Consider the following 56614-nt stretch of genomic DNA (forward strand, 5'->3'; position numbering starts at 1 on the left):
GGGTACCTTGCTCCGCGAATGTCCCCCGGCGCGGCCTAGGGCCGCAKGCCTCCTCCTTTATTTCGCTGCGCAAGGCACCCCATCGGCGTGATCGCTCAGAGCACTGGTTGATCGGCCAGCACGASRRCMGCGCCCATCGTGCACAGGGCATCGGGTGCTCCCCGCAGCGAAATAAAGGAGGAGCGAAGCGGGGGACATTCGCGGAGGGGAGTACCCGGTGCCCTGTGCACGCGCCCCGAACAAAAGCACCCGAAAACAAAACACCCCGTCTTCGCGCACTCAAGCCATCCGCAGTGGAGTACCTGAAATGAATGCAACCGCCACCCCCCCCACGCCGCCGATGCCCACAGGCGGGTTCTTCACCCAGCTGCGGCGCTCCACGGCCTTCCTTCCACTGGTCGGTCTGGTCGCCATCTCGGTCTTCATGATCGTCGCGACCGACAACTTCCTGTCCTGGGGAAACCTGCAGAACATCGCGCTGCAGTCGTCGATCAACGCGATCATCGCGGTGGGCATGACGGCCGCGATCCTCACCGGTGGCATCGATCTCTCGGTGGGCGCGGTGGTGGCGCTCTCGGGCACGCTGGCCTCGGGAATGATGGTGCAATTCGGGTTGCCGCCCGTGCTCGCTGTGCCGGTGGGGCTGGCTGTCGGCGTCGTGATCGGCCTCTTCAATGGTTACTGCGTGGCCTACCTGCGCATGCCGCCGATCATCGTGACGCTGGCCACGATGGGCATTGCGCGCGGCATCGCGCTGATCTACACCGGGGGCTATCCGATCGACGGGTTGCCCGACTCGTTCGCCTTCCTCGGCGGCAGCGTGCTCGCGGGCGTCAAGGTGCCGATCCTGATCATGCTGGCCACCTACCTCGTGGCCTATGTGCTGCTCAACATGGCGCCGTTCGGCCGCTATGTGTATGCGATCGGCGGCAACGAGGAAGCGACGCGGCTCTCCGGCGTGCGCGTGTCGCGCTACAAGCTGCTGGTGTATGCGCTCAGCGGTCTTACCGCGGCCATTGCGGGCATCGTGCAGGCGGCACGCGTCACGAGCGGCCAGCCCGGTGTGGGCGTGGGCTTCGAGCTCGACGCGATCGCTGCAGTAGTGATGGGTGGCACGTCCATCGCCGGTGGCCGCGGCGCCATCGTCGGCACGCTGGTCGGTGCGCTGCTGCTCGGCGTGCTGAACAACGGCCTCAACATGATCGGTGTGTCGCCGTACCTGCAACTGATCATCAAGGGCGGGATCGTCCTGCTCGCGATCTTCATCAGCCGCGAGGCAAAGCGCTAATCCCCGTCTTGCTCCTTCCCCCTCCGGGGGAAGGTTGGGATGGGGGCAGGCGGAGCGTGCCCAGTGGTCACGCCGCTTGCCCCCACCCCTGCCCTCCCCCGGAAGGGGAGGGAGCCCAAACCCAACAACCTCTCTGACCTCAAGGAACCCATGTCTTATCAAAAGCTACAGCCCGGCGCATCGGGCCTCGCCGCCATGCAAGCCGTCGTCTGCCACGGCCCCAAGGACTACCGCCTCGAAACCGTGCCGATGCCGGTCATCGGCCCCAACGAGCTGCTGATCTCCATCGCGGCCTGCGGCATCTGCGCCTCCGACTGCAAGTGCCACTCGGGCGCGAAGATGTTCTGGGGCGGCGACGGCCAACCTTCGTGGGTCAAGGCGCCGGTGATCCCGGGCCATGAGTTCTTCGGGTACGTCGAAGCGCTCGGCGAGGGCGCGGCCGCGCACTTCGGCGTGGAGAAAGGCGACCGCGTGATCGCCGAGCAGATCGTGCCCTGCGGCAAGTGCCGCTTCTGCAACTCGGGCAAGTACTGGATGTGCGAGGTGCACAACATCTTCGGCTTCCAGCGCATCGTGGCCGATGGCGGCATGGCCGACTGCATGCGGCTGCCGCCGACCTCGCGCGTGCACAGGATCCCCGACGGCATCTCGCTCGAAGACGCCGCCATCATCGAGCCGCTCTCGTGCGCGATCCACACGGTGAACCGCGGCGACATCCAGTTCGACGACGTGGTGGTGATCGCGGGCGCCGGCCCGCTCGGCCTGATGATGGTGCAGGCCGCGCGCCTGAAGACGCCGAAGAAGCTGATCGTGATCGACCTCGTGCCCGAGCGCCTCGCACTCGCCAAACAGTTCGGCGCCGACGTGACGATCAACCCCAGGACCGAGAACGCCGACGCCATCGTCAAGGCCCTGACCGAAGGCTACGGCTGCGACGTGTACATCGAGACCACCGGCGCGCCCATCGGCGTGACGCAGGGGCTGGAGATGATCCGCAAGCTCGGTCGTTTCGTCGAATTCAGCGTGTTCGGTTCGGAGACAAGCGCCGACTGGTCGATCATCGGCGACCGCAAGGAGCTCGACGTGCGCGGCGCGCACCTGGGTCCCTACTGCTACCCGATTGCCATCGACCTGCTGGCGCGCGGGCTCGTCACCTCGAAGGGCATCGTGACGCACGACTTTCCGCTGACCGAATGGGAGCGCGCCTTCGCGCTGGCAAACTCGCTCGATTCCATCAAGGTGCTGCTCAAGCCGCAGCCACGCACAACACCATGAAATACGTGATCGGCGTCGACATCGGCACGCAGAGCACCAAGTGCCTGCTGGTCGGCATCGACGGCAAGGTGCATTCGCACAGCAGCGTGGCCTACCAGCCCGAAACGCCGAAGCCGCTGTGGGCGCAGCAGGCCTCTGCGGTGTGGTTCGACGCGGTGTGCGAGAGCGTGCGCGCCTGCGTGGCGAAGAGCGGTGTCGCACCATCGGACATCGCGGCGATGTGCGTGAGCAGCCTCTACGGCGGTGCGGGCATCCCGGTGGATGGCGCGATGCGGCCGCTGCACCCCTGCCTGATCTGGATGGACCGTCGCGCCACCGCCGAGGTCGATGCGGTGAACGCGAACGTCGACGTGGCACGGCTGCAGGCGATCACCGGCAATGGCGTCGACAGCTACCACGGCTTCACCAAGATGCTGTGGATCCGCGAGCACCTGCCCGAGGTCTGGGCGAAGACACGCTACTTCCTGCCGCCCAACAGCTACGTCAACTGGCGGCTGACCGGCGAACTGGCGGTCGACCACAGCTCGGCCGGGAACATCGGCGGCGTGTACGACGCCGCACGGCGCGGCTGGTCCCCTGAGGCGCTCGGCATGCTGGGCATCCCGGCGCACATGATGCCGCCGCGCCTGGTCGAAGCTAGCGACGTGGTCGGAGGGCTCCGCGCCGAATGGGCCGCGAAGCTCGGTCTCTGCGAAGGCATGCCGTTGATGGCGGGCGGTGTCGACGCGGCCGTGGCCACCTTCTGCGCGGGCGTCACCGGCAGCGGCGACCATGTGGCGATGATCGGCACCAGCATGTGCTGGGGCTTCGTGAGCCCATCGGTGGATGCGCGCCACGGGCTCGTCACGATGCCGCACGTCTACCGCGGCGCAGACCGGAGCTATGTATTCGGTGGCGCGATCACCGCGGGCGCAGCGGTCACCTGGTTTCGCGAAGCCTTCTGCCAGGCCGAAGTGGCCGAGGCCGCCCGCACCGGCGAAGACGCGCATGCGCTGATCGAGCGCAAGGCCGTCGACGTACCGCCGGGCGCGGAGGGCCTGGTCTTCCTGCCCTACCTGATGGGTGAGCGCAGCCCGATCTGGGACGCGCAGGCCAAGGGCGCCTTCATCGGTCTCTCGCTCGCGCACAGCCGCGCCCACCTCTACCGCGCAGTGCTCGAAGGCGTGAGCTTCGCGCTGCAGCACAACATCGAGGCCGGCCGGCAAAGCGGCCAGCCGCTGGACGACCGGCTGATCGTGGTCGGCGGCGCGGCGCATTCGGACCTGTGGATGCAGATCGTGGCGGACGTCACGGGCTACCGGGTGTTCACCATCGAGGAAGAGGTCGAAGCGGCCCTCGGTGCGGCGATGCTCGCGGCGCTCGGCGCGGGGCTGGTCGATGCGGCGACCGCCGAGCGCGGCTGGGTCACGCTGGTGGAGCGCGCGCGGCCGGAGCCTGCGGCGCAAGCCGTGTACCGCGAGCGCTTCGAAATCTACAAGTCCCTTTACCCTGCGTTGCGCGATGCGATGCATCGACTGAAATGAACCCTTGCTTTTCGATTCGTCGCGTTGTGGGTCATTCAGGGCGCGCTCACGCCGACGGTGTGCTCTGCTCCGCGAATGTCCCCCGGCGCGGCCTAAGGCCGCATGCCTCCTCCTTTATTTCGCTGCGCAGAGCACACCATCGGCGTGATCGCTCAGAGCACTGGTTGATCGGCGGCAAACCCACAGCGTGCCCTCGTGCACAGGGCACCGGGTGCTCCCCGCAGCGAAATAAAGGAGGAGGGGGCGCAGCCCCCGGGGGACATTCGCGGAGGGGAGCACCCGGTGGCCTGTGCACGCGCCCCGAATGCACCCTGAGGTTTCGCACACACCGTGCAACTGCGGTGGAGCAATTGACATGACGACCTCCTTCGACTTTTCCGGCCGGCGCGCACTCGTGACCGGTGCGAGCAGCGGCATCGGCCGCGCAGTGGCGGTGCGGCTCGCGCAATCGGGCGCAGCGGTCACGGCCGTGGGGCGCAACGCCGCGGCGCTCGACGCACTGCACGCAGAAGCCGGCTGCACGCCGCTGGTGGTCGATGTGGGCGACGCAGCGGTGCTGGAACGCGCGCTCGCAACATTGCCGGCCTTCGACCTCGTGGTGAACTGCGCCGGCATCGCGCTGCTCGAATCGGCGCTCGACCTGCAGGCCCAAAGCTTCGACGCCGTGATGGCCGTCAACGCGCGCGCCGCAGCGCTGGTGGCATCGCGCTGCGGCAAGGCGATGATCGCGGCCGGCGTGCGCGGCAGCATCGTCAACGTGTCGAGCCAGGCCGCGCTGGTCGCGCTCGATGCGCACCTCTGCTATTGCGCGTCGAAGGCGGCGATGGACGCGATCACGCGCTCGCTGTGCCTCGAATTCGGGCCGCACGGCATTCGCGTCAACAGCGTGAATCCGACAGTGACGCTCACGCCGATGGCCGAGCAGGCCTGGGCCGATCCGGCCAAGAGCGCAGCGGCACTCGCAAACATTCCGATGGGAAGGTTTGCGCAGGTCGAAGAGGTGGTCGCGCCGATCCTGTTCCTGCTCTCCGATGGCGCGTCGATGATCAGTGGTGTGGCGCTGCCTGTGGACGGCGGCTACACCGTCGTCTGACGCCGTTCAGGCGAAGCGGCTGCCGCCGTTGGGCGACTCCAGCAGTTCGTCGAGATTGCGCGAGATCTTCTGCTGGATCTGCGCGCCGAAGCTGCTGAACAGAAAGCCCAGCGTGGCTTCGAGCTTGAAAGTGTCGGCCGTGACCTCGACCGTGCCGTCGATGCCGGCGCGGCTGAACTCTGCGACGTCGCAGTCCTTGCCCTCGGTGTAGGTGCATTCCAGGCCGTAGTCCTGCTCGACCTGATGCACCCATTGGCGCGCGACTTCTCGAGCGCCGGCGATGCCCAGCGTGTGGTTTCGTTCGATGAGGATGTCAGGCACCGTGATCTCCGTTGTTGTTGTGGCGGGAATGGGTTTGCAGGATTCCTGCCGCCGTCTGCAAGGCATTCCGGCGTTCTTCCGTGGTCGGCAGCGCGGCGATGCGCCGGACCTGAGTGTAGAAGCGCGGCCAGTTGCGGCCCTCGCGCTCGAACAGCGTCTCGAAACTCGGGACGAGATCGTCGTAGGCGCCCTGCGCACCGAAGGCCGCATTGTTGGCGCGCGCCACCCAGGCATCGTAGGCACCCTGGCGCAGACGGCCGGACCAGCCTTCGCGCAACCTGGCATAGCGCTCGCGGAAGTCGGCCATCGCGGCCTTCTTCATCGCATCCACCGCGGGCCAGTCCTTGGCCTTGGCCTGCGGCGACTCGTAGACCTGGGTCAGCGCGCGGCGCGTGTTGAGCGTGAGTGCGCGGAACTCCTGGCGCTGGCCGTCGAACTGCGCGTATTCGCGGCGGGCCGTCTCGCCCGCTTCGCGCTGCAGCCACAGCGCGCCGCCGATGCGCTCGACGGCCGTGGCGTACGACTCGTTGAACACCGTGTCGCCGGGCACATAGAGCACCTGGTGCGCGAGCTCGTGGAACACGATGCGCGCCAGCTCGCCTTCGGGGTAGCCGATGAAGGTGGACAGCAGCGGATCGCCGCCGGCCCAGTTCATCCAGCCCAGCGTGGAGTACGCCGGCACGGGGTAGACGGCCACTTCCATGTTCTGCGTGCGCTGGTCCTCCGCTTCGGCCCTGGCCGCGGCCTCGTCGTAGTAGCCGCGGTAGCCGACGCAGCCCGCCACCGGGAAGCACCAGTTCTTGAGCGTGAGCGAGTACGGCGGCGCAGCCACCACATTCCAGACCGCGGCGACGCGGTGCAGGTCGGCATACGAGGTGTAGCTCTGGTTGTCGGGCAGGCCGAGTTCGGCCACGGCGAAGCGGCGGATGCGCTGCGTGAGTTCGAGCTTGGCCTTGAGCGGCGCCGACACGGTTGGGTCGGCGAGCCATTCGGGCACCGGCTTGGCGGCCCGCAGGATGCCGAGGTGGCCGCTGGCCGATTGCCAGTAGTAGCCGAGGTCGGCGCAGCCGCCGAGCAGCAGTGCGCCGGTCATTGCGAATGCGGGGACGGCCCTCACCCCAACCCTCTCCCGGAGGGAGAGGGAGCAATACGCTCCACTTCGACCAGGCAGTCGTAGAAGGTCGGGCCGCGGCCGATGTCGGTCAGGCGCTGGCTCGTGAGCTGGTTGACGTTGGTGCCGTCGGTGCCGAACTTGCGCCACCAGATGCCCATGCCGTGCACCACGCCCTGGCGCGCGCGGCGCGAGACCTCGGCGCGGCAACGGTGCTCGCCGCGCCGGTTGAACACGCGCACCATCGCGCCGTCCTCGATGCCGCGTGCGGCGGCATCGGCTTCGTGGATCTCGAGCAGCGGCTCGACCTCGATGGCCCGCAGGCTCGTCACGTTGACGAAGGTCGAGTTGAGAAAATTGCGCGCCGGCGGCGAGATCATCGCCAGCGGAAACTCGGTCGAGCTGCCGGCCGGCTCCCAGTTGGGCACATGGTCGGGCAGGCCGTCCATGCCCATGGCCTGCAGGCGGTCGCTGAAGAACTCGCAGCGGCCCGAGGGCGTGGGAAATTTGCCTTCCGCAAAAGGCGCCTCGGGCAGCTTCAGGCTGGTGAAGCCCTGCGCCAGCATCTGCGCGTAGTCGATGGCGTTCTCGGCAAACGCGGTGCGGCACAGCGCCTCGTCGTCGTCCGAGAAGCAGGGTTCGCCGAAGCCCATGCGGCGCGCCAGCTCGCGGAAGATCCAGGCGTTGCTGCGGGCCTCGCCGCGCGGCGCCACCGCGGGGCGGTTCAGCAGCACGTCGGTGTGGCCGTAGCTGCAGTGGATGTCCCAGTGCTCGAGCTGCGTGGTCGCGGGCAGCAGGTAGTCGGCATAGTCGGCGGTGTCGGTACGGAACTGCTCCAGCACCACGGTGAACAGGTCTTCGCGCGCAAAGCCCGCCGCCACCTTGGCCGACTCGGGCGCCACCGCGACCGGGTTGCTGTTGTAGACCACGATGGCCTTCACCGGCCTGGCCTGGTCGAGCAGCGCATCGCCGATGGTGCTCATGTTGACGGTGCGCGGCCGGCGGCCTTCGAGCAGGTCGGGCCGCTGCAGCGCGGCGCGGTCGACCGGGAAATGGCCCGAACTGCTCAACAGCAGCCCGCCGGCCCGGTCGCGCCAGGCGCCGACGAGCGCGGGCAGGCAGGCGATGGCGCGGGCCGCATTGCCGCCGCCGCGCACGCGCTGCATGCCGTAGTTGAGGCGGATCGCCGCCGGCTTCGTGGTGCCGTAGGCCTGCGCCAGCGCCACGATCTGCGCCTCGGGCACGCCGCAGACCTGCGCCGCGCGCGAAGGTGGCCATTGCAGCGCGCGCTCGCGCAGCTGTTCCCAGCCCAGCGTGTGGCTGGCGATGTAGTCGTGGTCGAGCCAGCCGTGCACGATCAGCTCGTGCATCAGCGCAAGCGCCAGCGCGGCGTCGGTGCCGGGCAGCAGCGCGATGTGCTCGTCGCACTTGTCGGCGGTTTCGGTCTTGCGCGGGTCGATGCACACCAGCCGTGCGCCGGCGCGCTTGGCGGCCTGGGCGTGGCGCCAGAAATGCAGGTTGCTGGCGATGGAGTTGCTGCCCCAGATCAGGATCAGCTTTGCCTCGGCGAAGAACTCGATCCGCATGCCGACCTTGCCGCCCAGGGTGTGGACCATGGCCTCGCCGCCGGCCATGGAGCAGATCGTGCGGTCCAGCAGCGACGCGCCCAGCTTGTGGAAAAAGCGCCGATCCATCGACTCGCCCTGAACCAGGCCCATGGTGCCCGCATAACTGTAGGGGACAATTGTTTCCGGATCGCCCTGCAATGACCGAAGATGCGCGGCGATGTCGTCAAGGGCGGCATCCCACGACACCGGCTCGAACTGCCCGCTGCCCTTGGGGCCGACGCGCTTCAGGGGCTGCACCAGCCGCTCGGCATGGTCATTGCGTTCGATGTAGCGGGAAACCTTGGTACACAGAACGCCGCCGGTGTGCGAGTGTGCGGCATTGCCCTGCAGCTTCACGGCCACGCCGTCCCTGACGGTGGTGACCAGCGCGCAGGTGTCCGGGCAATCGTGGGGGCAGGCGCCCAGCACGGTGGACGTTTCGGGGTGGGATGTTTCTTCCGGTGCGTGGGCCATCGGACAAGTCTAATTTGAGTGCGGGCAAACGCGCAGAGTGGGATTTTCACAATGATGAATCGCAGGCATTTTTCTTTGGCCATCGGGACCGCCGCAACGCTCGGCAGCTTCCGGATCGCGCAGGCGCAGGGCGACACGCCGCTCGTCCTGGGCCAGTCTGCGCCTTTCACCGGTCCGGCCGCGCAGTTGGGCATCCAGTTCCACCAGGGCGCCAAGGTGTTCCTGGACCAGTACAACGCCCAGCCGGGCCACCGCAACGTGGTGATCAAGAACCTGGACGACGGCTACGAACCCGACCGCTGCGCCGCCAACACGCAGAAGTTCATCGAGGAAGAGGTGTTCGCGCTCTTCGGCTACATCGGCACGCCGACCAGCCTGGCCGCACTGCCGCTGGCGGTGAAGGACAAGGTGCCGTTCGTCGCGCCGTTCACCGGCGCGATGTCGCTGCGCGAGCCCTTCCAGAAGAACGTGTTCCACCTGCGCGCCTCGTACAACGACGAGACCGCGCTGATGGTGAAGCAGCTCACCCACCTGGGGCTGAAGAAGATCGCGGTGTTCTATCAGAACGACGCCTACGGCAAGGCCGGGCTCGACGGCGTGACGCTGGCGCTCTCGCAGCAGGATCTGAAGCCGGTGGCCATGGCCACGGTGGAGCGCAATTCGGTCGACGTGGCGCAGGCGGTGAAAGCCATCGTGGCGGCGCGGCCCGATGCGGTGGTCCAGGTCGGAACCTACAAGGCCTGCGCGGCATTCATCCGCGAGGCGCGCAAGGCGAGCTACGGCGGCACGTTCATCAACCTGTCCTTCGTCGGCACGCAGGCGCTGGCCGATGAACTCGGCAAGGAGGCTGCGGGCGTGATGGTGACGCAGGTGATGCCCTCGCCCTACAACCCGGCCAACGCGATCACGCGCGAATTCGCCGACGCGGTGCGCAAGGCGGGCGGCGGGGCCAGCGCGAACTTCTCGAGCATGGAAGGCTATCTGGCCGCCAAGGTGCTGACCGAGGGCCTGCGCAAGGCGCCGGGCAAGGCCACGCGCGAAAGCCTGATCGCGGGGCTGGAAGCCATCGACCGGCAGCAGTTCGGCGGCTTCGAGGTGTCGTTCTCGGCGAAGAACCACGTGGGCTCGAAGTTCGTCGAGCTTTCGATGCTGACGGGCGATGGGCGGGTCAGGACTTAGGGCGGTTGCTTATTGTTGTGTTTCGGGTGCGTTTCTTCGGGGGGTGTGCACAGGCCACCGGGTGCTCCCCTCCGCGAATGTCCCCCGCTTCGCTCCTCCTTTATTTCGCTGCGGGGAGCACCCGGTGCCCTGTGCACGATGGGCGCGGCTGTWGTGCTGGCCGATCAACCGCTGCRCTGAGCGATCACGCCGAYGGTGTGCTCTGCGCAGCGAAATAAAGGAGGAGGCATGCGGCCTTAGGCCGCGCCGGGGGACATTCGCGGAGCAGAGCACACCGTCGGCGTGAGCGCGCCCCGAACGCACACCGCACCGCACCGCACCGCACCGCATCGAGTCGAACCGATCAACCACCAAGACCGTCCACAGCCTGGAACATCGCCTGACGGGCCTGGCTGACGATCTGCCCACGCCACGCATCGGTGTCCGTATAGAAAGCCTCGACCATCCGCGCCCGGATGCCGTCAGCCAGGTCGGCCGGTGCATCGGGATGCTTGTGCAGCCAGTGGTCGGCACGCAGCGCGCCCATCACTTCCAGGAGCGGCAGCGTGCCGTATTCCAGCGCGATGCCGGTGTATTCGGCGTTCGGGCATTCCTCGTAGACGGAGCCCCACATCAATCCGCGCAGCAGCGCCGAGGTCGAGGAGCCGTCGTAGATCGAGGTGACCGGCGCCGCAGGCGTGCCCCACCAGGCGTTGGCGCGGGCGTAGGCGACCTTGTCGTCCCTGCACGCGAAGATGCGCTCGCCGAGACCATTCGGGCCCAGTCCGGTATGCAGATCGATCCAGGCCAACCGGCGCGCGCTGCCCGCATGGCGGCGCAGCACGCCGCGAAGGGTCTTGTTGCTCCAGGTCGGCGCCTTGCCGCCGAAGAACAGGCCATCGTCGAACTGGTACTGCCCGCTGGTGACAGCCGCCTGGTACGCGGTGGTGCCATGCTTCTCGATCAATTTTCCGACCGCAGCCTGGTTCTCGGGCGTGGGCGGCCAGGTGTCGGGCAGCAACAGCGGGTGCAGCTTGGCGTAGGGCTCGTTGACCGGCACCGGCTTCGAGAAGTCGATGAAGTTCCGGTTCAGGTCGACGTTCTCGTGCGTCACACGCCGACCATACGAAAAGCCGTGCGGGTTGAGCGCATGCACATAGAGCACGGCCACCCCCTGCGCCCTGGCCTTCTCGCGCCATTCGGCATCGTGCAGCGCGAACACCTGCACGCCGCTGCCGCAATGGCCCTCGACGCCGTGGCAGGCGCTGGAGACGATCAGCAGGTTTTCGGCATTCGCGTCGCCGTCGAGCGCCACGTCCATCGAAAGGTCTTCGCCGTCGCGCCCCTTGAGCGGATGCGCATGCGGCTCCACGGTGAGGCCTGCGCTCACGCAGCCTTGCAGGAACTTCTGGCGCGCCTGGGCGTAGCGCGGCGAAAAGGCCTCGCCGATGCCGATCATGGGGCGCCGCCGCCGGGCTTCAGGAACTGCTCGGCCAGCTGCACCCAGCAGGTCGCGCCGAGCGGAATCAGATCGTCGTTGAAGTCGTAGCTCGCGTTGTGCAGCGTGCACGGGCCTTCGCCGTGGTGCACGTCGCGGTGCGCGCCGTCGCCGTTGCCGATGAAGGCGTAGGCGCCGGGCTTGGCCTGCAGCATGAAGGCGAAGTCTTCCGAGGTCATGGCCGCTTCCTGCAACAGCACGTTTTCTTCGCCGACGATGCCGGCCATCACGCCGCGCGCGAAGTCGGCTTCGGCACGGGTGTTGATGGTGGGCGGGTAGTAGCGCTCGAAGCGGAAGTCGCAGGTCGCGTCGTGCGCCGCGCAGATGTGCTCGGAGATCTGCTTCATCTTCGCCTCGATCATGTCGAGCACCTCGAGCGAGAAGGTGCGCACCGTGCCCGACAGCTCGCAGTTGTCGGGAATCACGTTGTTGGTTTCGCCGGCGTGGATGGTGGTGACCGAGATCACGGCCGAATCGGTCGGCTTCATCTTGCGGGTGAGGATGGTCTGGAAGGCCTGCACGATCTCGCAGGCGATCGGCACCGGGTCGATACCGGTCTGCGGCAGCGCGGCGTGGCCGCCCTTGCCGATCACGTTGACATGGAACTTGTTGCCCGATGCCATCACGGGCCCCGGGCTCACGGCGAACTGGCCCGCCTTCATGCCGGGCCAGTTGTGCATGCCGAACACGGCGTCCATGGGGAACTGCTCGAACAGCCCTTCCTTGATCATTTCGCGGGCGCCGCCGCCGCCCTCTTCGGCCGGCTGGAAGATCAGGTAGACGGTGCCATCGAAATTGCGGTGCTTCGACAGGTGCTGCGCGGCCGCGAGCAGCATGGCCGTGTGGCCGTCGTGCCCGCAGGCGTGCATCTTGCCGTGGTTCTTGCTGGCATGGGCGAAGGTGTTGAGCTCGGTGACGGGCAGCGCGTCCATGTCGGCGCGCAGGCCGACGGCGCGGTGGCCGGTGCCATTCTTGACGATGCCGACCACCCCGGTGGTGCCCAGGCCGCGGTGAATGGGAATGCCCCACTCGGTGAGCTTGCCTGCCACCACGTCGGCGGTGCGGACTTCCTCGAAGCAGAGTTCAGGATGGGCGTGGAGGTCACGCCGGACGGCGGCGATGCCGGCCGCCTGCGTGACGAGCGAATCGATGAGTTTCATAGGCACAGTCTAGACTTTGCGGAGTGACCCGCAAAGACTGTGCCGGGCAAACCCTCAGCGCCCGAGGCTCTTCAGATAGTCGGCGCGCGCGGCCAGCGCGGTGTCGGTGAAGTCGGTGAACACGCCGTCCACGCCGAGCTTGTAGTACACGCCGTATTCGTTCTTGCCGTCCTTGTTGTAGTCGGACGCGAGGCGGCGCGACTCGTTGCGGAAGGTGAAGGGGTGCACGAACAGGCCGGCCTTGTGCGCATCGGCGATCAGCGTGGTGGGCGCGGTCGAGGTGGCGTCGGCGTCGTTGACCTTGCCGTCCTTGTTCACGTCCATCGGCTTGCCGTCGGCGCCGATGGTGCCCTTGACGCTCACGATGTAGCGCTTCCACGGGCCGATGCCGTCGGCATAGGTCTTGATCTCGGCCAGGCCGGCGGGCGTGACCATGGCGTCGAAGTTGCGCTTGTCGCCGGCCTTGGTCCAGTCGTAGGGACGGTCGCTCGGCACGGCGAAGGTCACGGCGCCGGTCTTCAGGTCGACGCTGTCGCCGTCGATCAGCTGGATGAGCCGGGTGTTCAGGCCCTTGCTCTTCATGTACTTGAGGCTGCCGGGCTCGAAGGACTGCACGTAGATCGGCGCGGTCTTGCTGTTCCAGCCGGCGGCGTTGATGGCGGCGATGACCTTGTCTTCCATTGGCAGGCCGAGGTCGCGGAAGTAGGTCGGGTTCTTGGTCTCGGGGTAGATCGCGATGGTGCGGCCGGTTTCCAACGACTTGGCCTTGGCGAAATCGATGATCTCCTGGAAGGTGGGGATCTTGTACTTGCCGTTGAATTCCTGCGGCCGCTCGGCGTCGGTCGAGATGCCGCCCAGCGTCTTGATCTCGGCCAGCGTGAAGTCGTTGCTGAACCAGCCGGTCTGGGTCTCGCCGTCGACCTTGATGGTCTTCTTGCGCGAGGCGAAGCGGGGGTGCTTGGCCACGTCGGTGCTGATGGCCAGGTTGGGGTCGTGGCGGGCGATGAGCACGCCGTCCTTGGTGGAGACCAGGTCCATCTCGATCACGTCGGCACCGAGCTCGACGGCGCGTGCATAGGCTTCGAGCGTTTCTTCCGGCAGGTAGCCCGAAGCGCCGCGGTGGGCGATGACCAGCGGCGGGTTGCCGTCGAGCGTCAGCAGCTTGTTCGACGGGCCGATGGGGCCGGGGCCGGTGCCGCTGCAGGCCGCAACGCACAGGGCGGCGGTTGCGGTCAGGGCGATCTGAAGAGTGCGCATGGTCTTTTTTCTCCATCCAAAAGAGGCGCAGGGTACCCGCTTCGGATGACAGTCAGAACACCTGCCGACGCACAGCGCCGACTTCTTGGACAATGTGTTGCATGCTCCATACGCTTTCCCCCCAAAGCCTCGCGCTGGCCCAGACGCTGGTGCGCATGAACACCGTCAGCGAGAACAGCAACCTCCAGCTGATCGACCTCGCGCAAAGCCATCTCGCCGCCCTCGGCGTGAAGAGCCGCGTCACCTACAACGCCGAGCGCACCAAGGCGAACCTGTTCGCCACGCTGGGCGAGGGCAAGCCGGCCGGCGTGATCATTTCGGGGCACACCGACACGGTGCCCTGGGACGGGCAGGACTGGAGCGTCGACCCGCTCTCCGCCGTGGTGCGCAACGAGCGCCTCTATGGCCGTGGATCGGCCGACATGAAGAGCTTCATCGCGATCGCTCTCTCCAATGCCAAGCGTTTTCTTGAGAGCGACTCGCCCTTCGCAGTGCACTTCGCCTTCAGCTACGAAGAAGAAATCGGCTGCTTCGGCGTGAAGGAACTGATCGCCGACATGCGCGACGCCGGCATCAAGCCTGTCGCCTGCATCGTGGGCGAGCCCACCAGCATGGTGCCGGCCATCGCGCACAAGGGCGTGTACCGCTACAAGTGCTGCGTGCGCGGCAAGGAAGCGCACTCCTCGCTCACGCCGAAGTCGGTCAATGCCATCGAGATGGCGGCGCGCGTGATCGGCAAGGTGCGCGACATGGCCGAAGACTTCGAGCGCAGCGAGCCGCGCTACGAGGGCTTCGACGTACCCTTCAGCACCGCGAGCGTGGGCCAGTTCCACGGCGGCATCGCCGACAACGTGGTGCCGCGCGACGCCGAGTTCCGCTATGAATTCCGCGACCTGCCCACCGCCGATGCGAAGCGCATGCAGGCCGACGTGCTCGCCTACGCCGCGGGCATCGAGCCCGCGATGAAGAAGGTGGCGCCCGACGCCGGCTTCAGTTTCGAGACCATCTGCGAGATTCCGAGCTTCCTCGGTGCGGCCGGCGACCCGGTCACGCAGCTCGCGCAGCGCCTCGCAGGCGAAGAGCGCACCACGCTGGTGGCCTTCGGCACCGAAGCGGGCCTTTTCAAGAACGCCGGCATCCCCACGGTGGTGTGCGGCCCCGGCAGCATCGAGCAGGCGCACCAGCCCGACGAATTCGTGAGCCTCGAACAGCTGGCGCGCTGCGAGCTGTTCATGGAGCGCCTCGCGACCTCGCACACCGTTGGCTGAAGACCACGGCGCCGGCGCACTGCAGCGCATGAAGCGTGTCGCGCTCGGCCTGCTGTGCGCGGCGGCGCTGCTCTATGCGGTGGCCAGCGCGCTGCATGCGCAGCATCAGGCCTGGGGTTATGTGGCCGCCTTCGCGGAGGCCGCGATGGTCGGCGCCATTGCCGACTGGTTCGCGGTGGTGGCGCTGTTTCGCCATCCGCTGGGCCTGCCGATTCCGCACACCGCGATCATTCCGAGCAACAAGGACCGCATCGGCGCCAAGCTCGCGGGCTTCATCTGCAACAACTTCCTGAGCACCGCACAGGTGCTCGCCAAGCTGCGCGAGTTCGATGCGGCCGGGCGCATCGCCGACTGGCTGGCGCGGCCCGCGAGCGGCGAGAAGCTGGGCGAATGGGGCGTGGCCGCCACGCGCTACGGGCTCGCCGCCTTCGACGACGAACGGGTGCGCGACTTCATGGGGCGCGCCGCCGCGGCGGGCCTCGAGAAGATCGACCTCTCGCACCTGATGGGCCAGGCGCTCGACGCACTCACCGCCGGCGGCCGCCACCAGGCGCTGCTCGACGACGTGCTGCAGCAGGTGGCCGGCCTGCTCGAAGGCGACGAGGTACAGGCGCGCATGACCGAGGCAATCGCGCGCGAGATCAAGACGCTGCGCTACGTGGGCCTCGACCAGGTCGCGGCCAAGCTCGCCACGCGCAAGATCGTGGCGGCCGTGGCCCGCACCATCGGCGAGCTGGCGGCCGAGCCCGACCATCCGATGCGCAAGCGCTTCGACCATTTCGTGGACGACTTCGTGGTGCGGCTCAAGCTCGACCCCGAGTTCCAGCAGCGCGGCGAGCAGATCCGCGCCGAGCTGATGGCGCACCCCGCGCTCGGCGACTACCTGCACGGGCTCTGGGGCGAGCTGCTCGCGTGGCTGCACGACGACCTGAGCCGCAACGACTCGACGATCGGCCGGCGCATCGCGGCGATGGCCGGCGCGCTGGGCGTGCGGCTGCAGGCCGACGACGCGATCCGCCGCTGGATCAACGAACAGATCGAGGCTGCCGCGCCGCTGGCCATCGAGCGCTACCGCGAAGACATCCGCCGCTACATCGAGGAGCGGGTCGGCGACTGGAACGCCGGGGAGATGACCGCCGAGCTGGAGCGCCACATCGGGCGCGACCTGCAGTTCATCCGCGTCAACGGCACGCTGGTGGGCGGGCTCGTGGGCCTCCTGATCCACACGGTGACGCAGCTCCTTCGCGGCTGAATGGAGGGTGAATCGCGGGTAATCCGCAGCAAACGAAAGTCCGCATGTCCCGGGAGAGACTGCGCAACCGCCCTTCCCTCCTCCTAGACTGCTCGCGCATCAACAAAGAGGAGACACCCATGCCCCGTCGAAGCCTCCACGTCACCGCACTGGCCCTCGCCTTCGCCCTGCTGGGCGCCTGCAGCACCCTCGCACCGCCGCCGCCCACCCGCCCGGCTTCATGGGCCGCGCCCGAGGTATTGGTCGCACCGTCCTCGTTCTCGGGCGTGCACGGCCTGGCAATCGACCAGAAAGGCCGACTGCTCGCAGGCTCGGTGCTCGGCAACACGCTGTGGGAGGTCGACCGCACCACCGGCGCGGCCAAGGTCCTGATCGATGCCCCCGAGGGCCAGGCCGACGACATCGCGGTCGGCCCCAAGGGCGAGCTGGCCTGGACCAACTACCTCATGGGCATGCTGCGCTACCGCGAGAACGACGCCGCACCATTGCGCGTGCTCGCCAAGGACCTGCCCGGCCTCAACTCGCTCGACTTCGACCGCAGGAACGGCAAGCTCTACGCCTCGCAGGTGTTCCTCGGCGATGCATTGTGGGAGATCGACCGCGACGGCCAGAAGCCGCCGCGGCTCATCAAGAAGGACATGGGCGGCTTCAACGGCTTCGAGGTCGGGCCCGACGGCATGCTCTACGGACCGCTGTGGTTCAAGGGCCAGGTCGTGAAGATCGACCCGGCGAACGGCAACATGACCGTGATCGCCGATGGCTTCAAGATCCCGGCTGCGGCCAACCTCGACGGCAAGGGCAACCTCTGGGTGGTCGATGCGCGCAGCGGCGAACTGGTGCGCGTGGACCTCGCCACCGGCCGCAAGACGGTCGCCAGGCAGTTGCGGCCCTCGCTCGACAACCTCGCCATCGCGCCCGACGGGATGATCTACGTGTCGAATATGGCGAACAACGAGGTGCAGGCCTTCAACCCCGCCACCGGCGAGTTGCGCACGCTCACCAGCGGCAAGGTGGCGGTGCCCGCAGGCATCAAGATCGATGGCAACGACCTCTGGGTGGCCGACGTCTTCGGCTTCCGGCAGGTGGATGTGCGCACCGGCGAAGTGCGCGACGTGTTCCGCATGCAGCGCGACCCCGACCTCGACTACCCCTTCGCGGTCGGCCTGTCGGCCAAGCTGTTCGCGCTGACCTCGTGGTTCACCGGCACGGTCCAGCTGGTCGATCGCCAGACGCTCAAGACCGTCGAAACCATCCATGGCCTGAAGGCGCCGTTCGACGCGCTGCCGCTGCCGGACGGCAGCGTGATCTACGCCGAACTCGCCACCGGCAGCATCACGCGCGCCAGCGGGCCGAAGTTTGCGAACAAGTTGGTGCTTGCCAGCGGCCTGAACGGCCCGGTGCAGATGGTCGTGGGCCAGGACGGCGCGCTCTACGTCACCGAGGCGGCCGGCAAGTTGTTGCGCATTCCGCTCGATGCCAGCGCGCCGCTGCGCACCATCGCCGACGGCCTCGCGCTGCCCGAGGGCGTGGCGCAGACGCCGTGGGGCAGCTTCATCGTGGCGGAGACTGCAGCCCGGCGCCTGGTAGAAATCGACCCCGTCAAGGGCACGCGCCGCACCGTCGCCGAGAACCTGCCGATCGGCCTCGCGCCCGGCCCCGGATTGCCGCCGCCCTACGTGGTCACCGGTGTTGCCGTGGGCCGGGATGGCACGGTCTACATGGCCGCCGACCGCAACAATTCGATCTATCGAATTCGCCCTGTAATCCAGCGTAACGATAAGTAGAAAAATCAATTTACTTTTAAAAACAAATATTACAAACTGGTTGGGACGCCTCGTGGCGCCCCGATCACATCCGGTTTTCGGGGAACCGCGGGGCGTTCTTGCTGAAAGGAAAAACGCAATGACTCCGCTCGTCGTAGGCCAACTGCTATCGCCCGAGTACTCGCTGGGGCTGGTGGCGCTTTCGTTCCTCATCTCCTTTGCGGGTTCGCTGGTGGCGCTGATCTGCGCCGGGCGCATGGTCGGCGCGGACGGCAGGCCCAACCTGGCCGTCGTGGCCTGCGCCGCGGTGGCGCTGGGCGGCATCGGCATCTGGTCGATGCACTTCATCGGCATGCTGGCCTATAAGCTCCCCATCGGCATTTCCTACAACATGCCGCTGACGGTGGTGTCGCTGGTGGCGGCCATCCTGATCTCCGGCATCGCCCTCTACCTGGCCGGCGGGCGACGCAAGTTCAGCATGACGGGCTGGCTGGCCGGCAGCCTGCTGGCCGGGCTGGGCGTCTGCGTGATGCACTACATGGGCATGTTCGCGATGAACATGCGCGCCTCGATGGACTTCGACCTCGGCATGGTCGCGCTGTCGGTGGGGATCGCCATCACCGCCGCCGCCGCGGCCCTGTGGCTGGCCTTCAACCTGCGCAAGCTGAGCCACCAGATCGCGGCCGCCGCGGTGATGGGCGTGGCGGTCTGCACCATGCACTACGTGGGCATGAACGCCGCAAGCATGGTCTGTATCGCAGCCGCCCCCGCCGACGCGCTCGCCATCGGCGGCAACTACATGGGCCTGTCGGTGTTCGGCACGGCCGGCGCAGTGCTGATCTTCATCTACTGGGTGATCACCGGCAGCAGCCTCGACGCGGCGCCTGCGCGGCGCGCCCGCACCAGCTAGTTGGCGCAAGCGGGCGAACGGCCCGCACCCTACAGTCTGTGCAGAGCGAAAACAAGCGATCTGCACAGACCCCATGCCCGTCATCGAATCCCGGCTGCACGCGGCCAGCGACACCTTCCAGGCCAACCGCGCCGGCATGCTCACGCTGCTGGACCAGGTGCGCTCGCACGAGGCCCGTGCGGCGGCCGCCTCGGGCGCCTCGGCCGAGCGCTTTGCCAGGCGTGGCCAGTTGCTGCCGCGCGAACGCCTCGCGCTGCTGCTCGACACCGGCGCGCCCTTTCTCCCGCTGGCCTCGCTCGCGGGGCTGGGCCACGACAACCCCGACCTGTCGAAGAGCGTGCCCGGCGGCGGCCTGATCTCCGGCATCGGCCAGGTCTCGGGCGTGCGCTGCATGGTCAACGCCTCCGACTCGGGCATCGATGCCGGTGCGCTGCAACCCATGGGGCTCGACAAGCAGTTGCGCGTGCAGGAAATCGCACTCGAAAACAAGCTGCCCTACGTGCAGCTGGTCGAAAGCGCCGGCGCCAACCTCATGCAATACCGCGTGCAGGACTTCGTGCGCGGCGGCAGCATCTTCCGCAACCTCGCGCGGCTTTCGGCGGCGGGACTGCCGGTGGTGACCGTGACGCACGGCTCCTCGACCGCGGGCGGCGCCTACCAGACGGGGCTTTCGGACTACATCGTGATGGTGCGCGACCGCACGCGGGCCTTTCTGGCCGGCCCCCCTTTGCTGAAAGCCGCGACCGGCGAGATCGCTACCGAGGAAGAGCTGGGCGGCGCGGTGATGCACACCCACATCTCGGGCCTCGGCGACTACCTGGCCGAGGACGACCGCGACGCCATCCGCATCGCGCGCGCGATCCTCGGCGGCATCGACTGGGCGCGCGGCGAGGCGCCGCGCAAGTTCGCGCCGCCGCGCTACGACGCCGAGGAACTGCTCGGCATCATGCCCAGCGACGGCCGGCGGCCGGTCGACATGCGCGAGGTCATTGCGCGCATCGCCGACGGCTCCGAGTTCCTCGAGTTCAGCGAGCACTACGGCAGCGCCACGGTCTGCGGCCACATGCGGCTCGAAGGGCACGCGGTGGGCATCGTCACCAACAACGGCCCCATCGATTCCGATGGCGCAACCAAGGCCACGCACTTCATCCAGGCCTGCTGCCAGTCGCGCACGCCCATCGTCTACCTGCAGAACATCACCGGCTACATGGTGGGCCGCGCCCATGAGGAGGCCGGCATCATCAAGCACGGCGCCAAGATGATCCAGGCCGTGACCAGCGCCACCGTGCCGCAGATCACGCTGTACTGCGGCGCGTCCTACGGCGCGGGCAACTACGGCATGTGCGGCCGCGGCTTCGCGCCGCGCTTCTGCTTCTCGTGGCCCAACGCGCGCACCGCGGTGATGGGCGGCGAGCAGGCCGCGAAGACCATGGCCATCGTGATGGAGGCGGGCATGGCGCGAAAGGCCGGCGGAAAGGGCGCGGTCGACCACGCGAAGATCGATGCGATGCAGCAGCAGATCGTCGAGCGCTTCGACCGCCAGATGAGCGTGTTCACCACCAGCGCGATGCTGCTCGACGACGGTGTGATCGACCCGCGGGACACGCGTGCGGTGCTGGCCGAGGTGCTCTCGGTATGCCGCGATGCCGATGCGCGCGTGCCGCAGGCGATGCAATTTTCGGTGGCACGGCCATGAGCGGTTTCAACAGGATCCTCATTGCGAATCGCGGGGAAATCGCGGTCCGCGTGATGCGCACCGCGCGCGCCATGGGCTGTCGCACGGTGGCGGTGTATTCGAGTGCCGACGCCGATGCGGAGCATGTGCGGCAGGCCGACCAGTCCATGTGGATCGGCGAGTCGCTGCCCGCGCAGAGCTACCTGAACATCGCCGCGATCATCGAGGCCGCACGCTCGAGCGGCGCCGAGGCGGTGCATCCGGGCTATGGCTTCCTCGCCGAGAACGCGGCGTTCGCGCAGGCTTGCCGCGATGCGGGGCTGGTCTTCATCGGCCCCTCGCCCGAGGCCATTCGCGCGATGGGCGACAAGGCCGGCGCCAAGCGGCTGATGCAGGCGGCCGGCGTGCCATGCATTCCGGGTTACCAGGGCGACGACCAGGGCACGGCCACGCTCGCGGCCGAAGCCGCACGCATCGGCTGGCCGGTGATGATCAAGGCGACCGCCGGCGGCGGCGGGCGCGGCATGCGGCTCGTGCCTTCGGCGGCGGCCTTCGCCGATTTGCTGCAGAGCGCGCAGTCCGAGGCGCTGCATGCCTTCGGCGACGCGACGGTAATCCTGGAACGCGCCATCGTCGCGCCGCGCCACATCGAGATCCAGGTGTTCGCCGACCGGCATGGCAACGCCATCCACCTCGGCGAGCGCGACTGCTCGGTGCAGCGGCGGCACCAGAAGGTGATCGAGGAGTCGCCCTCGCCGGCCGTGTCCCCGGCATTGCGCGAACGCATGGGCGCGACGGCGGTGGCGGCGGCCAGGGCCATCGCCTACGAAGGCGCGGGCACGCTCGAATTCCTGCTCGATGCCGAGGGACAGTATTGGTTCATGGAAATGAACACGCGCCTGCAGGTGGAGCACCCGGTGACCGAAGCGGTGACGGGGCTCGACCTGGTCGAGCTGCAACTGCGCGTCGCGGCCGGCGAGCCGCTGCCGTTGACGCAGCAGGACGTGCGCTTCAGCGGCCATGCGATCGAGGTCCGGCTCTGCGCCGAAGACCCGCAGCAGGGCTTCATGCCGCAGAGCGGAACGCTCGCCGCATGGCGGCCTTCGCCGGCCCTGCGCACCGAACACGCGCTGCGCGACGGCGCGGCGGTGCCGCCTTTCTACGATTCGATGATTGCCAAGCTCGTGTCGCACGGCCGCACACGCGACGAAGCCAGGCATCGCCTGATGGCGGGACTGCAGGACACGGTGGCATTGGGCATCGCAACCAACCAGCAGCTTCTGCTGCGTGCGCTGTCGCACCCGGTGTTCGCCAGCGGCGCGGCAACGACGGCGTTCATCGCAGCGCATCTCGATGCACTGCTTGCGCCCGATACTGCCGCCGAGACCCACGCCGCATGGCTGGCCGCGCTGCTGTTCCAGCTGGGCGAGCGCGGCTGGCCCTCGCCGCTCGCGCACACGCTCCCCAATGCCCTGCGCTTCGCGCTCGATGGCAAGGTGCATGCGGCCCGCGTGACCCCGCAGGGCGCAGGCCGGTTCGATGTCGCACTGGATGCAAGTGCGCCGATGCGGATCGAACTGCTTTCGCTGCCGGGCGACGGCACGGTGCGCTTCTCGTGCCTGGGGGTCTCGGAGCAGGCGGTGGCGGTCCGTGAATCCGCCGATCGCCTGTGGATTCACTTCCGCGGCCAGGCCCTCGAACTCGAGAACCTCACGCACGTCGCAGTCGCCCGCGCCGATGCAGCCGGGGGTGACGGCCTGCTGCGCGCTTCGATGAACGGCCGCGTCATCGCGTTGCTGGTGGCCGAGGGCGACGCCGTCGCCGCCGGCCAGCCGCTCGTCACGCTCGAAGCGATGAAGATGGAACACGTGCACTGCGCCCCGCGCGCCGGCCGCGTTGCCGCCCTGCATGTGGCGGTGGGCGCACAGGTCGCTGCGCGCCACGTGGTGGCGGAGATTGCCGACGCATGACGCACGCCGCCGCCCTTCCCTCGTTGTCCTGAAAGTCCGCCGAATGAACGCCTCCTCCCGCTACCGCTCCGTGTTCTCGCCCGGCCTGTTCACCGGGCAGGTGATCGTCGTCACAGGCGGCGGCTCGGGCATCGGCCGCTGCACGGCGCACGAGCTCGCATCGCTCGGCGCGCAGGTGGTGCTGGTCGGCCGCAAGCCCGAGAAGCTGCAGCAGGTGCAGGCCGAGATCGCGGCCAGCGGCGGCAAGGCGGGCATCCAGGCCTTCGACATCCGGCAGGAAGAAGCCGTGCGCGCGGCAGTGGCTGCCATCGTGGCCGAGTACGGTCAGATCGATGGCCTCGTCAACAACGCCGGCGGCCAGTACATCACGCCGCTGGCCGCCATCTCGGCCAAGGGCTGGGAGGCGGTGATCCACACCAACCTCACGGGCGGCTTCCTGGTCGCGCGCGAATGCTTCGTGCAGAGCATGCAGGCCAGGGGCGGCGCCATCGTCAACATCGTGGCCGACATCTGGGGCTCCATGCCCAACATGGGCCACAGCGGCGCGGCGCGCGCCGGCATGGTGAGCTTCACCGAAACCGCCGCGCTCGAATGGGCCGGAAGCGGCGTGCGCGTGAACGCCGTGGCGCCGGGCTACATCGCCTCGAGCGGCATGGACCACTACCCGCCCGAAGCCGGCGACATGCTGCGCGCCATGCGCAATACCGTGCCCGCGGGCCGCTTCGGCAACGAGGCCGAGACCTCCGCCGCCATCGCCTTCCTGCTGAGCCCGGCGGCGAGCTTCATCAGCGGCAGCGTGCTGCGCGTGGACGGCGCACGGCCGCAGGTGCGCATGGGCTGGCCGATGGCGCTGCCCGATGCACAGGCGCAGCAGCGCGCGGCGGTGCGGCCCTTCGACGGCTTTCATCTCGCGCAGACGCCGCGCGTGTTCCAGGACAACGAACCGAACGACTGATTGGAGACAAGCGACATGCAGTACACCCACGAACACCTCGAGATCCAGAAGACGCTGCGCCGCTTCATAGACGACGAGATCAATCCGCATGTGGACGAATGGGAAGAGGCCGAGATCTTCCCGGCGCACGAGATCTTCAAGAAGCTCGGCAACCTCGGCCTGCTGGGCCTCAACAAACCCGAAGCCTTCGGCGGCGCCGGGCTCGACTATTCGTATGCGATGGCGATGGCCGAGGCGCTGGGCCACATCAGCTGCGGCGGCGTGCCGATGGCCATCGGCGTGCAGACCGACATGTGCACGCCCGCGCTCGCGCGGTTCGGCAGCGACGAACTGCGCCGCGAATTCCTGGTGCCCGCCATCGCGGGCGACACGGTCGGCTGCATCGGCGTGAGCGAGCCCGGCGCGGGCAGCGACGTGGCGGGCCTCAAGAGCCATGCGCGCAAGGACGGCGGCGACTACCTCATCAGCGGCCAGAAGATGTGGATCACCAACAGCCTGCAGGCCGACTGGATGTGCATGCTGGTCAACACCAGCGATGGGCAGAGCGCAGCGGGCAACAGCCCTCACCGCAACAAGTCGCTCGTGATGGTGCCAATGGACAGCCCCGGCATCGAGAAGGCGAAGAAGATCCGCAAGATCGGCATGCACTCGAGCGACACCGGCCTCATCTACTTCGACAACGTGCGCGTGCCGCAGCGCTACCGCATCGGCGAGGAAGGCCAGGGCTTCGTCTACCAGATGCAGCAGTTCCAGGAAGAGCGCCTCTGGGCCGCCGCGAGCTCGCTCGAACCGATGGAGGACTGCATCGCGCAGACCATCGGATGGGCGCAGCAGCGCCACATGTTCGGCGCCACGCTGGCCGACCAGCAGTGGGTGCAGTTCAAGCTGGCCGAGCTCAAGACCGAGGTGGAAGCATTGCGCGCCCTCGCCTACCGCGCCTGCGACCTGCATGTGCAGGGCGAGGACGTGCTCGAACTGGCCTCCATGGCCAAGCTCAAGACCGGGCGCCTGACGCGCCAGGTGGCCGACACCTGCCTGCAGTTCTGGGGCGGCATGGGCTTCACGCTCGAGAACCGCGTCTCACGGCTGTACCGCGACGGCCGGCTGGGCTCGATCGGCGGCGGCGCGGACGAAGTGATGCTCGGCATCCTCGCGAAGACCATGGGCATCGCCAAGCGGCCGCCGCGCGGCTGAAGCGCGCATGGACGCCGAACTTCAGGCCGACCGCGCCGCGCTCGCCGACACGGTGCGGCGCTTTGCCGAGAGCGAGATCGCGCCCCATGTGCAGGCCTGGGACGATGCGGGCGAGTTCCCCCGTGCGCTCTACGCGCGCGCCGCGGAACTGGGCCTGCTCGGCCTCGGCTACCCCGAGGCGCTGGGCGGCACGCCGGCGTCGTATGCGCTGAAGCTCCCGGCATGGATCGCACTCGCGCGCCACGGCAGGAGCGGCGGCGTGCTCGCGAGCCTGTTCTCGCACAACATCGGCCTGCCGCCCGTGGTGCTGCACGCGAGCGACGCGGTGCGCGGCGAGGTCGTTCCCCCGGTGCTGCGCGGCGAAAAGATCGCCGCGCTCGCCATCACCGAGCCCGGCGGCGGCTCCGATGTGGCCGCGCTGCGCACCACCGCGCGGCGAGAAATTGGCGGCGATGGCGAGCATTACGTGGTGAACGGCGAGAAGACCTTCATCACCTCGGGCATGCGCGCCGACTGGATCACGGTGGCGGTGCGCACCGGCGAAGGCCGCGGCGCGGGCGGCATCTCGATGCTGCTGGTGCCCGGCGATGCGCCCGGCCTCACGCGCACGCGCCTCACGAAGATGGGCTGGTGGTGCTCCGACACCGCGCAGCTGCATTTCGACGACGTGCGCGTGCCGGCGCGCTACCTGCTCGGCGAGGAAGGCGCGGGCTTCCGCATGGTCATGGGCAACTTCAATGGCGAGCGCATCGGCCTGGCTGCGGGCGCCCTGGGCTTCGCGCAGGCCTGCCTCGACGAGGCGCTGGCCTGGTCGCGCGAGCGCAGGACCTTCGGCGCCGCACTCATCGAACACCAGGCGGTGCGCCACAAGCTGGTGGACATGCAGATGCGCATCGCATCCACCGAGGCGTGGCTCGAGGCCGTGTCGGCCGAGGGCGACGCGCACGAGGCCGCAGGACGCTTCAACGCGCCCGAATGGGTGGCGCAAGTCTGCATGCTCAAGAACCATGCGACGCAGACCATGCAGTTCTGCGCCGACCAGGCGGTGCAGATCCTCGGCGGCATGGGCTTCATGCGCGGCACGGTGAGCGAGCGCATCTACCGCGAGGTCAAGGTGATGATGATCGGCGGCGGCGCCGAGGAGATCATGAAGGAGCTGGCGGCCCGGCAGCTGGGTTGGTAACCCCCGGGCTGCGATCTTTGTTCGGCCGGACCGGAACGCCCGCGCGCGCCGAAGGTCCAACGGTCCAGCGCTGTCGCTGAGTCGCAGGAGACCGTCATGTTCTCTTTCACTTCCGGCATCGGCACCGCCCTGTTTGTCCTGCTGGCGGTGCTGCTGCTTTTTTCCGCAATCTGGATCTTCCGCGAGTACGAGCGCGGCATCGTGTTCACCCTGGGGCGTTTCTCGAAAGTCGCGGGGCCCGGACTGGTGATGGTGATTCCCGCCATCCAGCAGGTCGTGCGGGTCGATCTGCGCACCGTGGTGCTCGAGGTTCCGACCCAGGACGTGATCTCGCGCGACAACGTGTCGGTGAAGGTCAGCGCGGTCGTCTACTTCCGCATCGTCGATGCGGAAAAGGCCATCATCGAGGTCAAGGATTTCTTCAACGCGACCAGCCAGCTGGCACAGACCACGCTGCGCTCGGTGCTGGGCAAGCACCAGTTGGACGACATGCTGGCCGAGCGGGAAAAACTCAACCTGGATGTGCGCGAGTCGCTCGACGTGCAGACGGCTTCGTGGGGCATCAAGGTCTCCAACGTGGAGATCAAGCAGATCGACCTCACCGAATCCATGATCCGCGCCATCGCACGGCAGGCCGAGGCGGAGCGTGAGCGGCGTGCCAAGGTGATCCATGCCGAGGGCGAGCTGCAGGCGTCCGAGAAGCTGTTCCAGGCAGCGCGCGTGCTGGCGCAGGAGCCGCAGGCGATCCAGCTGCGCTACCTGGAAACGCTGACGGTGATCGGCGCGGACAAGAACACCACCATCGTCTTCCCGCTGCCGATGGACCTGCTGGCGACTTTCCTGTCGAGGCCCGCGTAGCGCACCGGGGCACCGCGAAAGCGGAAAACTGTTCTTCACGGACAGGGCTCGCAGCGCATGGCCTTTCGCGCGGCGCGTGCTTACCATTCCCGCCATGTTCAAGCACATCGTGATGTGGGACCTGCGCGGCGAATCGCCGGAAGAAAAGGCGCAGGCCACGCAATTGCTCAAGCGCAAGTTCGAATCGCTGCGCGGCCAGATCCCGGGGCTGCTGCACCTCGAAGTGGGCGTGGATTCGAGCCGCATCGCCTACGCCTGCGACGTGGTGCTCTACAGCGAATTCGACAGCCAGGCCTCGCTCGACGGCTATGCCACGCACCCTGCGCATTTGCGCGTGCGCGAGGAGTTGGGCGACCTGCGGATCGCGCGGCACCAGGTCGACTACGCGCCGGACTGAGCAGCGCTGGTCAGTCGTTCTTTTCGGATTCGCCTTGTTGTGCGGCGGCCTTCGCGGCCGCCGCGCGCAGCTTGTCCTTCTTGCTCGGCCGCGTGCCCTTGATGCCGCCGGTGCCCGAGGCATCGACCATCGGCACCGCGACCTCGGTCGGCTCGAAGCCCTCGATGCGTTCGCGCGGCAGGCTCAGGCCCTGGCGCTTCTCGATCAGGCGGAAATGCGCCTCGGTGGACGCGCTCACGAAGCTGATCGCGAGCCCGCTCTCGCCGGCGCGCCCCGTGCGGCCGATGCGGTGGATGTAGTCGGTCGGCGAGCGTGGCAGGTCGTAGTTGATCACCACGGGCAGCTGCGCGATGTCGATGCCGCGCGCCGCGAGGTCGGTGGCAATCACCACGTCCCACCGGCTCTCTTTGAACTGCGCGAGGATGTCGGTGCGCGTGCCCTGTGCGATGTCGCCATGGAAGGGCACGGCGTAGACGCCGTTCTTGTAGAGCTTCTCGGCCACGGTCTGCGCCGAATGCTGCGTGGCGACGAACACCAGCACGCGCTCCCATGCGTTCTCTTTCAGCAGATGACGCAGCAGCTGCGTGCGGCGGTTCGCGTCGACCTCGATCACGCGCTGCACGATGGCGGGCTCGGTGCCCGGCCCGCCCTGCACGTCGATGAGCGCGGGGTCGCGCAGCATGCCGTCGGCCAGCGCCTGGATGGCGGGCGGGAAGGTGGCGGAGAACAGCAGGTTCTGGCGCTTCGCGGGCAGCAGCGCGAGGATGCGGCCGAGCTCCTCGGCAAAACCGAGGTCGAACAGGCGGTCGGCCTCGTCGAGCACCAGCATCGAAACCGCGCCCAGCTTCAGCGCGTTGTGCGCCACAAGGTCGAGCAGCCGGCCCGGCGTGGCGACCACGATGTCGGCGCCGCCGCGCAGGCCCATCATTTGCGGGTTGATCGACACGCCGCCGAAGGCGATGGCGATCTTCAGGCGTTCGGGCAGGTGCTGCGCGAGGCTGCGCATCGTCTCACCGACCTGGGCCGCGAGTTCGCGCGTGGGCACGAGCACCAGCGCGCGCGTGCGGCGCGGCGACTGTGCGGGCTCGGCGGCCAGGCGCTGCAGCAGCGGCAGGGAGAATGCAGCGGTCTTGCCGGAGCCGGTCTGCGCCGAACCCCGCACGTCGCGACCTTGCAGAATCGCGGGGATGGCCGCGGCCTGGATGGCGGTCGGCGCGGCATAACCGCTTTCGGCGGCAGCCTGCACGAGCGCGGGGGCCAGGCCCAGTGAGTCGAATGGCATGTGAGCAGACAGAGAGAGAAACCCGGAGATAGAAGAAGAGATGGATCGAATGGCAACGATGAAAAGCAATCAGGCCAGCGCCCTGGTGTACTCCACCGAGGCGGGCGGCCGCATGTGCCCCGATTGCCGCGCGCCGATGGCGCAATGCCGCTGCAAGGAAATCAAGGCGCGCGTTCCGGCCACCGACGGCATTGTGCGTGTATCGCACGAGACCAAGGGCCGCAAAGGCAAGGGCGTGACGGTCGTCAAGGGCCTCGCGCTCGACGCTGCGGCGCTTGCTGCTGCGGGCAAGCAGCTGAAAACGGCGTGCGGCTCGGGCGGCACGGTGAAGGACGGCACCATCGAGATCCAGGGCGACCATCGCGAACTGGTGATCGCGGCCCTCACGAAGCAGGGCCACACGGTCAAGCGCGCGGGAGGCTGAAACGCATGAAACCCGAAGACCTGCAGCGCCTCGTCACGCTCGAAATGCCTTTTGGCAAGCATAAAGGCACGCTGATTGCCGATTTGCCCGGGAATTACCTGAATTGGTTTGCACGCGAGGGTTTTCCCTCGGGAGAAATTGGCCGGCTGCTCGCGTTGATGCATGAAATAGACCACAACGGGCTATCGGATCTGCTGAAACCGTTGCGAAACCGCCCGTCGGGCCGAGATGTTTCTCAATAACACACGATTTCCCCACGGTTTTTAGCCAAGGAAGCAGGATAATTCGCCCCACGTGTCTGTGAGCTTTGTCTCCCGTGCACGTAATTCGGTGATCGGTCAGTTTCGCGCCACAGCGCACTTGTTTGTTGTGATTCTGGGACTCCATCGCTTTGTTTTGTTGGTTTGAATTAGGAGTCCCTCCATGGGCAAGAAACTCTACGTAGGCAACCTCGCCTACTCTGTGCGTGACAACGACCTGGAACAGGCTTTCGGCGAGTTCGGCTCGATCGTCAGCGCCAAGGTCATGATGGAACGCGACACTGGCCGTTCGAAGGGCTTCGGCTTTGTCGAAATGGGCAGCGACGCTGAAGCACTCGCAGCCATCGAAGCCATGAACGGCCATTCGCTCCAGGGCCGCGCCCTGACGGTGAACGAAGCACGTCCGATGGAAGCACGTCCTCCCCGCACTGGCGGTGGTGGCGGCTACGGCGGCGGCGCTGGTGGTGGCGGCGGCGGCTACGGTGGTGGCGGCGGCGGTTACGGCGGCGGTGGCGGCGGTGGTGGCCGTAGCGGCGGCGGCGGTGGTTACGGCGGCGGCGGCGGTGGTCGCGGCGGCTACTAAGCCCTCACCCACACTCACGAGAGCCCCGGCTCTCTGAATGAATAAAAAGCTCCTTCGGGAGCTTTTTTCGTTTCCGCCCGCCCCCTTCCAAGAACACCGAGGAACCGGCTTTGCCGGGCCTCAGGTGTTGCCCCCGGCGAGGGGAAAGGCGAAGCGCGACACGCAGTGCGCGAAGCCCTGGGGGAGAACCCTATGCCTTCGGTAAGCATTTATCCGTACCACGGCGGTCAGCCAACGGTCAGCCGCGCCCGACGACCCTCACTCCTCCAACACAGAGGGTCGAGGCAATGAAGATCAAGAGTCAGGCGGACTTCTTTTCAGGGGTCATGTTCACCACCGTGGGAGGCGCGTTCGCGATAGGCGCCACCACCTACACCATCGGCGACGGCGCCCGCATGGGCCCGGGGTATTTCCCGCTCATGCTGGGCATCCTGCTGGCCGTCCTCGGGGCCATCATCATGTTCCAGGCGATGGTGGTCGAGACCGCCACCGGCGATCCGATCGGCAAATGGGCCTGGAAGCCGCTGGCTTTCGTGCTCGGCGCCAACCTCGCGTTCGGCATCCTGCTGGGTGGCCTGCCGAGCGTCGGGCTGCCGGCGATGGGAATGATCATCGCGATCTACGCGCTCACGATCATCTCGAGCCTGGCCGGCGAGCACTTCAAGCTGCGCGACGTGCTGGTGCTCTCGACCATCCTGGCGGCCGGCAGCTATGTGGCCTTCATCTGGGCGCTCAAGCTCCAGATCCAGGTCTGGCCTACTTTCATTTCGGGTTGAGGAGCGCACTGCCATGGAACTGTTCCACAACCTCGCGGTCGGCTTCGGCGTCGCCTTCACTTTCACCAACCTGCTGTACTGCCTGGTCGGCTGCATCCTGGGCACGCTGATCGGCGTGCTGCCGGGCATCGGCCCGGTCGCGACCATCGCGATGTTGCTGCCCGCCACGTACGCGCTGCCGCCCGTGTCGGCGCTGATCATGCTGGCCGGCATCTACTACGGCGCGCAGTACGGCGGCTCGACCACCGCCATCCTGGTGAACCTGCCCGGGGAGTCGTCCTCGGTGGTCACCTGCATCGACGGCTACCAGATGGCAAGGCAGGGCCGCGCAGGCCCCGCACTGGCCGCCGCGGGCCTGGGCTCGTTCTTCGCGGGCTGCGTCGGCACGCTGATCCTGGCGGCCTTCGCACCGCCGCTGACCGAGCTGGCCTTCAAATTCGGCCCGGCCGAGTATTTCTCGCTGATGGTGCTGGGCCTGATCGGCGCGGTGGTGCTGGCTTCGGGCTCGCTGCTGAAGGCGGTGGCGATGATCGTGCTGGGCCTGCTGCTCGGCATCGTGGGCACCGACGTGAATTCGGGCGTGGCGCGCTACAGCTTCGACATTCCCGAGCTCACCGACGGCATCGGTTTCGTGGTGATCGCCATGGGCGTGTTCGGCTACGGCGAAATCATCGGCAACCTCTCGCAGCCCGACGACGAGCGCGAGGTGTTCACGCACAAGGTGAAGGGCCTGTGGCCCACCAAGGAAGACTTCAAGCGCATGACGCCCGCGGTGCTGCGCGGCACGGCGCTGGGTTCTGCGCTGGGCATCCTGCCCGGCGGCGGTGCGCTGCTGGCGGCCTTCGCGGCCTATGCGCTCGAGAAGAAGATCAAGATGCGTCCCGGCGAAGTGCCCTTCGGCAAGGGCAACATCCGCGGCGTGGCATCGCCCGAATCGGCCAACAACGCCGGCGCGCAGACCTCCTTCATCCCGCTGCTGACGCTGGGCATTCCGCCCAACGCGGTGATGGCGCTGATGGTGGGCGCGATGACCATCCACAACATCCAGCCGGGTCCGCAGGTGATGACCAGCAACCCCGAGCTGTTCTGGGGCCTGATCGCCTCGATGTGGATCGGCAATGCGATGCTGATCATCCTGAACCTGCCGCTGATCGGCATGTGGATCAAGCTCTTGACGGTGCCCTACAAGTTCCTGTTCCCCGCCATCGTGCTGTTCTGCGCAATTGGCGTGTACTCGACCAACAACAATACCTTCGACGTGTGGATGGTCGCGATCTTCGGCTTCATCGGCTACCTGTTCCTCAAGCTGCGCACCGAACCTGCACCGCTGCTGCTCGGCTTCATCCTCGGGCCGATGATGGAAGAGAACCTGCGGCGCGCGCTGCTGCTGTCGCGCGGTGCGTGGAGCGTGTTCATCACGCGGCCGCTGTCGGCAGGCCTGCTGGTGGCCGCGGCGATGTTGCTGGGCATCGTGCTGCTGCCCGCCATCAAGGCAAAGCGCGAAGAGGCCTTCGTCGAGGAATAGGCTCGCCCCCAGGCTGCGCGCACTTCGTGTCGCAACGCCCACCCCCTACCGGGGGCAACACCAGCGGCCCGGCAAAGCCGGTTCCGCGGTGTTTCTGGAACAGTCCTCAGTGCAGCAGCAGGGGCCGCAGCGCCAGTTGCCAGCCCAGGCCGAGCAGCGCCGAGCCCAGCACCACCGGGATCACCCCGGTCTTGAAGCGGAACAGCGCCACGGCGGCGATCAGCCCGATCGCCGCCGAAGCTGCGTCGAACCTGCCGCCCGCCCCCGCCGGCCACAGCACGTGCCAGGCGAAGAACACCGCCAGGTTGACGATCACGCCGACCACGGCGGCGGTGATAGCGGTCAGCGGCGCCGTGAGCTTCAGGTTGCCGTGGGTCGATTCGATGAACGGCCCGCCCAGCAGGATGAACAGGAACGACGGCAGGAAGGTGAAGAAGCACACCACCGTCGCCGCCACGGCGCCCGCCAGGGGCAGCGCGCCGGCGCCGTACAGGGCCTGCTGCCAGCCGCCCACGAAGCCCACGAAAGAGACCACCATGATCAGCGGCCCCGGCGTGGTTTCGCCCAGCGCCAGCCCGTCGATCATCTGCGTGGCGCTGAGCCAGCCGTAGTGGTCGACCGCGCCCTGGAACACATAGGGCAGCACCGCATAGGCGCCGCCGAAGGTCAGCAGCGCGGCCTTGGTGAAGAACCAGGCCATCTGCGTCAGCGCGCCGTGCCAGCCGTAGAGCGCCGTAAGCCCGCCGATGGCGCCCAGCCACAGCGCGAGGAACACGGCCAGCACGCGCGCGAAGCGGCCCCAGCCGAAGCGCGCATGCGCCGGCGTGGGCGTGTCGTCGTCGATCAGCGCAGGGCCGGACGATGCCGCCGCGGCGCCGTGCCCGCCGCCCGGCATGAAGCGGGCCGGCGCGACCCGGCTGCCGACATGACCGATGGCAGCGGCCGCGAGCACGATCAGCGGGAACGGCGCCTTCAGCGCGAAGATCGCCACGAAGGCTGCCGCAGCGATCGCCCACAGCCAGGCGTTCTTGAGCACCCGCGAGCCGATGCGCCAGGCCGCGAACAACACGATGGCCGTCACAGCAGGCTTCACGCCGTACAGCAGCCCCGCCACCGCCGGCACCTCCCCGTAGGCCAGGTAGACCCACGACAGCGCGATCAGGATGAAGAGCGACGGCAGCACGAACAGCACGCCCGCCGCGATACCGCCCCAGGTGCGGTGCATGAGCCAGCCGATGTAGGTGGCGAGCTGCTGGGCCTCCGGGCCGGGCAGCAGCATGCAGTAGTTCAGCGCATGCAGAAAACGCTTTTCCGAGATCCAGCGCCGGCGCTCGACCAGCTCCTGGTGCATCAGCGCGATCTGTCCGGCCGGCCCGCCGAAGCTGATGAAGCCCAGCTTGAGCCAGTAGCCGAAGGCCTGCCAGAAGCTGACAGGGGCAGGGGGCGCTGCGGATTCGGGCGGCATCGAGTCCTTCGCTATGTGAGGAATGCGTCGTAGGCGGTCTTGAGTATCAGGGCGCTCACCACCACGATGAACACCACCCGCACGAAACCGGCGCCATGCTTGAGCGCCACGCGGGTGCCGAGCAGGCTGCCGGCCACGTTGGCCACCGCCATCACCAGCCCGTAGTGCCACCAGACGTGCCCCTTGGCGGCCAGCAGGATCAATGCGGCGGCGTTGGTCAGCGTGTTGATGATCTTGGCGGAGGCCGAGGCGTTGAGAAAGTCGTAGCCCATCCAGCGCACGAACAGGAACACCAGGAAGCTGCCGGCACCGGCGCCGAAGAAGCCGTCGTAGAGACCGATCGACAGGCCGATCGTGCAGGCCGCCAGCGTCTCGGCGCGGCCGCTGAAGCGCGGTGCGTGCATGCGCCCCATGTCCTTGCGCGCCAGCGTGTAGAGCAGCACCCCCAGCAGGATCACCGGCAGCGCCCGGCGCAGGAAGTCGCCCGGAAACAGCGTGACACCCCAGGCGCCCAGCATCGAACCGACGAAACCGAGCACCGCGGCCGGCCACAGGGCGCCCCATCGCATCTGCACCCGCTGGCTGAATTGCGCCGCCGCGGCCGCCGTGCCCCATATCGACGCGCTCTTGTTGGTGCCCAGCAGCGTCGCCGGTGGTGCACCCGGAAACACGGCGAACAGCGCCGGGACCAGGATCAACCCGCCTCCGCCCACGATCGAATCGACAAAACCCGCGAGCAGCGAAGCGCCCGTCACCACCAGCATTTCCATGCCCGGATTGTCTCATCCGGATCGCTATCGAAACGATAGCTATAGATGACCACATTGCGGGCGCATGCGGTTGATTTGGTTAGGAGAAAAAATCTGCCGGCACCGTGCGCGCCGGCATAAAAAAGGCGCCGACCAGCGGCGCCTTCCAAACTCAAACCGGCATCTCGTATGGAGCCTTTGAAGGATTTTTCTTGTTGAAGGGAAATTGTCTCCTCGGACCCTCGGCAGCACGAGCAGGGCCCGTTCGCGAGTGGGCAGACTTTAGGGGGTGCACCGCGCCAGTGCATTGGGAATTACCCGCTTCGCCCTGGCCCAGGCAGCCTGTTTGCGGACCAAAGTGTTTCTGGTGGTAAATGAAGTGGCACTGGCCACCAGGACCGCCGTCGTTGCAAGCGACAGCGCGGCGGATTGCACGCCAAGGCGGAAAGCAGCGAGCTGTGCTGGGCCTCGATCTTGCTCGGCATCTTGATACATCTGGGAGGCTGACCAGCCGAGGGAGAACACCATGCCGTCCATGTCCGAAAGCGAACGCATCGCCCTGGCCGCCCGCCTTCACGTGGCACTGCGGCGAAAGCATGGACGCGTGACCGACACCGAATGGATGGCCACCAATGCCGAGTACGCCGCCGAGATCGTGCGCATGACGCGCGCGCACGCCGCGGAAACCAAGGACGAGGAGCTCGACCAACTCGCCACCCGCCTCGAGCAGGCCATGGAGCCGCTGGCGCGCGCCGCACGGCTGGCGGCGCGTGCGCCCGACGGCAATCCGCCGAACCCGTCGCCGCGCTCCGTTGGCGGGCTGCGCTGACTCCTTCTTGGGGAGCGTTCAGGACGCGGCCAGCGCAGCCTTGCGGATCGACTGCAGCGTGCTGGCAGGCGTGATCGCCTCCGGGTCGAGCAGGCAATGCAGGATCGCCGGCTTGCCGCTCGCACGTGCTCGCGCCAGTGCGGGGCCGAACTCTTCGGTGCTCGTGACACGCTCGCCATGCCCACCGAACACCTCGGCATAGCCGCGGAAGTCGGGGTTCTTCAGCTGCGTGGCGCTGATGCGGCCCGGGTAGTGCTTTTCCTGGTGCATGCGGATCGTGCCGTACATGGCGTTGTCGAGCAGCACCACGAGGATGGGCAGGCCGTACTGCACGGCGGTGGCGAATTCCTGGCCGTGCATCATGAAATCGCCGTCTCCCGCAAACACCACCACCTCGCGCCCGGGCCACAGCCGCTTGGCGCCCACGCCGGCCGGCAGGCCGTAGCCCATCGAGCCGCTGGTCGGCGCCAGCTGGCTCGCGAACGCGCGGAACGGCCAGAAGCGATGCACCCAGGTCGCGAAGTTGCCCGCCCCGTTGCAGAAGATGGTGTCGGCCGGCAGCACCTCGCGCAGGTGCTGCATGACCTCGCCCATCTGCAGCGGGCCGGGGATGCGGATGGGGGCGGGGTCGCTCCAGCGCAGGAAGTCTTCGCGCGCGGTCTTCGTCTCTGCCTGCCAGACGGGCGGTGAAGACGGGCGCAATGCGGCCACCGCTTCCGCAAAGGCCTGCGGCGTGGCGTGGATGCCTTGTGCCGGGCGGTAGAGCTTGCCGAGCTCGTCGGCATCGGCGTGCACATGCACCAGCGCCTGCTTCGGCTGCGGAATCGCCAGCAGTTCATAACCTTGCGACGGCACTTCCGACAGGCGCCCGCCAACCAGCAGCACCAGGTCCGCCTGGCGGATGCGCTCGAGCATGCGCGGATTCGCGCCGAGGCCCAGGTCGCCTGCATAGCAGGGATGCTCGGCCGACATCAGCATCTGGCGGCGGAACGAGCAGTACACCGGCAGCGAATAGGCTTCGGCGAAAGCTGCGAACTGCTGCGTCGCGGCTTCGGACCAGCGGCTGCCGCCCAGGATGACGACGGGGCGCTGCGCCTGCGACAGGCGCTGCTGCAGCTCGGCGAGTTGCGACGCACCGGGATGGGTTTCGGTCACCGCATAAGGCAACGCATCGGCCACCGCGGTGGCTTCGGTCAGCATGTCTTCCGGCAGCGCAATCACCACCGGACCGGGCCGGCCCGAGGTCGCGACATGGAAGGCGCGCGACACCAGTTCAGGCACGCGCGCCGGATCGTCGATCTGCACCACCCACTTGGCCATGGTGCCGAAGACCGCGCCGTAGTCCAGCTCCTGGAAGGCTTCGCGGCCCAGCGCCTCGCGCGCCACCTGGCCCACGAACAGCAGCAGCGGCGTCGAATCCTGGTGCGCGATGTGCACGCCGGCGGCCGCGTTGGTCGCACCGGGGCCGCGCGTGACGAAGCAGACGCCCGGGCGTCCGGTGAGCTTGCCCTGCGCCTCGGCCATCATCGCCGCGCCGCCTTCCTGGCGGCACACCGTCACCTCGATGGACGCATCGTGCAGCGCATCGAGCACAGCCAGAAAACTTTCGCCGGGCACGCAGAAGAGCTGCTTGACGCCGTGGGTGATGAGTTGATCGACCAGGATCTGGCCGCCGGTGCGGGGTGAGGTCATGAGGGCTCCGAGGGATTGAAGATGTTCAGGAGAGCGCGGCGCATGCAGCGGCGATGCGCGCACACGCCTCTTCAAGCTGCGCCATCGACGTCGCATACGAGATGCGGAAATACGGCGCCAGACCGAACACGCTTCCCGGCACCACCGCCACGTCGAAATCCTGCAGCAGGTAGCGGCAGAAGTCGCTGTCGGTCTGCAGCAGCGCACCGCCGGCGGTGCGTTTGCCGAGCACGCCGGCACAGCTTGCAAAGGTATAGAAGGCGCCCTCGGGCACGCGGCAACGCAGGCCGGGCGTGCGGTTGAGTGCGGCCACCACGAAGTCGCGGCGCGCCTGGAAAGAAGCGCAGCGCTCGGCCACGATGCCCTGCGGCCCGGTGAGCGCCTCGATCGCGGCGGCCTGGCTGATCGACGACGGGCACGAGGTCGATTGGCTCTGCACCACGGCCATCGCGGCGATCAATGCACGCGGCCCGGCGCCGTAGCCCACGCGCCAACCGGTCATCGCGTAGGCCTTGGACACGCCGTTCACGGTGAGCGTGCGTTCGCGCAGCCGCGGCTCGACGGCCACCGGCGTCGCGAATGCGAGGCCGTCATAGAGGATGTGTTCGTAGATGTCGTCGGCCAGCACCCAGACGCCCGGGTGGTCCAACAGCACGTCGGTGATCGGCTTCAGTTGCGCGGCGCTGTAGGCCGCGCCGCTCGGGTTCGACGGCGAGTTGAGAAACAGCCAGCGCGTGCGCGGCGTGATGGCCGCCTGCAGTTGTTCCGCACTCAGGCGAAAGCCGTTCCCTTCGCTGCACGCGACCGCAACGGGCACGCCGCCGCAGATCTGCACGATGTCCGCGTACGAGGTCCAGTACGGCGCGGGCAGGATCACCTCGTCGCCCGGATTCAGGCTCGCCATCAGCGCGTTGAAGATCACCTGCTTCGCGCCCGCGCTCACGCTGATCTCGTCGAGCGCGAAGGCCAGCGCGTTGTCGCGCTGGAACTTGAGCTGCACGGCCGCCTTCATCGCGGGGCTGCCGTCGAGCACCGTGTAGCGCGTGTCGCCGCGCTCGATGGCGCGCACCGCCGCGCCGCGGATGTTCTCGGGCGTATCGAAGTCGGGCTCGCCCGCGCCCAGCACGATCACCGGGCGGCCGGCGCGCTTCAGGGCCTGCGCATGGTCGGTGATGCGCAGGATTTCCGAGACGTGGATGGCGCGCACGCGTTGCGCCGGCGAGAACACGGCAGCGTCTGTCACTTCGTGTAGGTCTCCAGTGGCTTGTCGTTGGGTTCGAGCACCAGCTGCTTCAGCGCCGGGCTCATCGGCAGGTTGAGGCTGGTGTTCTTCGGCGGAATGGCTGCGACGAACCACTTCGTGTAGATCTTCTCGAGCTCGCCGCTCTTCATGAGCTTGCGCAGCGAATCGTCCACCGCCGTCTTGAAAGCCGGGTCGTCCTTGCGGAACAGCAGCGCGATCGGCTCCGAGCCCAAGGCCTCGCCCACGATGCGGTAGGCGGTCGGGTTCTTCGAGTTCGCGATGATGCCGGCGAGCAGGTTGTCGTCGAGCACGAAGGCATCGGCGCGGCCCGACTCCATCAGCAGGAAGCTCTCGAGGTGGTCCTTGCCGAGCATCGTGTTGTAGGAGACGTTCTGCGCGCGTTCGCGCTTGCGCAGCAGCTGCACGGCGGTGGTGCCGGTCGAGGCCGATACGTTGCGGCCCGCGAGCTGGTCGAGCGAGGTGATGCCCGAGTCGACCTTGGTCGCCATGCGCACTTCGCTCACGTACGTGGTGAGCGCGAAGGCCACCTGCTGCTGGCGCGCGGTGTTGTTGGTGGTGGGGCCGCAGCCGATGTCGAGCGTGCCGTTCTGCACCAGCGGGATGGTGTTCTGCGCGGTCACGGCCATGTATTCGAGCTTGGCATTGGGCGTGATGTCCTTCAGCACGCGCTCGCAGAGTTCGACGTGGTAGCCCACGTACTTGTCGCCCGCGCCCAGCATGTAGGCCATGGGCGGCGAGGCTTCGCGCACGCCGAGAACGACCTTGCCGCTCGCCTTGATCTTGTCGAGCGTGCCACCGGTTGGGGCCTGCTGCGCGGTGGCGCTGCCGAAGGCGAGCGCGAGCAGCGCTGCCGCGGTGACGGTCTTGAATCGCATCTTCATGTTCTCTGTCTCCTGGTAGTTTTTCTTTGAAAGGGCGCGGCATGCCCTGCCGGCGCGGCATGATTTTTCGTGGGACATCGCGGAACCGGCTTCGCCGGGCCGCAGATGTCGCCCCCGGTAGGGGGTTGGCAAAGCGACACGAAGTGCGCGAAGCCTGGGGGCGAGCCTCAATCTCCGATGTCGAAGGTCACGCCCTGCGCCAGGGGCAATGCCGTCGAGTAATTGATGGTGTTGGTCGCGCGGCGCATGTACGCCTTCCAGCTGTCCGAGCCCGCTTCGCGCCCGCCGCCGGTTTCCTTCTCGCCACCGAAGGCCCCGCCGATCTCGGCACCGCTCGGGCCGATGTTGACGTTGGCGATGCCGCAGTCGGAACCGGCGCTGGACATGAAGCGCTCGGCCTCGCGCACGTTGAGCGTGAAGATCGACGACGACAGGCCCGCGCCCACCGCGTTGTGCCATTCGATCGCTTCGTCGAGCGAGCTGTAGCGCACCACGTAGAGGATGGGTGCGAAGGTTTCGCGCAGCACGGGGCCGGCGTGCGACTCCAGTTCCACGAGTGCGGGGCGCACGTAGTAGGCGTCCTGCGTGCCGATGCCGTCGACGCGCTGGCCGCCATGCACCTTCGCGCCAAGTTCGCGGCTTTCGCTCAAGGCCTTCTGCATCCCGTCGAAGGCGGCGCGGTCGATCAGCGGACCGACCAGCGTGCCGGCCTCGCGCGGATCGCCCACCTGCACGTTGCCGTAGACCTTCGCGAGCTTGGGCACGAGCTGGTCGTACACGCTGTCGTGCACGAACAGGCGGCGCAGCGTGGTGCAACGCTGGCCGGCCGTGCCCATGGCCGAGAACGCGATGCCGCGCAGCGTGAGGTCCAGGTCGGCCGAGGGCGTGACGATGGCGGCGTTGTTGCCGCCGAGTTCGAGGATCGCGCGGGCGAAGCGCGCAGCGAGCTTGGGCCCGACCTGCCGGCCCATCGCGGTGGAGCCGGTGGCCGAGAGGATCGGCACGCGATGGTCGTCGACCAGCACCTCGCCGATATCGCGCTGGCCCAGCAGCAGGCCGAGCAGGCCTTCGGGTGCATCGCCGAAACGCTCGATGGCGCGCTGCGCGATGGCATGCACGGCGAGCGCGGTGAGCGGCGTCTTTTCGGACGGCTTCCACACCACCGAGTCGCCGCACACCAGCGCGAGCGCCGCATTCCACGACCACACGGCCACCGGAAAGTTGAAGGCCGAGATCACGCCGCACACGCCCAGCGGATGCCAGGTTTCCATCATCCGGTGCTCGGCGCGCTCGGTGGCCAGCGTGAGGCCGTAGAGCTGGCGCGAGAGGCCGACCGCAAAGTCGCAGATGTCGATCATTTCCTGCACTTCGCCTGCGCCTTCGGACGGGATCTTGCCGGCCTCCAGCGTGACGAGGCGGCCAAGGTCTTGCTTGGCGGCGCGCAGCTCTTCACCGAGCAGGCGCACCAGCTCGCCACGGCGCGGCGCCGGCACATTGCGCCAGGCCTTGAAGGCCTCGTGCGCACGGCCGATGGCGCCGGTGGCTTCGACGGCGGTGGTCTGCGGCACCTGCGCGATCACTTCGCCGGTGACCGGCGAGCGCACCGTCAGCTCGCCGCCGGTGTGGGCGGAGCGGGGCACGCCCAGGCGCTGCAGCAGTTGCTCGATCTCGGTGGCGAGGGAATGGGGGGCTTGGGCTTCGGACATGGGCGCTCCGGAAAGGAGGAGGAAAAAGAAAGGCGACAGGGGCGACGGAATGCGGCCAATATCTGCGAATCCCGCGCGGTTGCCTAGTGAAAAAATGGAAGGACTTGATGCGTTTCGGGAATGAACTGCGCCTTCGGAGGAGACTGTTTGTCTCGTGGGTCGAACGGCCAGGCCGGTCCGCCGGGTGGTGAGACCGCGACCTTCGCTCACTGTGGCTTGGGGGCCTCGGGCACGGTGATGCGCTGCCCCGCCGGCGAGCCCGCCAGGCTTTGCGCCGGCCTTCTCAGCGTCGCATCGAAGGGGTTGATCTTCGGCCCGATCGCCGCCGCCTCGCGCTTGAGCAGTTCCACCACCGTGGGCATGCGGTCCGCATTGAGCCGGTCCGCGATCGTGCCCACGCTCAAGGCGGCCACCGCGCGGCCTTCGCGGTCGAGGATCGGCACCGCCACCCCGGCCATGCCTTCGAGCAGCCCGGTGTTGCGCCCCGCATAGCCCGCCTGCCGCACGCGCTCGATCTCGGTGCGCAGGTAGACCTCGTCGTACACACCGTACTCGCGCACGCGCGAGAGATTGAAGCGGATCACCTCCTCGCGTTCCGCCTCCGGCAGGAAAGCCAGGATCGCCAGCGCCCCCTGCCCCACGCCCAGCGCGATGCGCCCGCCGATGTCGCCCGTGAACGAGCGGATCGGAAACGGCCCCTCGCTGCGGTCGAGGCACACCGCGTCGAAGCCGCTGCGCACCAGCAGGAAAATGCTGTCGCCCAGGCTCGCGCACAGGCGCAGCAGCACCGGCCGGCAGATCGCGCGCAGGTCGCCGGGGTTGCCGGCATTGGCCGCGAGCGCGAAGAAATCGATGCTCAGGCGGTAGAGCTTGGTGCGTTCGTCCTGCTCGACCATGCCTTCGGCGATCAGCGATTGCAGCAAGCGGTGCGTGGTGGCCTGGGTCAGGCCCACGGAACGTGCGATCTGGGTCACGCGGCCGCCCTCGGCCTGCACCGCGCCGAGCGCGCGGATCACCGAAAAGACGCGCGGCACGCCGCCGCTGGCCGCCGGCACCTCCGAGGTGGTTTCCATACCTTGCTCCTGTGGAATTCCGTGGATTACTTTCGGCCATCATATTTCAATGAACGGAATAAATCAGATAAATATTCTGATTAATGGAATACCCGAGGCGATCTGGCGCAATCGTTGCAATAGAGTGAATTGAAAGTACTCAGCGGTCCATGGCCTGCACCAAGACGTCGCACGCCATCTTCCTGCCCCACAGAAAGGCGCTTCCATGTCATTCCTACGGCTCACCGACGTGACCAAGTTCTACGGCAGCACCCGCGCGGTCTCCGCCATGAACCTCAGCGTCGAAAAGGGCGAGTTCGTCTCGCTGCTCGGCCCTTCGGGCTGCGGCAAGACCACGACGCTGCAGATGATTGCGGGCTTCGAGGCCGTCAGCAGCGGCCGCATCGAACTCGCGGGCAAGGACATCACGCACGCCAAGGCCAACACGCGCGGCCTGGGCATCGTGTTCCAGAGCTACGCCCTCTTCCCGCACATGACGGTGGCCGACAACGTGAGCTTCGGCCTCGAGATGCGCAAGATGCCCAAGGCCGAGCGCGCGGAACGCGTGAAGCAGGCACTGGCGCTGGTGCACCTGGAGCCGCACGCCACCCGCTACCCGCGCGAACTCTCGGGCGGCCAGCGGCAACGTGTGGCGCTGGCCCGCGCGCTGGTGATCGAGCCGCCGGTGCTGCTGCTCGACGAACCGCTCTCCAACCTCGACGCCAAGCTGCGCGAGGAAATGCAGTTCGAGCTGCGCCAGATCCAGCGCAAGGTCGGCACCACCACGGTGATGGTCACGCACGACCAGAGCGAGGCCATGTCGATCAGCGACCGCGTGGTGGTGATGGAAGGCGGCTGCGCCACGCAGATCGACCATCCGCACCGGGTGTACGAGCATCCGAGCACGCGCTTCATCTCCACCTTCGTGGGCAAGGCCAACCTGCTGAACGGCCGCGTGACCACCTGCAGCGCCGGCAGCTGCAACGTCGAGGTCGGTCCGCTCGCGGTCGAAGTCAACGAAGGCGGCTTCAAGTCCGGCGCCTCGGTGCTCATGAGCGTGCGCCCCGAAAAACTGCAGCTGGTGACGGCCGGCCGCGGCCGGCTCGACGGCACGGTGCAGGAACGCTTCTTCCTCGGCAGCCAGTGGCTCTACCGGCTGGGCACGTCCGCCGGGGACCTGATGGTGCTGAGCCCCAACGACGGCCGCGACGCGCTCGACGAAGGCGATGCCGTCGGCATCGACTGGCCCGCGCACTGCACGCGCCTGCTGCCGGCCGAGGAGGCCGTGGCGGCATGAGCGGCATGAAGAACAAGGCCGCGCCCTGGTGGCTGTCGGGCCCTGCCCTGCTGCTCTTCGCCGCACTGCTGCTGGTGCCGCTGCTGCTCACCGCCGTGCTGTCCTTCAACGTCTACGACCCGGCCACCGGGCCGAAGGCCGGCGAGTTCACGCTCGACCACTACGCGCATGTGTTCACCGACTCGTACTACCACGGCATCTTCTGGCGCACCTTCTGGATCTCGGCGCTGGTCACGCTGATCTGCGTGGTCGTCGGTGCGCCCGAGGCCTACGTGCTGAGCCGCATGCGCAACCCGTGGCGCTCGGTGCTGCTGCTGGTGGTGCTGGCGCCGCTCCTGGTGTCGGTGGTGGTGCGTGCCTTCGGCTGGAGCATGCTGCTCGGGCCCGAGGGTGCGATCAACGCGCTGCTCGGCCTCGTGGGCATCGGGCCGGTGAAGATGCTCTACACCGAGACCGCGGTGATCGTCGCGCTGGTCCACGTGATGCTGCCGTTCATGGTGATCCCGGTCTGGACCTCGCTGCAGAAGCTCGACCCGGGTGTCGAGAACGCGGCGCTGTCGCTCAAGGCCTCGCCCTTCACCACGCTGCGCCGCATCGTGCTGCCGCAGGTGATGCCGGGCATTCTTTCGGGCAGCCTGATCGTGTTCGGCCTGGCCGCGAGCTCGTTCGCGATTCCGGGGCTGCTCGGCGGGCGGCGGCTCAAGATGGTCGCGACCGTGGTGTACGACGAGTACCTCAGCGAACTGAACTGGCCGCTCGGCGCCGCGATCGCGCTCACGCTGCTGGCAGCCAACCTCATCGTGATGCTGAGCTACAACCGCCTCGTCGAAGGCCGCTACAAGAAAGCGCTGGGCTGACCGCATGAGCAAGAACGGCCCCTTCGCCCTCGCGTTCAACGCGCTCGTCATCACCTTCATGCTGGCGCCGCTGCTGGTGGTGTGCATCGTCGCGTTCACGCCAGAGAACACGCTGACCATTCCGACCACCCGCTTCTCGCTGCGCTGGTTCGCCGCGGTGTTCGCGCACCCCGACTTCATGCAGTCGTTCTGGAACAGCCTGTGGCTCGCGCTGGCCTCGGCCACCATTGCCACGCTGCTCGCGGTGCCGGCCGGCATGGCGATCACGCGCTACGCCTTTCCGGGGCGCGACTTCCTCAACGCGCTGTTCCTCTCGCCGCTGATCATTCCGCACCTGGTGCTGGGCGTGGCGCTGCTGCGCCTGTTCGCGCTGGTGGGCGGTACCGGCAGCTTCGGCTGGCTGGTGATGGCGCATGCGCTGATCGTCACGCCCTACACGCTGCGCCTGGTGGTGGCCGCACTCGTGGGCTTCGACCGCAGCGCCGAGCAGGCCGCGCTCTCGCTGGGCGCGAGCCAGGCCACGGTGTTCCGGCGCATCACGCTGCCGATGATCCTGCCGGGGGTGACGGGCGGCTGGATGCTGGCCTTCATCAACAGCTTCGACGAAGTGACGATGTCGATCTTCGTGACTGCGCCGAGCACGGTGACGCTGCCGGTGCGCATGTACATGTATGCGACCGAGTCGATCGATCCGCTGATGGCGGCGGTGTCGGCGCTGATGGTGGCGGTGACGGCCGTGGCGATGGTGATCCTTGATCGCGTCTATGGGCTGGACCGCGTGCTGGTGGGGCGCAAGTAGATCCATGAGTGCAACGACATCCCATGCGCTGCTGCATCGCGTGGCCGAAACCGGCCGCGCCGCCGTGCCCTTCACGCTCGACGGCAAGCCCGCCTCCGCGCTGGCCGGCGACACCGTGCTCACCGCAGTGCTCACGCAAGGCAGCCAATTGCGCCGCAACGAATTCAGCGACACCCCCCGCGCCGGCTTCTGCATGATGGGCGCCTGCCAGGACTGCTGGGTCTCGACGGCCGAAGGCGAACGCCTGCGCGCCTGCTCCACCTTCATCGCGCCGGGCATGGCGCTGGTCACCGGGCGAGGCGGCGCATGACGGGCGCCGGACTTCAACCCGTGATCGTCGGCGCCGGACCGGCCGGCGTGCGCGCAGCGCAGGCCCTGGTGGCGCACGGCCTGCGGCCGGTGGTGATCGACGAAGCCTCGCGCGCCGGTGGCCAGATCTACCGCCGCCCGCCCGCCAACTTCGTGCAGCGCACGGCGGCCACGCTCTACGGCTTCGAGGCCGCACGCGCGAACGCCGTGCACGAAGCCTTCGACGCGCTGCGCGACCGCATCGACTACCGGCCCGACAGCCTCGTCTGGAATGCGCAAGGCGGTGTGCTCGACGTGCTGCACAACCCGACGCGCAGCACGGCCCGCGTGCCGCATGGCGCGCTGATCGTCGCGACCGGCGCCACCGACCGCGTGCTGCCGGTGCCGGGCTGGACATTGCCCGGCGTCTACACGCTCGGCGGCGCGCAGGTGGCACTCAAATTCCAGGGCTGCGCCATCGGGCAGCGCGTGGTGCTCATGGGCACGGGGCCGCTGCTGTACCTCGTGGCCTACCAGTATGCGAAGGCGGGCGCCAAGGTCGCGGCCGTGCTCGACACCGCGCGCCTCGGCGACCAGATCGCCGCGACGCCCGCGATGCTGCGGCAACCCGCCGTGTTCGCCAAGGGCGTGTACTACGTGGCCTGGCTGCGCGCGCACGGCGTGCCGCTGCACGGCGGTGTGCGTCCGCTGCGCGTGGTTGGCGATGCCGAGGCGCGCCGCGTCACCGGCGTTGCATGGCATGACGGCCGCGAAGAGCGCACGCTGGATTGCGACGCGGTCGGCTTCGGCTACGCGCTGCGTTCCGAAACCCAACTGGCCGACCTGCTGGGCTGCCGCTTCGAGTTCGCGCCGCTGCACCGCGCCCATCTGCCGGTGCGCGATGCGGCCGGCCGCTCCAGCGTGGAGGGCGTCTACCTCGCGGGCGATGGCGCCGGCATCATGGGCGCCGACGCGGCCGAATGGGCCGGCGAGCGGGCCGCGCTCGCGCTGCTGGCAGACCGCGGCGTGGCCGTCGATGCCGCGCGCGCCAAAGTACTCGAGCGCAAGCTCGAAGGACTCGCGGGTTTCCGGCGCGGCCTGGAACGCGCCTTTCCGCTGCCGCAGGACTGGGCCGCGAATGCACCCGACGATCTGGTCGTCTGCCGCTGCGAGAACATCACGGCCGGCGCGCTGCGCCAGACCGTCTCCGTCAACGGCGCCGACGAGATGAACCGCCTCAAGGCCTTGTCGCGCGTCGGCATGGGCCGCTGCCAGGGCCGCATGTGCGGCGTGGCGGCCGCCGAGATCCTCGCGCATGCGACAGGCCAGCCGCTGGCGCAGGTGGGCCGGCTGCGCGGGCAGGCGCCGATCAAGCCGATTCCGATCCAGCTCGTCACGCAAGCACCCATCGCGGGAGCCGGCGCATGAGTTCGATCAAGACATTGCGCACCGATGTGGCCATCGTCGGCGGCGGCATCGTCGGCGCCTCGGCCGCACTCGCATTGCGGCAGATGGGCATCGGTGTGGCGCTGCTGGAACGCGACCTCTGCGGCTCGCGCTCCAGCGGCGTGAACTACGGCGGCGTGCGGCGCCAGGGCCGGCCGCTGAACCAGTTGCCGCTCGCGCAGCGCGCGCACCGGATCTGGGGCCGCCTGCCTTCGCTGATCGGCACCGACGGCGAGTACCTGCGCTCCGGCCATTTCAAGATCGCGCGCAGCGAAGCCGACATGGCGTCGCTGGAACGCTACCGCGCGCAAAGCCTCGATTTCGATCTCGGGCTCGAACTGATCTCCGACGCCCGCCTGCGCGAACGCTGCCCCTGGCTCGGGCCGCGCGCCGTCGGCGGCTCCCTGTGCGTGGAAGACGGGCAGGCCAATCCGCGATTGGTGTCACCCGCCTTCGCGCTCGCGGCGCAGCGCGCGGGCGCGAAGGTCTTCGAGCGCCACAAGGTCGACGAGGTGGCGCACGACGGCGCGACCTTCATGCTGCGTTCGGGCAACGCGCTCGAAGTGCATGCGCCGGCGCTGCTCAACTGCGCGGGCGCATGGGCCGGCCCCATCGCGACGTACTTCGGTGAAGCCGTTCCGCTGCAATCGGGCCACCCCGCGATGGCCGTGACCGAGCCGCTGCCCTTCTTCATGGACTGGAGCCTCGGCGTGGAAGGCGGCGGCATCTATTGCCGGCAGGTCGCGCGCGGCAACCTCGTGCTGGGCGGCGGCGGTGCGGGCGTGCCGCTCGACGCCGACCGTGCGCGCTCCGACCGCGACGCCATCGCCTCGCTCTCGGCGCAGGCTATCGCGCTCCTGCCCGCGCTGCGCCACGCGCATTTCATCCGCACCTGGAGCGGCACCGAGGGCTACCTGCCCGACCGCCAGCCGGTGCTCGGCCCAAGCCGCACCACGCCGGGCCTCTTCCACGGCTTCGGCTTCGCGGGCGCGGGCTTCCAGATCGGCCCGGCCGCGGGCGAAGTGCTGGCCGAGCTCGTGCGCGATGGGCACAGCAGCACGCCGATCGACGCCTTCTCGATCGACCGCTTCTTCGCGCAAGAACAAACCGTCACCCCCACCTCCCCCTGAAAGGAAAACACCATGTCCCGTTTTCAGAAGACCTTCTTCTCCCTTCGCCGGACCCTGCTCGGTGCGGCGGCGGTCGCCGTGCTCGCGGCCGGCGGTACGGCGAGCGCGCAGACCAAGACGCTCTACATCGGCATGAACGGCGGCACCATGGAGAAGGCATACACGCAGTACGTGTTCCCGGCCTTCGAGAAGCTCTACGGTGCCAAGGTGGTGGTGGTGCCGGGCACCTCGTCGGACATCCTCGCGAAGGCGCAGGCCAACAAGGACCGCCCCCAGATGCACGTGATGTTCCTCGACGACGGCATCATGGTGCGCGCCATCGGCATGGGCCTGTGCCAGAAGCAGCGGCCCAACCCCTCGCTGGCCGAGATCTACCCGGCCGCGCGCTTCAAGGACGACATGGCCAGCGGCGTGAGCCTGGGCATGACGGGCCTCGCCTACAACGCCAAGATGTTCAAGGAAAAGGGCTGGGCGCCGCCCACCTCGTGGATGGACCTGGCAGACCCCAAGTTCAAGGGCAAGGTGGTGTTCCAGTCGATGTCGTCCTCGTCCTTCGGGCTGCACGGCTTCCTGATGTTCAACCGCATCCAGGGCGGCAACGACAAGAACGTGGAGCCGGGCTTCAAGGCCTGGCCCACCACCGTCGGCCCCAACGTGCTCGAGTACATCCCGAGCTCGGCCAAGCTGTCGGAGATGGTGCAGACCGGCGAGGCGGCGATCTTCCCGCTCACGCCCACGGCCGTGGCCGCGCTCAAGACCAAGGGCATTCCGGTGGAATATGCGCCGCCCAAGGAAGGCGCGGTGGTGCTGATGGTGGGCCAGTGCGTGATTGCGAACAACAGCGAGCCCGAGCTGTCGCAGAAGCTCGCCGAGTTCCTGCTGAGCCCGCTGGCCCAGGCCAACGTGCTGCAGTACGGCGCGCAGATCCCGACCAACCCCAAGGCACCGGCCGTGGGCGAAGGCGCGACGCAGGTGGCGGACATCAACAAGTGGATGAAGACCGCGATCACCATCGACTGGGAGAGCATCAACGCCAATCGCCCAGCCTGGAACGCGCGCTGGAACAAGACGATCGAGCGCTGAGCGCGGCTTTTTTCGCCAAGATGGGCACGGGATTTTTCCCGTGCCCATTTTTTTTGAGCCCGGATGTCTGAATGGGCGCCCGCCGTACGACATTGTTCAGGCGAGGCATGGGGCTTCGCCGCCACCCCAAAGGAAGATCATCATGGAATACATGCTCCTGCTCTATTCGGACCCGGCGGGCTTCGCAGCGCTCGGCCCCGCTCAGGTCGGCGAGGCGATGGCCGCCTACGGCGCCTACAACGAAGCCCTGCAGAAGGCCGGCGTGATGCGCAGTTCCAACCGGCTGCGGCCTGCGGCAATGAGCACCACCGTGCGGCTGCAGGCCGGCAAGACCGAGGTGCTCAACGGCCCCTACGCCGAGACGCGCGAACAGCTCGGCGGCTACTTCCTGATCGACGTGCCGGACCTGGACGCCGCACTGTCCTGGGCGGCGCGCTGCCCCGGGGCCAGCCACGGTGTGGTGGAAGTGCGGCCGATCTGGCCCATGGGCGCGGACTGAAGTCGCGTGGCGGCCGACGGCGCTCTCGCGGCAACGCGCGCGGCCGAATCGGCGGCGCGCCAAAGCTACGGCAAGCTGATCGCCTTTCTCTCGGCGCGCACGCACGACGTGGCGGGCGCCGAGGATGCGCTGTCGGAAGCCTTCGCCGCTGCGCTCGCCGAGTGGCCCGTGCAGGGCGTGCCGCAGTCGCCCGAGGCCTGGCTGCTCACCGTGGCGCGGCGCAGGCGGGTCGACGCGGTGCGCCACCGGGTGTTGGACGAAGGGGCAGCCGCGCACCTGCAATGGCTGTCCGACCTCACGGCCGATGAAGACGACGACGCATCCGGCCTGCCCGACCGGCGTCTCGGCCTGCTGTTCGCATGCGCGCACCCCGGCATCGACCGCGGCGTGCGCGCGCCGCTGATGCTCCAGGCGGTGCTGGGTTTCGACGCCGCGACCATCGCCTCGGCTTTCCTGGTCGCCCCCGGTGCGATGGGACAGCGGCTCACGCGCGCCAAGGCCAGGATCCGGCAGGCGGGCATCGGCTTCGGGGTGCCGCCGCGCGAGCGGCTGGCCGAGCGGCTCGACGCAGTGCTGGAGGCCATCTACGCGGCCTTCGCGGAAGGCTGGTCCGACCCCGAGGGCGCCGACGCGCGGCGCCGCAACCTCGCGGACGAGGCGATCTGGCTGGGCCGGCTCGCGGCGTCGCTGCTGCCCGACGAAGGCGAGGCGCTGGGCCTGCTGTCGCTGATGCTGCATGCGCATGCGCGCCGCGAGGCCCGGCGCGATGCGGCTGGCCACTACGTGCCGCTCGGCGAGCAGGACCCGCAGTGCTGGGACGCCGCCATGATCGACGAGGCCGAGGCGCTGCTGTCGCGCGCCAACCGCTGCGGCGACAGCGGGCGCTACCAGCTGGAGGCGGCGGTGCAATCCGCGCACGCCGTGCGGCGACGCACCGGGCAGGCGGACTGGGCCGCGGTCGAGCAGTTGTACGAAGCGCTGTGTGCACTCACGGGGTCACCCGTCGCGGCGCTCAACCATGCAGTGGCGCTGGCGCAGACCCGGGGGCCGGCCGTTGGCTTGACCGCGCTCGACGCGCTGGCCGATGACACGCGGCTTGCGGACTACCAACCATATTGGGCCGCGCGCGCAGACCTGCTCGCACGCTGCGGCGATCTGCCAGGTGCAACGCAGGCCTACCGGCTGGCCATCGGGCTGGAGAGCGATCCGGCGGTGCGGCAGTTCCTGCAACGGCGCGCCGCATCGCTGGCGCGGTGATCCGTCATCACCGTGCGGTGCTGCGCATCCCGGTCGTCTTGCCGAGCATGATCGGCAGGCACAGCGCGTAGAGCGCAGCGCCCACGAGCCACACGATGCCCGGGAAGCGCACGCGATACGCGAAGTAGAGCGTACTGATCAGCAGGGGGCCGAGTACCGAGGCCAGGCTGCTGATGCTCGCGAGCACGCCTTGCAGCCGCCCCTGCTCGGCCTCACCCACGCGCGCCGAGAGCGTCGACTGCAGCGCGGGCTGGCCGATGCCGCCCATGCACAGCAGCGGCAGCAGCGCGAGCGCCATCCAGCCCTGTGTGGCGAAGGCGATCAGGGCGTAGGCCGTGCAATCGGCGATGGTGCCGATGGCAATCGCCGCGCGCTCGCCCCAACGCTCGACCACCGGGCCCGCCACGAAGCCCTGCACCAGCGCATGGATCAGGCCGAAGCACGCGAGCGAAAGGCCGACCGTGGTGCCGTTCCAGGCGTAGCGGTCTTCGCCGTAGAGCACCCATGTCGTGCCGGCGACCTCGCCCACCAGCACGAGCACCAGGAACACGCCCAGCACCGGCAGCAACGCGGGAAAGCCCGCGGCCCAGCGCAGCGGCGCGAGCGGATGGAGCATGCCGCGGTCGAAGGGCTTTGCCGCGAGTGCCGGCGGGCGCGACTCGCGCAACACCAGCAGGCCCACGAGGAAGGTCACGCCATTGAGCACGGCGGCCGCCACGAACGGCAGCCGCACGCCATGGTCGCCGAGCACGCCGCCGATCGCCGGCCCGGCAATGAAGCCCAGGCCGAAGCAGGCGCCCATGCGGCCGAACCAGCGCGCGCGCTGGTGCTCGGGCGTGAGGTCGGCGATGGCCGCCGAGGCCACCGCCATGCTCGCGCCCGTCATGCCCGCGATCGCGCGGCCCACGAACAGCAGCCACAGCGAGGGCGCGAAGGCCATGAAGAGCGCATCGACCGCCGCGCCCAGCACCGAAACCAGCAGCACCGGCCGGCGGCCGAAGCGGTCGCTCAGCGCGCCGAGCACGGGCGCGCAAAGGAACTGCATCAGCGCATAGAGCGACAGAAAGGCGCCGAAGCGCCAGCCCAGGTCGCCGGTGTGGCCGACCTCGCGCAGCAGGCTCGGCACGATCGGCATGACCAGGCTGATGCCGATGGCGTCGAGCGTGACGATTGCGAGGATCACCGCATGCGCGTAGCGGCTGCTCGCAAAAGGGGGAGAAGAAATGCTGGAATTTATCATTGATAAGGAATTATCAGCGATAAATTCCGAGCTGTGAAGCACCCCCACGCATCGGCACGGACATCGGCATGAAACTGGACAACGAAGTGATCCTCGAGGCAGCCCTCGCGCTGCTCGACGAGGTCGGCATGGACAAGCTCAGCACCCGGCTGCTGGCCGAGCGGCTCGGCGTGYAGCAGCCCGCGCTGTACTGGCATTTCAAGAACAAGCGCGCGCTGCTCGACGCGATGAACGGCGAGATCCTGCGCCGCGCCCACGAGCGCCGGCTGCCGCTGCCGGACGAATCGTGGGACGCGTTCCTGCGCGAGAACGCGCGCAGCTTCCGCCGCGCGCTGCTGGCGCGGCGCGACGGCGCGCGCCTGCATGCCGGCAGCGAGCCCGATCCGGGCGACCTGGAGATGGTGGAGGCACAACTCRCGGCCGTGGTCAGCCGGGGCATGCCGGCAACGCAGGCCATGGCGCTGATGATCGCGCTGGGCCGCTACACCGTGGGCTGCGTGCTCGAGGAACAGGCGGCGCCGCCCGACGCGGCGCAGCGCCAGCAGACGCTCGATGCCGCCGCAGCGTCGCGCCCCCTGCTGGCCGAGGCATTCGCCAGCTACCGCAAGGCCGGGCCCGATGCGATGTTCGATATCGGCGTGGACCTCATGCTGGAAGGCGCGAAGGCGCGCCTGGCGGACGCCGCCACCGCGACGCGCCGCCGCGCCACACCCAAAGGCGACGCCAAGCCGCGCCGATAGATCAGCGCCCGTTCTCTTCGAGGATCCAGCCCGCGGCCTTCTCGGCCATCATCAGCGTGGGGCTGTTCGTGTTGCCGCTCGTGATGGTGGGCATCGCGCCCGCATCCACCACGCGCAGGCCCTGGATGCCGCGCACGCGCAGCTTCGCATCGAGCACCGCCATCGGGTCGCCGTCCGCGCCCATCTTGGTGGTGCCGACCGGGTGGAAGATGGTGGTCGCGATGTCGCCGGCCAGGCGCGCGAGGTCTTCGTCGGTCTGGTACTGCACGCCGGGCTTCCATTCTTCGGGCTTGTACTTGGCGAGCGCGGGCTGCGAGGCGATGCGGCGCGTCACGCGCAGCGAGTCGGCCGCCACCTTGCGGTCTTCGTCGGTGCTCAGGTAGTTGGGCGCGATGGCCGGTGCATCCTCGAAGCGCTTGCTCTTGATGCGCACCGAGCCCCGGCTCGTCGGGTTGAGGTTGCACACGCTCGCGGTGAAGGCCGGAAAGCTGTGCAGCGGATCGCCGAAGGCATCGAGCGAGAGCGGCTGCACGTGGTACTCGAGGTTCGGCCATTCGTGCTCGGGCGAGCTGCGCGTGAAGGCGCCGAGCTGCGAAGGCGCCATGCTCATCGGGCCGCTGCGCTTGAACAGGTATTCGAGGCCGATCTTCGCCTTGCCGACCATCGACGAGGCCAGCACGTTGAGCGTGGGTGCGCCTTCGATCTTGTAGACCGCGCGGATCTGCAGGTGGTCCTGCAGGTTGGCGCCGACGCCGGGCGCATCGAGCACCACGTCGATGCCGTGCTGGCGCAGCAGCTCGGCCGGGCCGATGCCCGAGAGCTGCAGGATCTGCGGCGAGCCGATGCTGCCCGCGCTCAGGATCACTTCGCGCTCGGCATGGGCGGTGGCCATCTCGGTGCCGTTCCACACTTCGGCGCCGATGCAGCGTTTGGTGCCGTCTTCCAGTGTCTCGAACAGCAGGCGCGAGACCTGTGCGCCAGTCCACAGTTCGAAGTTGGGCCGGCCATAGCAAGTAGGCCGCAGGAAGGCCTTGGCGGTGTTCCAGCGCCAGCCGTTCTTCTGGTTGACCTGGAAGTAGCCCACGCCTTCGTTGCTGCCGCGGTTGAAGTCGGTGGTGTGCGGCACGCCGGCCTGCACCGCGGCTTCGGCGAACGCATCGAGGATGTCCCAGCGCAGACGCTGCTTCTCGACACGCCATTCGCCGCCCGCGCCATGCATCTCGTCGGCGCCGAGGTAGAAGTCCTCGTGCTTCTTGAAGGCGGGCAGCACGTTCTGCCAGCGCCAGCTGTCGTCGCCGGTGAGCTCGGCCCACTGGTCGTAGTCGCGCGACTGGCCGCGCATGTAGATCATGCCGTTGATGCTCGAGCAGCCGCCCAGCGTCTTGCCGCGCGGATAGCGCAGCGTGCGGCCGTTGAGGCCCGCATCGGGCTCGGTGTTGTAGAGCCAGTCGGTGCGCGGGTTGCCGATGCAATAGAGGTAGCCGACCGGGATGTGGATCCAGTGGTAGTCGTCCTTGCGGCCGGCCTCGATGAGCAGCACGCGCTTGGTCTTGTCGGCGCTCAGGCGGTTGGCGATGAGCGAGCCGGCAGTGCCGGCGCCGATGATGATGTAGTCGAAGGTGGTGTCGCTCATGGCGGCTGGCTTGTTGTCTCTCTTTGTTCTTCGGAAATGACTCGCCGCACCTGCGGCGCCGCCTTTACTTGGCCGTAGGCATGACGAATTCCGCCCCTTTGCCGATGCTCTCCGGCCAGCGCTGCATGATCGACTTCTGCTTGGTATAGAAGCGCACGCCCTCTTCGCCATAGGCGTGCATGTCGCCGAACAGGCTCTTCTTCCAGCCGCCGAAGCCGTGCCAAGCCATCGGCACCGGGATCGGCACGTTGATGCCGACCATGCCGACCTGGATGCGGCGGCTGAACTCGCGCGCCACGTTGCCGTCGCGGGTGAAGCAGCTCACGCCATTGCCGAACTCGTGGGCGTTGATGAGGTCCACCGCGTCCTTGAAGTTCTCCACGCGCACGCAGCTCAGCACCGGGCCGAAGATCTCTTCCTTGTAGATGCGCATCTCGGGCGTGACGTGGTCGAACAGCGTGCCGCCCATCCAGAAGCCATCGCCGCAGCCTTCGCCCGCAGCCGAGCCGTTGAAGCCGCGGCCGTCGACCAAGAGCTTCGCGCCTTCCTTCTCGCCCTGCGCGATGTAGCCGGTGATGCGCTCGTGCGCCGCGCGCGTGACGATCGGGCCCATCTCGGCCGCGAGGTTGGTGCCGTTCAGCACCTTGAGCGTCTTCGTGCGCTCGATGAGCTTGGGGATGACCTTGTCGGCCACGTCGCCCACCAGCACCGCGACGCTGATCGCCATGCAGCGCTCGCCGGCCGAGCCGTAGCCCGCGCCGATCAGCGCATCGACCGTCTGGTCGATGTCGGCGTCGGGCATGACCACCATGTGGTTCTTCGCGCCGCCCAGGGCCTGCACGCGCTTGCCGTGGCGCGCGCCGGTTTCGTAGATGTAGTTGGCAATCGGCGTGGAGCCGACGAAGCTGATCGCCTTGACGTCGGGATGCTCGAGCAGCGCATCGACCGCCGCCTTGTCGCCCTGCACGACGTTGAACACGCCGTCGGGGAGCCCGGCCTGCTTGAACAGTTCGGCAATGCGCAGCGACGGGCTCGGATCGGTCGGGCTGGGCTTGAGCACGAAGGTGTTGCCCGCGGCAATGGCCACCGGGAACATCCACATCGGCACCATCACCGGGAAGTTGAAGGGCGTGATGCCGGCGACCACGCCGAGCGGCTGGCGCAGCGTCCAGTTGTCGATGCCGGTGCTCACCTGGTCGGTGAAGTCGCCCTTGAGCAGCTGCGGAATGCCGCAGGCGAACTCGACGATGTCGATGCCGCGGCTGACTTCGCCCTGCGCATCGGTGAAGACCTTGCCGTGCTCGGCGGTGATGAGGTGCGCGAGCTCGTCCTTGTGCTGGTTGAGCAGGTCGAGAAACTTGAACATCACGCGCGCCCGGCGGATCGGCGGCGTGTCGGCCCAGGCCGGGAAGGCGGCCTGCGCGGCGGCCACGGCGGCCGAGACCTGGGCCACGTCGGCCAGGCCCACCTTGCCGGTGACGGCGCCGGTGGCGGGGTTCGTCACGTCCTGCGTGCGGCCCGAGGTGTTGGCGGCTGGCAGGCCGGCGATGTGGTGATCGATATTTCTGATATTCATGGACATGGTGAGGTCTCCGGAAGGCAATTTGGCCCGGTTCTCGTCTGGAAGGCCAATGATTTCGACGCCATGGGCTTATAAAGCAGCCTTATATGACTACCGCCGCCATGGACCTGCAGATTTTGCGCGCCTTCGTTCTCGCGGCGAGGGAAGGCAACGTGTCGCGCGCCGCCGAACGGCTGCACCTCACGCAGCCGGCGGTGAGCCTGCAGCTCAAGCGTTTTGCCGAGGAGACCGGGCTGCAACTCTTCACGCGCACGCCACACGGGCTGGCGCTCACGGCCGACGGCGCGGCGATGCTGCCGCAGGCCGAGCGGGTGCTGGCTGCCGTGGGCGACCTGCAGCAGGCCGCGCGCAAACTGCAGGGCACGGTGCGCGGGGCGCTGCGCATCGGCACCATCCTCGATCCGGAGTTCACGCGACTGGGCGTGTTCCTGCGCGAGCTGGTCGAGGCCGCGCCGCAGATCGAGACCGAGCTGCGCCACGGCATGAGCGGCAGCGTGCTGGCCCAGGTGCAGCGCGGCGAGCTGGACGTGGGCTTTCACCTGGACCCGGGAGAGGACAGCCAGACGGCGACATCCGCCCCGCTCTCGGTCCGCACGCTCACCCGCTTCACTTACCGCGTGGTCGCGCCGGCCGGCTGGGGCCCGCAGGTGCTGGGCCGCGACTGGAAGGCGCTGGCCGCCCTGCCCTGGCTCGCAACGCCGCCCGAATCGGCACACCACCGGCTGCTGGAGCGGGTGTTCGCGCCGCTCGGCCTCTCGCCGCGGCGCGTGGCGCTGGTGGACCAGGAGGCCTCGATGCTCGACCTGCTGAAGTCCGGCATCGGCCTGAGCCTGGTGCGGGATTCCATCGCCATCCGCGAATGCCAGGCCCACGGCCTCGTGATGGCCGACCGGGTGCAGCTCGACTGCGCGCTGCGTTTTGTCTCGCTGGCGGCGCGACGCGACGAGCCGGTGATCGCGAGCGCCTGGGACGCGCTGGCCAGGGCCTGGAACTGAAGAAAAGCTGAAAAGCCGCCGAGGCATCGGAAGCAGGATCAGGCCCCGGCCAAAAAAACATCGGATTCCGAGAAAAAAACGGCGCAACGC

At 68.1% G+C, this 56614-nt stretch carries 50 protein-coding genes; 33 read left to right on the forward strand and 17 right to left on the reverse strand.

From position 1 onward, the window contains the following. The first annotated feature begins 307 nt into the window (after positions 1–307). The 4 genes from AC1DXX_RS05360 to AC1DXX_RS05375 all read left to right on the forward strand — a co-directional run bounded on the left by AC1DXX_RS05360 (position 308) and on the right by AC1DXX_RS05375 (position 5179). Positions 308–1288 (forward strand): ABC transporter permease, encoded by a 981-nt coding sequence (locus AC1DXX_RS05360; protein WP_478133130.1) that lies wholly within the window; start codon positions 308–310, stop codon positions 1286–1288. Positions 1289–1438: 150 nt separating this feature from the next. Beyond that, on the forward strand, positions 1439–2563 hold the full coding sequence (locus AC1DXX_RS05365) for a zinc-binding dehydrogenase (RefSeq protein WP_478133131.1): 1125 nt from the start codon (positions 1439–1441) through the stop codon (positions 2561–2563). Beyond that, complete coding sequence (locus AC1DXX_RS05370) at positions 2560–4086, forward strand: FGGY-family carbohydrate kinase (RefSeq protein ID WP_478133132.1); 1527 nt, start codon at positions 2560–2562, stop codon at positions 4084–4086. The genes AC1DXX_RS05365 and AC1DXX_RS05370 overlap by 4 nt, the downstream gene beginning before the upstream one ends. 355 nt (positions 4087–4441) lie before the next feature. Next, positions 4442–5179 (forward strand): SDR family oxidoreductase, encoded by a 738-nt coding sequence (locus AC1DXX_RS05375; protein ID WP_478133133.1) that lies wholly within the window; start codon positions 4442–4444, stop codon positions 5177–5179. A gap of 6 nt (positions 5180–5185) precedes the next feature. On the opposite strand, the gene AC1DXX_RS05380 is transcribed toward AC1DXX_RS05375, so the two are convergent. The 3 genes from AC1DXX_RS05380 to AC1DXX_RS05390 are packed head-to-tail and all read right to left on the reverse strand — an operon-like array spanning position 5186 to position 8692. Continuing rightward, on the reverse strand, positions 5186–5500 hold the full coding sequence (locus AC1DXX_RS05380) for a polyhydroxyalkanoic acid system family protein (protein ID WP_478133134.1): 315 nt from the start codon (positions 5498–5500) through the stop codon (positions 5186–5188). Further along, complete coding sequence (locus tag AC1DXX_RS05385) at positions 5493–6593, reverse strand: aminopeptidase (protein WP_478133135.1); 1101 nt, start codon at positions 6591–6593, stop codon at positions 5493–5495. The genes AC1DXX_RS05380 and AC1DXX_RS05385 overlap by 8 nt, the downstream gene beginning before the upstream one ends. A gap of 20 nt (positions 6594–6613) precedes the next feature. Next, positions 6614–8692: a molybdopterin-containing oxidoreductase family protein gene (locus AC1DXX_RS05390; RefSeq protein WP_478133136.1), complete on the reverse strand. Its 2079-nt coding sequence runs from the start codon at positions 8690–8692 to the stop codon at positions 6614–6616. Positions 8693–8743: 51 nt separating this feature from the next. Here AC1DXX_RS05390 and AC1DXX_RS05395 point away from each other — a divergent pair, with 51 nt between their 5' ends. Beyond that, entirely contained in the window at positions 8744–9871 is a 1128-nt protein-coding gene (locus tag AC1DXX_RS05395) for an ABC transporter substrate-binding protein (protein ID WP_478133137.1), read from the forward strand. Positions 9872–10214: 343 nt separating this feature from the next. On the opposite strand, the gene AC1DXX_RS05400 is transcribed toward AC1DXX_RS05395, so the two are convergent. From AC1DXX_RS05400 to AC1DXX_RS05410, 3 genes are read right to left on the reverse strand one after another with little or no spacing between them, the layout of a single operon-like run. Beyond that, on the reverse strand, positions 10215–11309 hold the full coding sequence (locus tag AC1DXX_RS05400; protein ID WP_478133138.1) for a M14 family metallopeptidase: 1095 nt from the start codon (positions 11307–11309) through the stop codon (positions 10215–10217). Beyond that, entirely contained in the window at positions 11306–12508 is a 1203-nt protein-coding gene (locus AC1DXX_RS05405; protein ID WP_478133139.1) for a M20 aminoacylase family protein, read from the reverse strand. The genes AC1DXX_RS05400 and AC1DXX_RS05405 overlap by 4 nt, the downstream gene beginning before the upstream one ends. Positions 12509–12562: 54 nt before the next feature. Beyond that, a complete protein-coding gene (locus AC1DXX_RS05410; protein WP_478133140.1) occupies positions 12563–13765 on the reverse strand; it encodes a glycerophosphodiester phosphodiesterase in 1203 nt (400 codons plus the stop codon). A gap of 101 nt (positions 13766–13866) precedes the next feature. On the opposite strand from AC1DXX_RS05410, the gene argE reads away from it, so the two are divergent. From argE to AC1DXX_RS05465, 11 genes are all read left to right on the forward strand, one after another. After that, on the forward strand, positions 13867–15033 hold the full coding sequence (gene argE, locus AC1DXX_RS05415) for an acetylornithine deacetylase (protein WP_478133141.1): 1167 nt from the start codon (positions 13867–13869) through the stop codon (positions 15031–15033). Further along, positions 15026–16285 carry a DUF445 domain-containing protein gene (locus AC1DXX_RS05420; RefSeq protein ID WP_478133142.1) on the forward strand — a complete coding sequence of 420 codons (1260 nt, stop codon included), beginning with the start codon at positions 15026–15028 and terminating at the stop codon, positions 16283–16285. The genes argE and AC1DXX_RS05420 overlap by 8 nt, the downstream gene beginning before the upstream one ends. Positions 16286–16404: 119 nt before the next feature. Then, a complete protein-coding gene (locus tag AC1DXX_RS05425; RefSeq protein WP_478133143.1) occupies positions 16405–18069 on the forward strand; it encodes a Vgb family protein in 1665 nt (554 codons plus the stop codon). 118 nt (positions 18070–18187) lie between these two features. Continuing rightward, a complete protein-coding gene (locus AC1DXX_RS05430; RefSeq protein WP_478133144.1) occupies positions 18188–18958 on the forward strand; it encodes an MHYT domain-containing protein in 771 nt (256 codons plus the stop codon). 73 nt (positions 18959–19031) lie between these two features. After that, positions 19032–20654 (forward strand): acyl-CoA carboxylase subunit beta, encoded by a 1623-nt coding sequence (locus tag AC1DXX_RS05435; protein ID WP_478133145.1) that lies wholly within the window; start codon positions 19032–19034, stop codon positions 20652–20654. Further along, a complete protein-coding gene (locus AC1DXX_RS05440; protein WP_478133146.1) occupies positions 20651–22603 on the forward strand; it encodes an acetyl/propionyl/methylcrotonyl-CoA carboxylase subunit alpha in 1953 nt (650 codons plus the stop codon). The genes AC1DXX_RS05435 and AC1DXX_RS05440 overlap by 4 nt, the downstream gene beginning before the upstream one ends. Before the next feature lie 43 nt (positions 22604–22646). Continuing rightward, a complete protein-coding gene (locus AC1DXX_RS05445; RefSeq protein WP_478133147.1) occupies positions 22647–23558 on the forward strand; it encodes an SDR family oxidoreductase in 912 nt (303 codons plus the stop codon). Positions 23559–23573: 15 nt separating this feature from the next. Continuing rightward, complete coding sequence (locus AC1DXX_RS05450; protein ID WP_478133148.1) at positions 23574–24752, forward strand: acyl-CoA dehydrogenase family protein; 1179 nt, start codon at positions 23574–23576, stop codon at positions 24750–24752. A 7-nt stretch (positions 24753–24759) separates the two neighbouring features. Beyond that, entirely contained in the window at positions 24760–25935 is a 1176-nt protein-coding gene (locus AC1DXX_RS05455; RefSeq protein ID WP_478133149.1) for an acyl-CoA dehydrogenase family protein, read from the forward strand. Positions 25936–26031: 96 nt separating this feature from the next. Then, positions 26032–26793, forward strand: coding sequence for a slipin family protein (locus tag AC1DXX_RS05460; RefSeq protein WP_478133150.1), 762 nt, complete (start codon positions 26032–26034; stop codon positions 26791–26793). Between the two features lie 94 nt (positions 26794–26887). After that, positions 26888–27190 (forward strand): Dabb family protein, encoded by a 303-nt coding sequence (locus AC1DXX_RS05465; RefSeq protein ID WP_478133151.1) that lies wholly within the window; start codon positions 26888–26890, stop codon positions 27188–27190. A 10-nt stretch (positions 27191–27200) separates the two neighbouring features. Here the strand turns inward: AC1DXX_RS05465 and AC1DXX_RS05470 are convergent, their stop codons facing one another. Continuing rightward, positions 27201–28472: a DEAD/DEAH box helicase gene (locus AC1DXX_RS05470; RefSeq protein ID WP_478133152.1), complete on the reverse strand. Its 1272-nt coding sequence runs from the start codon at positions 28470–28472 to the stop codon at positions 27201–27203. Between the two features lie 49 nt (positions 28473–28521). Here AC1DXX_RS05470 and AC1DXX_RS05475 point away from each other — a divergent pair, with 49 nt between their 5' ends. From AC1DXX_RS05475 to AC1DXX_RS05495, 5 genes are all read left to right on the forward strand, one after another. Then, a complete protein-coding gene (locus AC1DXX_RS05475; RefSeq protein ID WP_478133153.1) occupies positions 28522–28896 on the forward strand; it encodes a translation initiation factor Sui1 in 375 nt (124 codons plus the stop codon). Between the two features lie 5 nt (positions 28897–28901). Then, positions 28902–29138 carry a DUF3820 family protein gene (locus AC1DXX_RS05480; RefSeq protein ID WP_478133154.1) on the forward strand — a complete coding sequence of 79 codons (237 nt, stop codon included), beginning with the start codon at positions 28902–28904 and terminating at the stop codon, positions 29136–29138. A 181-nt stretch (positions 29139–29319) separates the two neighbouring features. Continuing rightward, positions 29320–29739 carry an RNA recognition motif domain-containing protein gene (locus tag AC1DXX_RS05485; protein WP_478133155.1) on the forward strand — a complete coding sequence of 140 codons (420 nt, stop codon included), beginning with the start codon at positions 29320–29322 and terminating at the stop codon, positions 29737–29739. Between the two features lie 287 nt (positions 29740–30026). Then, complete coding sequence (locus tag AC1DXX_RS05490) at positions 30027–30515, forward strand: tripartite tricarboxylate transporter TctB family protein (RefSeq protein ID WP_478133156.1); 489 nt, start codon at positions 30027–30029, stop codon at positions 30513–30515. Positions 30516–30528: 13 nt separating this feature from the next. After that, on the forward strand, positions 30529–32040 hold the full coding sequence (locus AC1DXX_RS05495; RefSeq protein WP_478133157.1) for a tripartite tricarboxylate transporter permease: 1512 nt from the start codon (positions 30529–30531) through the stop codon (positions 32038–32040). Positions 32041–32146: 106 nt separating this feature from the next. On the opposite strand, the gene chrA is transcribed toward AC1DXX_RS05495, so the two are convergent. Both chrA and AC1DXX_RS05505 read right to left on the reverse strand, forming a co-directional pair. Continuing rightward, positions 32147–33505, reverse strand: a complete 1359-nt coding sequence (gene chrA / locus AC1DXX_RS05500) for a chromate efflux transporter (RefSeq protein ID WP_478133158.1) — start codon at positions 33503–33505, stop codon at positions 32147–32149. Positions 33506–33516: 11 nt separating this feature from the next. Then, complete coding sequence (locus AC1DXX_RS05505; protein ID WP_478133159.1) at positions 33517–34275, reverse strand: TSUP family transporter; 759 nt, start codon at positions 34273–34275, stop codon at positions 33517–33519. Between the two features lie 505 nt (positions 34276–34780). On the opposite strand from AC1DXX_RS05505, the gene AC1DXX_RS05510 reads away from it, so the two are divergent. Beyond that, positions 34781–35083 carry a hypothetical protein gene (locus tag AC1DXX_RS05510; RefSeq protein ID WP_478133160.1) on the forward strand — a complete coding sequence of 101 codons (303 nt, stop codon included), beginning with the start codon at positions 34781–34783 and terminating at the stop codon, positions 35081–35083. An 18-nt stretch (positions 35084–35101) separates the two neighbouring features. Here AC1DXX_RS05510 and AC1DXX_RS05515 read toward each other — a convergent pair whose 3' ends face one another. The 5 genes from AC1DXX_RS05515 to AC1DXX_RS05535 all read right to left on the reverse strand — a co-directional run bounded on the left by AC1DXX_RS05515 (position 35102) and on the right by AC1DXX_RS05535 (position 41699). Beyond that, positions 35102–36775 carry a thiamine pyrophosphate-binding protein gene (locus AC1DXX_RS05515; protein ID WP_478133161.1) on the reverse strand — a complete coding sequence of 558 codons (1674 nt, stop codon included), beginning with the start codon at positions 36773–36775 and terminating at the stop codon, positions 35102–35104. Between the two features lie 25 nt (positions 36776–36800). Beyond that, complete coding sequence (locus AC1DXX_RS05520) at positions 36801–38018, reverse strand: pyridoxal phosphate-dependent aminotransferase (protein WP_478133162.1); 1218 nt, start codon at positions 38016–38018, stop codon at positions 36801–36803. Next, on the reverse strand, positions 38015–38920 hold the full coding sequence (locus AC1DXX_RS05525) for an amino acid ABC transporter substrate-binding protein (RefSeq protein WP_478133163.1): 906 nt from the start codon (positions 38918–38920) through the stop codon (positions 38015–38017). The genes AC1DXX_RS05520 and AC1DXX_RS05525 overlap by 4 nt, the downstream gene beginning before the upstream one ends. A 167-nt stretch (positions 38921–39087) precedes the next feature. After that, positions 39088–40626, reverse strand: a complete 1539-nt coding sequence (amaB, locus tag AC1DXX_RS05530; protein ID WP_478133164.1) for an L-piperidine-6-carboxylate dehydrogenase — start codon at positions 40624–40626, stop codon at positions 39088–39090. Between the two features lie 206 nt (positions 40627–40832). After that, entirely contained in the window at positions 40833–41699 is an 867-nt protein-coding gene (locus AC1DXX_RS05535; RefSeq protein WP_478133165.1) for an IclR family transcriptional regulator, read from the reverse strand. A gap of 205 nt (positions 41700–41904) precedes the next feature. On the opposite strand from AC1DXX_RS05535, the gene AC1DXX_RS05540 reads away from it, so the two are divergent. From AC1DXX_RS05540 to AC1DXX_RS05580, 9 genes are all read left to right on the forward strand, one after another. Next, positions 41905–42975, forward strand: a complete 1071-nt coding sequence (locus tag AC1DXX_RS05540) for an ABC transporter ATP-binding protein (protein WP_478133166.1) — start codon at positions 41905–41907, stop codon at positions 42973–42975. Next, positions 42972–43832, forward strand: coding sequence for an ABC transporter permease (locus AC1DXX_RS05545; protein WP_478133167.1), 861 nt, complete (start codon positions 42972–42974; stop codon positions 43830–43832). Before AC1DXX_RS05540 ends, AC1DXX_RS05545 begins: the two co-directional genes overlap by 4 nt. A 4-nt stretch (positions 43833–43836) precedes the next feature. After that, complete coding sequence (locus tag AC1DXX_RS05550; protein ID WP_478133168.1) at positions 43837–44631, forward strand: ABC transporter permease; 795 nt, start codon at positions 43837–43839, stop codon at positions 44629–44631. A 4-nt stretch (positions 44632–44635) separates the two neighbouring features. Further along, entirely contained in the window at positions 44636–44941 is a 306-nt protein-coding gene (locus AC1DXX_RS05555; protein ID WP_478133169.1) for a (2Fe-2S)-binding protein, read from the forward strand. Next, positions 44938–46347 carry an FAD/NAD(P)-dependent oxidoreductase gene (locus AC1DXX_RS05560; protein WP_478133170.1) on the forward strand — a complete coding sequence of 470 codons (1410 nt, stop codon included), beginning with the start codon at positions 44938–44940 and terminating at the stop codon, positions 46345–46347. Before AC1DXX_RS05555 ends, AC1DXX_RS05560 begins: the two co-directional genes overlap by 4 nt. Beyond that, entirely contained in the window at positions 46344–47495 is a 1152-nt protein-coding gene (locus tag AC1DXX_RS05565; protein ID WP_478133171.1) for an NAD(P)/FAD-dependent oxidoreductase, read from the forward strand. The genes AC1DXX_RS05560 and AC1DXX_RS05565 overlap by 4 nt, the downstream gene beginning before the upstream one ends. 12 nt (positions 47496–47507) lie before the next feature. Continuing rightward, on the forward strand, positions 47508–48578 hold the full coding sequence (locus tag AC1DXX_RS05570) for an ABC transporter substrate-binding protein (RefSeq protein WP_478133172.1): 1071 nt from the start codon (positions 47508–47510) through the stop codon (positions 48576–48578). A gap of 142 nt (positions 48579–48720) precedes the next feature. Then, complete coding sequence (locus AC1DXX_RS05575; RefSeq protein ID WP_478133173.1) at positions 48721–49077, forward strand: YciI family protein; 357 nt, start codon at positions 48721–48723, stop codon at positions 49075–49077. A 6-nt stretch (positions 49078–49083) separates the two neighbouring features. Continuing rightward, positions 49084–50334, forward strand: coding sequence for an RNA polymerase sigma factor (locus AC1DXX_RS05580; RefSeq protein ID WP_478133174.1), 1251 nt, complete (start codon positions 49084–49086; stop codon positions 50332–50334). Between the two features lie 7 nt (positions 50335–50341). Here the strand turns inward: AC1DXX_RS05580 and tet are convergent, their stop codons facing one another. Further along, positions 50342–51574, reverse strand: a complete 1233-nt coding sequence (gene tet / locus AC1DXX_RS05585) for a Tet(A)/Tet(B)/Tet(C) family tetracycline efflux MFS transporter (protein WP_478133175.1) — start codon at positions 51572–51574, stop codon at positions 50342–50344. 68 nt (positions 51575–51642) lie between these two features. Between tet and tetR the strand changes: the two genes are divergently transcribed. Further along, the gene (tetR, locus tag AC1DXX_RS05590) at positions 51643–52314 is read left to right on the forward strand and encodes a tetracycline resistance transcriptional repressor TetR (protein ID WP_478133176.1); all 672 of its coding nucleotides are present in this window, start codon (positions 51643–51645) and stop codon (positions 52312–52314) included. 1 nt (position 52315) lies between these two features. Here the strand turns inward: tetR and AC1DXX_RS05595 are convergent, their stop codons facing one another. Together AC1DXX_RS05595 and AC1DXX_RS05600 are read right to left on the reverse strand one after the other, a co-directional pair. Beyond that, positions 52316–53947: a GMC family oxidoreductase gene (locus AC1DXX_RS05595; RefSeq protein WP_478133177.1), complete on the reverse strand. Its 1632-nt coding sequence runs from the start codon at positions 53945–53947 to the stop codon at positions 52316–52318. A gap of 64 nt (positions 53948–54011) precedes the next feature. Next, a complete protein-coding gene (locus tag AC1DXX_RS05600; protein ID WP_478133178.1) occupies positions 54012–55529 on the reverse strand; it encodes a CoA-acylating methylmalonate-semialdehyde dehydrogenase in 1518 nt (505 codons plus the stop codon). A gap of 86 nt (positions 55530–55615) precedes the next feature. On the opposite strand from AC1DXX_RS05600, the gene AC1DXX_RS05605 reads away from it, so the two are divergent. Beyond that, positions 55616–56524, forward strand: coding sequence for a LysR family transcriptional regulator (locus AC1DXX_RS05605; RefSeq protein ID WP_478133179.1), 909 nt, complete (start codon positions 55616–55618; stop codon positions 56522–56524). The last annotated feature ends 90 nt before the right edge of the window (positions 56525–56614 follow it).

This window comes from Variovorax sp. P4_B10 (assembly GCF_056402375.1).

Bases quoted from the DNA above. Each gene is read 5' to 3' on its own strand.
- AC1DXX_RS05360 (WP_478133130.1), top strand. From the start codon at position 308: ATGAATGCAACCGCCACCCCCCCCACGCCGCCGATGCCCACAGGCGGG.
- AC1DXX_RS05365 (WP_478133131.1), top strand. From the start codon at position 1,439: ATGTCTTATCAAAAGCTACAGCCCGGCGCATCGGGCCTCGCCGCCATG.
- AC1DXX_RS05370 (WP_478133132.1), top strand. From the start codon at position 2,560: ATGAAATACGTGATCGGCGTCGACATCGGCACGCAGAGCACCAAGTGC.
- AC1DXX_RS05375 (WP_478133133.1), top strand. From the start codon at position 4,442: ATGACGACCTCCTTCGACTTTTCCGGCCGGCGCGCACTCGTGACCGGT.
- AC1DXX_RS05385 (WP_478133135.1), bottom strand. From the start codon at position 6,593: ATGACCGGCGCACTGCTGCTCGGCGGCTGCGCCGACCTCGGCTACTAC.
- AC1DXX_RS05390 (WP_478133136.1), bottom strand. From the start codon at position 8,692: ATGGCCCACGCACCGGAAGAAACATCCCACCCCGAAACGTCCACCGTG.
- AC1DXX_RS05395 (WP_478133137.1), top strand. From the start codon at position 8,744: ATGATGAATCGCAGGCATTTTTCTTTGGCCATCGGGACCGCCGCAACG.
- AC1DXX_RS05400 (WP_478133138.1), bottom strand. From the start codon at position 11,309: ATGATCGGCATCGGCGAGGCCTTTTCGCCGCGCTACGCCCAGGCGCGC.
- AC1DXX_RS05405 (WP_478133139.1), bottom strand. From the start codon at position 12,508: ATGAAACTCATCGATTCGCTCGTCACGCAGGCGGCCGGCATCGCCGCC.
- AC1DXX_RS05410 (WP_478133140.1), bottom strand. From the start codon at position 13,765: ATGCGCACTCTTCAGATCGCCCTGACCGCAACCGCCGCCCTGTGCGTT.
- argE (WP_478133141.1), top strand. From the start codon at position 13,867: ATGCTCCATACGCTTTCCCCCCAAAGCCTCGCGCTGGCCCAGACGCTG.
- AC1DXX_RS05425 (WP_478133143.1), top strand. From the start codon at position 16,405: ATGCCCCGTCGAAGCCTCCACGTCACCGCACTGGCCCTCGCCTTCGCC.
- AC1DXX_RS05430 (WP_478133144.1), top strand. From the start codon at position 18,188: ATGACTCCGCTCGTCGTAGGCCAACTGCTATCGCCCGAGTACTCGCTG.
- AC1DXX_RS05435 (WP_478133145.1), top strand. From the start codon at position 19,032: ATGCCCGTCATCGAATCCCGGCTGCACGCGGCCAGCGACACCTTCCAG.
- AC1DXX_RS05440 (WP_478133146.1), top strand. From the start codon at position 20,651: ATGAGCGGTTTCAACAGGATCCTCATTGCGAATCGCGGGGAAATCGCG.
- AC1DXX_RS05445 (WP_478133147.1), top strand. From the start codon at position 22,647: ATGAACGCCTCCTCCCGCTACCGCTCCGTGTTCTCGCCCGGCCTGTTC.
- AC1DXX_RS05450 (WP_478133148.1), top strand. From the start codon at position 23,574: ATGCAGTACACCCACGAACACCTCGAGATCCAGAAGACGCTGCGCCGC.
- AC1DXX_RS05455 (WP_478133149.1), top strand. From the start codon at position 24,760: ATGGACGCCGAACTTCAGGCCGACCGCGCCGCGCTCGCCGACACGGTG.
- AC1DXX_RS05460 (WP_478133150.1), top strand. From the start codon at position 26,032: ATGTTCTCTTTCACTTCCGGCATCGGCACCGCCCTGTTTGTCCTGCTG.
- AC1DXX_RS05465 (WP_478133151.1), top strand. From the start codon at position 26,888: ATGTTCAAGCACATCGTGATGTGGGACCTGCGCGGCGAATCGCCGGAA.
- AC1DXX_RS05470 (WP_478133152.1), bottom strand. From the start codon at position 28,472: ATGCCATTCGACTCACTGGGCCTGGCCCCCGCGCTCGTGCAGGCTGCC.
- AC1DXX_RS05475 (WP_478133153.1), top strand. From the start codon at position 28,522: ATGGCAACGATGAAAAGCAATCAGGCCAGCGCCCTGGTGTACTCCACC.
- AC1DXX_RS05480 (WP_478133154.1), top strand. From the start codon at position 28,902: ATGAAACCCGAAGACCTGCAGCGCCTCGTCACGCTCGAAATGCCTTTT.
- AC1DXX_RS05485 (WP_478133155.1), top strand. From the start codon at position 29,320: ATGGGCAAGAAACTCTACGTAGGCAACCTCGCCTACTCTGTGCGTGAC.
- AC1DXX_RS05490 (WP_478133156.1), top strand. From the start codon at position 30,027: ATGAAGATCAAGAGTCAGGCGGACTTCTTTTCAGGGGTCATGTTCACC.
- AC1DXX_RS05495 (WP_478133157.1), top strand. From the start codon at position 30,529: ATGGAACTGTTCCACAACCTCGCGGTCGGCTTCGGCGTCGCCTTCACT.
- chrA (WP_478133158.1), bottom strand. From the start codon at position 33,505: ATGCCGCCCGAATCCGCAGCGCCCCCTGCCCCTGTCAGCTTCTGGCAG.
- AC1DXX_RS05505 (WP_478133159.1), bottom strand. From the start codon at position 34,275: ATGGAAATGCTGGTGGTGACGGGCGCTTCGCTGCTCGCGGGTTTTGTC.
- AC1DXX_RS05510 (WP_478133160.1), top strand. From the start codon at position 34,781: ATGCCGTCCATGTCCGAAAGCGAACGCATCGCCCTGGCCGCCCGCCTT.
- AC1DXX_RS05515 (WP_478133161.1), bottom strand. From the start codon at position 36,775: ATGACCTCACCCCGCACCGGCGGCCAGATCCTGGTCGATCAACTCATC.
- AC1DXX_RS05525 (WP_478133163.1), bottom strand. From the start codon at position 38,920: ATGAAGATGCGATTCAAGACCGTCACCGCGGCAGCGCTGCTCGCGCTC.
- amaB (WP_478133164.1), bottom strand. From the start codon at position 40,626: ATGTCCGAAGCCCAAGCCCCCCATTCCCTCGCCACCGAGATCGAGCAA.
- AC1DXX_RS05535 (WP_478133165.1), bottom strand. From the start codon at position 41,699: ATGGAAACCACCTCGGAGGTGCCGGCGGCCAGCGGCGGCGTGCCGCGC.
- AC1DXX_RS05540 (WP_478133166.1), top strand. From the start codon at position 41,905: ATGTCATTCCTACGGCTCACCGACGTGACCAAGTTCTACGGCAGCACC.
- AC1DXX_RS05545 (WP_478133167.1), top strand. From the start codon at position 42,972: ATGAGCGGCATGAAGAACAAGGCCGCGCCCTGGTGGCTGTCGGGCCCT.
- AC1DXX_RS05550 (WP_478133168.1), top strand. From the start codon at position 43,837: ATGAGCAAGAACGGCCCCTTCGCCCTCGCGTTCAACGCGCTCGTCATC.
- AC1DXX_RS05555 (WP_478133169.1), top strand. From the start codon at position 44,636: ATGAGTGCAACGACATCCCATGCGCTGCTGCATCGCGTGGCCGAAACC.
- AC1DXX_RS05560 (WP_478133170.1), top strand. From the start codon at position 44,938: ATGACGGGCGCCGGACTTCAACCCGTGATCGTCGGCGCCGGACCGGCC.
- AC1DXX_RS05565 (WP_478133171.1), top strand. From the start codon at position 46,344: ATGAGTTCGATCAAGACATTGCGCACCGATGTGGCCATCGTCGGCGGC.
- AC1DXX_RS05570 (WP_478133172.1), top strand. From the start codon at position 47,508: ATGTCCCGTTTTCAGAAGACCTTCTTCTCCCTTCGCCGGACCCTGCTC.
- AC1DXX_RS05575 (WP_478133173.1), top strand. From the start codon at position 48,721: ATGGAATACATGCTCCTGCTCTATTCGGACCCGGCGGGCTTCGCAGCG.
- tet (WP_478133175.1), bottom strand. From the start codon at position 51,574: ATGATAAATTCCAGCATTTCTTCTCCCCCTTTTGCGAGCAGCCGCTAC.
- AC1DXX_RS05595 (WP_478133177.1), bottom strand. From the start codon at position 53,947: ATGAGCGACACCACCTTCGACTACATCATCATCGGCGCCGGCACTGCC.
- AC1DXX_RS05600 (WP_478133178.1), bottom strand. From the start codon at position 55,529: ATGTCCATGAATATCAGAAATATCGATCACCACATCGCCGGCCTGCCA.
- AC1DXX_RS05605 (WP_478133179.1), top strand. From the start codon at position 55,616: ATGACTACCGCCGCCATGGACCTGCAGATTTTGCGCGCCTTCGTTCTC.